The 52,200-nt window shown below is 50.1% G+C and carries 45 protein-coding genes (1 of these 45 only partly in view); 19 read left to right on the forward strand and 26 right to left on the reverse strand.

The genetic code is table 11. The features are described 5' to 3' along the window. From nusA to C7382_RS03315, 14 genes are all read right to left on the reverse strand, one after another. A protein-coding gene (gene nusA / locus C7382_RS03245; protein ID WP_116678882.1) for a transcription termination factor NusA crosses the window boundary here: on the reverse strand, window positions 1-1,108 show its 5' portion. Its footprint begins 242 nt before the window's first position; 1,108 of the gene's 1,350 nt are visible here — the first part of the coding sequence; the start codon lies at window positions 1,106-1,108; its stop codon lies beyond the left edge, outside the window. A gap of 63 nt (window positions 1,109-1,171) precedes the next feature. Continuing rightward, window positions 1,172-1,630: a ribosome assembly cofactor RimP gene (gene rimP, locus C7382_RS03250; protein WP_116678883.1), complete on the reverse strand. Its 459-nt coding sequence runs from the start codon at window positions 1,628-1,630 to the stop codon at window positions 1,172-1,174. 207 nt (window positions 1,631-1,837) lie between these two features. Next, window positions 1,838-2,269: a flavin reductase gene (locus C7382_RS03255; RefSeq protein WP_116678884.1), complete on the reverse strand. Its 432-nt coding sequence runs from the start codon at window positions 2,267-2,269 to the stop codon at window positions 1,838-1,840. Further along, the gene (locus tag C7382_RS03260) at window positions 2,220-3,110 is read right to left on the reverse strand and encodes a branched-chain amino acid ABC transporter permease (protein WP_116678885.1); all 891 of its coding nucleotides are present in this window, start codon (window positions 3,108-3,110) and stop codon (window positions 2,220-2,222) included. Before C7382_RS03260 ends, C7382_RS03255 begins: the two co-directional genes overlap by 50 nt. A gap of 166 nt (window positions 3,111-3,276) precedes the next feature. After that, the gene (locus C7382_RS03265) at window positions 3,277-3,648 is read right to left on the reverse strand and encodes a GxxExxY protein (RefSeq protein ID WP_116678886.1); all 372 of its coding nucleotides are present in this window, start codon (window positions 3,646-3,648) and stop codon (window positions 3,277-3,279) included. A 126-nt stretch (window positions 3,649-3,774) separates the two neighbouring features. Further along, window positions 3,775-4,653 carry a branched-chain amino acid ABC transporter permease gene (locus C7382_RS03270; RefSeq protein ID WP_116678887.1) on the reverse strand — a complete coding sequence of 293 codons (879 nt, stop codon included), beginning with the start codon at window positions 4,651-4,653 and terminating at the stop codon, window positions 3,775-3,777. A gap of 7 nt (window positions 4,654-4,660) precedes the next feature. Continuing rightward, complete coding sequence (locus tag C7382_RS03275) at window positions 4,661-5,770, reverse strand: ABC transporter substrate-binding protein (protein ID WP_116678888.1); 1,110 nt, start codon at window positions 5,768-5,770, stop codon at window positions 4,661-4,663. Window positions 5,771-5,783: 13 nt separating this feature from the next. Beyond that, window positions 5,784-7,229, reverse strand: coding sequence for a radical SAM/SPASM domain-containing protein (locus tag C7382_RS03280; protein WP_116678889.1), 1,446 nt, complete (start codon window positions 7,227-7,229; stop codon window positions 5,784-5,786). Beyond that, window positions 7,165-8,616, reverse strand: a complete 1,452-nt coding sequence (locus tag C7382_RS03285) for a hypothetical protein (protein WP_133241529.1) — start codon at window positions 8,614-8,616, stop codon at window positions 7,165-7,167. Before C7382_RS03285 ends, C7382_RS03280 begins: the two co-directional genes overlap by 65 nt. 43 nt (window positions 8,617-8,659) lie before the next feature. Next, window positions 8,660-9,376, reverse strand: a complete 717-nt coding sequence (locus tag C7382_RS03290) for an ABC transporter ATP-binding protein (protein ID WP_116678891.1) — start codon at window positions 9,374-9,376, stop codon at window positions 8,660-8,662. Next, a complete protein-coding gene (locus tag C7382_RS03295; RefSeq protein ID WP_116678892.1) occupies window positions 9,373-10,119 on the reverse strand; it encodes an ABC transporter ATP-binding protein in 747 nt (248 codons plus the stop codon). The genes C7382_RS03290 and C7382_RS03295 overlap by 4 nt, the downstream gene beginning before the upstream one ends. A gap of 1,012 nt (window positions 10,120-11,131) precedes the next feature. Next, a complete protein-coding gene (locus C7382_RS03305) occupies window positions 11,132-11,671 on the reverse strand; it encodes an RsmD family RNA methyltransferase (protein WP_116678894.1) in 540 nt (179 codons plus the stop codon). Between the two features lie 24 nt (window positions 11,672-11,695). Further along, window positions 11,696-12,511 (reverse strand): DUF3822 family protein, encoded by an 816-nt coding sequence (locus C7382_RS03310; protein ID WP_116678895.1) that lies wholly within the window; start codon window positions 12,509-12,511, stop codon window positions 11,696-11,698. Window positions 12,512-12,536: 25 nt separating this feature from the next. Then, entirely contained in the window at window positions 12,537-13,169 is a 633-nt protein-coding gene (locus C7382_RS03315; RefSeq protein WP_116678896.1) for a hypothetical protein, read from the reverse strand. 136 nt (window positions 13,170-13,305) lie between these two features. On the opposite strand from C7382_RS03315, the gene C7382_RS03320 reads away from it, so the two are divergent. Next, the gene (locus C7382_RS03320) at window positions 13,306-14,718 is read left to right on the forward strand and encodes an ATP-dependent DNA helicase (protein WP_116678897.1); all 1,413 of its coding nucleotides are present in this window, start codon (window positions 13,306-13,308) and stop codon (window positions 14,716-14,718) included. Between the two features lie 28 nt (window positions 14,719-14,746). Here the strand turns inward: C7382_RS03320 and C7382_RS03325 are convergent, their stop codons facing one another. Next, window positions 14,747-16,048 (reverse strand): DUF3078 domain-containing protein, encoded by a 1,302-nt coding sequence (locus C7382_RS03325; protein WP_243405644.1) that lies wholly within the window; start codon window positions 16,046-16,048, stop codon window positions 14,747-14,749. A 187-nt stretch (window positions 16,049-16,235) separates the two neighbouring features. Between C7382_RS03325 and C7382_RS10060 the strand changes: the two genes are divergently transcribed. After that, entirely contained in the window at window positions 16,236-16,385 is a 150-nt protein-coding gene (locus tag C7382_RS10060; protein WP_165815115.1) for a hypothetical protein, read from the forward strand. A 40-nt stretch (window positions 16,386-16,425) separates the two neighbouring features. Next, window positions 16,426-16,668, forward strand: coding sequence for a hypothetical protein (locus C7382_RS03330; RefSeq protein WP_116678898.1), 243 nt, complete (start codon window positions 16,426-16,428; stop codon window positions 16,666-16,668). A gap of 161 nt (window positions 16,669-16,829) precedes the next feature. Here the strand turns inward: C7382_RS03330 and C7382_RS03335 are convergent, their stop codons facing one another. The 6 genes from C7382_RS03335 to C7382_RS03360 all read right to left on the reverse strand — a co-directional run bounded on the left by C7382_RS03335 (window position 16,830) and on the right by C7382_RS03360 (window position 23,953). Further along, on the reverse strand, window positions 16,830-18,404 hold the full coding sequence (locus C7382_RS03335; protein WP_116678899.1) for a PAS domain-containing protein: 1,575 nt from the start codon (window positions 18,402-18,404) through the stop codon (window positions 16,830-16,832). Between the two features lie 4 nt (window positions 18,405-18,408). Continuing rightward, window positions 18,409-18,711 carry a cupin domain-containing protein gene (locus C7382_RS03340; RefSeq protein ID WP_116678935.1) on the reverse strand — a complete coding sequence of 101 codons (303 nt, stop codon included), beginning with the start codon at window positions 18,709-18,711 and terminating at the stop codon, window positions 18,409-18,411. 177 nt (window positions 18,712-18,888) lie between these two features. Beyond that, a complete protein-coding gene (gcvP, locus tag C7382_RS03345) occupies window positions 18,889-21,762 on the reverse strand; it encodes an aminomethyl-transferring glycine dehydrogenase (protein ID WP_116678900.1) in 2,874 nt (957 codons plus the stop codon). A 4-nt stretch (window positions 21,763-21,766) separates the two neighbouring features. Beyond that, on the reverse strand, window positions 21,767-22,411 hold the full coding sequence (locus C7382_RS03350) for an MBL fold metallo-hydrolase (RefSeq protein ID WP_116678901.1): 645 nt from the start codon (window positions 22,409-22,411) through the stop codon (window positions 21,767-21,769). After that, window positions 22,408-23,082 carry a 16S rRNA (guanine(527)-N(7))-methyltransferase RsmG gene (gene rsmG / locus C7382_RS03355; RefSeq protein ID WP_116678902.1) on the reverse strand — a complete coding sequence of 225 codons (675 nt, stop codon included), beginning with the start codon at window positions 23,080-23,082 and terminating at the stop codon, window positions 22,408-22,410. Before rsmG ends, C7382_RS03350 begins: the two co-directional genes overlap by 4 nt. Before the next feature lie 25 nt (window positions 23,083-23,107). Beyond that, window positions 23,108-23,953: an RsiV family protein gene (locus C7382_RS03360; protein WP_243405645.1), complete on the reverse strand. Its 846-nt coding sequence runs from the start codon at window positions 23,951-23,953 to the stop codon at window positions 23,108-23,110. Window positions 23,954-24,231: 278 nt separating this feature from the next. Here C7382_RS03360 and C7382_RS03365 point away from each other — a divergent pair, with 278 nt between their 5' ends. The 3 genes from C7382_RS03365 to C7382_RS03375 all read left to right on the forward strand — a co-directional run bounded on the left by C7382_RS03365 (window position 24,232) and on the right by C7382_RS03375 (window position 26,760). After that, window positions 24,232-25,290 carry an HU domain-containing protein gene (locus C7382_RS03365; protein ID WP_116678936.1) on the forward strand — a complete coding sequence of 353 codons (1,059 nt, stop codon included), beginning with the start codon at window positions 24,232-24,234 and terminating at the stop codon, window positions 25,288-25,290. Then, a complete protein-coding gene (queG, locus tag C7382_RS03370) occupies window positions 25,277-26,260 on the forward strand; it encodes a tRNA epoxyqueuosine(34) reductase QueG (RefSeq protein ID WP_116678904.1) in 984 nt (327 codons plus the stop codon). The genes C7382_RS03365 and queG overlap by 14 nt, the downstream gene beginning before the upstream one ends. A 233-nt stretch (window positions 26,261-26,493) precedes the next feature. Further along, window positions 26,494-26,760: a DUF4248 domain-containing protein gene (locus tag C7382_RS03375; protein ID WP_116678905.1), complete on the forward strand. Its 267-nt coding sequence runs from the start codon at window positions 26,494-26,496 to the stop codon at window positions 26,758-26,760. Between the two features lie 98 nt (window positions 26,761-26,858). Here the strand turns inward: C7382_RS03375 and C7382_RS03380 are convergent, their stop codons facing one another. Genes C7382_RS03380 through panC form a run of 4 tightly spaced genes read right to left on the reverse strand, consistent with a single transcriptional unit; the run spans window position 26,859 to window position 31,442 of the window. After that, window positions 26,859-27,896 carry a threonine aldolase family protein gene (locus tag C7382_RS03380; protein WP_116678906.1) on the reverse strand — a complete coding sequence of 346 codons (1,038 nt, stop codon included), beginning with the start codon at window positions 27,894-27,896 and terminating at the stop codon, window positions 26,859-26,861. Window positions 27,897-27,932: 36 nt separating this feature from the next. Further along, window positions 27,933-29,063 (reverse strand): radical SAM family heme chaperone HemW, encoded by a 1,131-nt coding sequence (hemW, locus tag C7382_RS03385; protein ID WP_116678907.1) that lies wholly within the window; start codon window positions 29,061-29,063, stop codon window positions 27,933-27,935. Further along, the gene (locus C7382_RS03390) at window positions 29,060-30,607 is read right to left on the reverse strand and encodes a glycoside hydrolase family 10 protein (RefSeq protein WP_116678908.1); all 1,548 of its coding nucleotides are present in this window, start codon (window positions 30,605-30,607) and stop codon (window positions 29,060-29,062) included. Before C7382_RS03390 ends, hemW begins: the two co-directional genes overlap by 4 nt. Further along, complete coding sequence (gene panC, locus C7382_RS03395) at window positions 30,597-31,442, reverse strand: pantoate--beta-alanine ligase (protein ID WP_116678909.1); 846 nt, start codon at window positions 31,440-31,442, stop codon at window positions 30,597-30,599. Before panC ends, C7382_RS03390 begins: the two co-directional genes overlap by 11 nt. Window positions 31,443-32,115: 673 nt before the next feature. Between panC and C7382_RS03405 the strand changes: the two genes are divergently transcribed. From C7382_RS03405 to hcpR, 12 genes are all read left to right on the forward strand, one after another. Beyond that, window positions 32,116-32,589: a PaaI family thioesterase gene (locus tag C7382_RS03405; RefSeq protein WP_116678911.1), complete on the forward strand. Its 474-nt coding sequence runs from the start codon at window positions 32,116-32,118 to the stop codon at window positions 32,587-32,589. 156 nt (window positions 32,590-32,745) lie between these two features. Further along, window positions 32,746-34,362 (forward strand): CTP synthase, encoded by a 1,617-nt coding sequence (locus tag C7382_RS03410; protein WP_116678912.1) that lies wholly within the window; start codon window positions 32,746-32,748, stop codon window positions 34,360-34,362. A 111-nt stretch (window positions 34,363-34,473) separates the two neighbouring features. Continuing rightward, complete coding sequence (gene yidC, locus C7382_RS03415; RefSeq protein ID WP_116678913.1) at window positions 34,474-36,357, forward strand: membrane protein insertase YidC; 1,884 nt, start codon at window positions 34,474-34,476, stop codon at window positions 36,355-36,357. A 94-nt stretch (window positions 36,358-36,451) separates the two neighbouring features. Beyond that, window positions 36,452-38,335 carry an amidophosphoribosyltransferase gene (locus C7382_RS03420; protein ID WP_116678914.1) on the forward strand — a complete coding sequence of 628 codons (1,884 nt, stop codon included), beginning with the start codon at window positions 36,452-36,454 and terminating at the stop codon, window positions 38,333-38,335. Window positions 38,336-38,368: 33 nt separating this feature from the next. Next, window positions 38,369-39,442 carry a glutamine-hydrolyzing carbamoyl-phosphate synthase small subunit gene (carA, locus tag C7382_RS03425; RefSeq protein ID WP_116678915.1) on the forward strand — a complete coding sequence of 358 codons (1,074 nt, stop codon included), beginning with the start codon at window positions 38,369-38,371 and terminating at the stop codon, window positions 39,440-39,442. An 18-nt stretch (window positions 39,443-39,460) separates the two neighbouring features. Further along, window positions 39,461-42,688: a carbamoyl-phosphate synthase (glutamine-hydrolyzing) large subunit gene (gene carB / locus C7382_RS03430; RefSeq protein ID WP_116678916.1), complete on the forward strand. Its 3,228-nt coding sequence runs from the start codon at window positions 39,461-39,463 to the stop codon at window positions 42,686-42,688. Between the two features lie 418 nt (window positions 42,689-43,106). Beyond that, complete coding sequence (locus tag C7382_RS03435) at window positions 43,107-44,306, forward strand: N-acetylmuramoyl-L-alanine amidase (RefSeq protein WP_116678917.1); 1,200 nt, start codon at window positions 43,107-43,109, stop codon at window positions 44,304-44,306. A gap of 33 nt (window positions 44,307-44,339) precedes the next feature. Then, window positions 44,340-45,221 carry an MlaD family protein gene (locus C7382_RS03440; protein ID WP_116678918.1) on the forward strand — a complete coding sequence of 294 codons (882 nt, stop codon included), beginning with the start codon at window positions 44,340-44,342 and terminating at the stop codon, window positions 45,219-45,221. 46 nt (window positions 45,222-45,267) lie between these two features. Further along, the gene (locus C7382_RS03445) at window positions 45,268-46,125 is read left to right on the forward strand and encodes a hypothetical protein (RefSeq protein ID WP_116678919.1); all 858 of its coding nucleotides are present in this window, start codon (window positions 45,268-45,270) and stop codon (window positions 46,123-46,125) included. Between the two features lie 39 nt (window positions 46,126-46,164). Continuing rightward, window positions 46,165-47,601 carry an O-antigen ligase family protein gene (locus C7382_RS03450; protein ID WP_116678920.1) on the forward strand — a complete coding sequence of 479 codons (1,437 nt, stop codon included), beginning with the start codon at window positions 46,165-46,167 and terminating at the stop codon, window positions 47,599-47,601. A gap of 45 nt (window positions 47,602-47,646) precedes the next feature. Beyond that, a complete protein-coding gene (locus tag C7382_RS03455; protein WP_116678921.1) occupies window positions 47,647-48,003 on the forward strand; it encodes a MerR family transcriptional regulator in 357 nt (118 codons plus the stop codon). Between the two features lie 16 nt (window positions 48,004-48,019). Further along, window positions 48,020-48,706: a nitrosative stress-sensing transcriptional regulator HcpR gene (gene hcpR / locus C7382_RS03460; protein ID WP_116678922.1), complete on the forward strand. Its 687-nt coding sequence runs from the start codon at window positions 48,020-48,022 to the stop codon at window positions 48,704-48,706. Between the two features lie 28 nt (window positions 48,707-48,734). Here hcpR and hcp read toward each other — a convergent pair whose 3' ends face one another. Continuing rightward, on the reverse strand, window positions 48,735-50,387 hold the full coding sequence (hcp, locus tag C7382_RS03465; RefSeq protein WP_116678923.1) for a hydroxylamine reductase: 1,653 nt from the start codon (window positions 50,385-50,387) through the stop codon (window positions 48,735-48,737). Between the two features lie 484 nt (window positions 50,388-50,871). Here hcp and C7382_RS03470 point away from each other — a divergent pair, with 484 nt between their 5' ends. Then, window positions 50,872-52,101 (forward strand): site-specific integrase, encoded by a 1,230-nt coding sequence (locus C7382_RS03470; RefSeq protein WP_116678924.1) that lies wholly within the window; start codon window positions 50,872-50,874, stop codon window positions 52,099-52,101. The last annotated feature ends 99 nt before the right edge of the window (window positions 52,102-52,200 follow it).

Genomic DNA, 52,200 nt, shown 5'->3' on the forward strand with positions numbered 1-52,200 from the left:
TCCACTGGTCGATTTCGTCGTTGAACTCGTCCAGATAGATATCTTCTTCATCCATATCATCAATGTCGCGGAATACTTCGATCTGATAGCCTGTCAAACCAGAAGCCAATTTGATGTTAGAGGCATTCTTGCCGATAGCCAGAGGTACCTCTTCGGGGCGCAGGAATACTTCTGCCTTCCGTTCGGCTTCGAGCAGGCGGATGGAGGAGACGCGTGCGGGACTCAATGCTCGTTGTACAAAGAGTGCTGCATTGGCCGTGTACTGAGTCACGTCGATATTCTCTCCTCTGAGTTCACGTACAATACCGCGGATGCGCGATCCGTTCATACCCACGCAGGCACCTACAGGGTCAATGCGGTCGTCATAAGACTCCACTGCCATCTTGGCTCTCTCGCCCGGGATGCGGGCTACGCAGCGGATCGTGATCAGACCATCGGCAATTTCGGGAACGTTCAGCTCAAAGAGTCTTTTGAGAAACTCCCCGCTTGTACGCGATACGATGATCTTGGGGTTGTTATTGGCATTCTCTACGCGTTCGATGACGGCGTGTACGGTCTCTCCTTTGCGGAAGAAGTCGCTCGGTATCTGCTCGCTCTTTGGCATCAGAAGCTCGTTGCCGTCGTCGTCGATGAGTAGCGCTTCGCGCTTCCACACTTGGTACACTTCCGCGGAAATCAATTGGCCGATGCGATCGGTAAAGGTGTTGAAGAGATTCTCCTTCTGCAGCTCCATGATCTTGCTGGACAGGGCTTGTCGCAGATTGAGGATGGCGCGGCGGCCAAAAGATGCGAAGTTTACAGAGTCGGTCACATCTTCACCCACCTCCGTTTCGGGGTCGATGGTATGCGCTTCGGACAGGGATACTTGGCGGCTGTCGTCTTCTACGGCACCATCTTCCACTACTTGGCGGGTGCGCCAGATCTCGAAGTCTCCTTTCTCGGGATTGATAATAACGTCGAAGTTGTCATCCGATCCGAAGATCTTTGCCAGTACATTCCGGAAGGAATCCTCCAGCACGTTGATCATCGTTTCCTTGTCGATATTCTTCAGATCTTTGAATTCTGCCAGCGATTCTATCATGCTGATCGTTTCTTGCTTCTTGGCCATATTATGACTCTGTATTATGGTATGTGCTCTTGTATTCTTTTTCTATTCCTATGTTTCCTCTTCTCAAATCACGCGCACGGCTTGTTTGATGTCGGCCATGGCTATCGTCAGCTCTTGCGCTTCCGGTTTTTTGCGTTTCGCTCCTTCGGGTTTTACCATGCGAATTACTTCCAGACGGATGGCTTCGGGGCTCACCGCTCTGAGGTGCCCCGTCTCTTTGATGCCGTTGGTTTGTAGTACGGATAGCTCACAGTCGATGCAGTTCTCCCATTGGCGCATGACTCTGAGCGGCGAAGTCAAACCGGCTGATCCTACCTCCAACTCGAAGTCCTCGACATCTCTGTCCAATTTGGATTCGATATGCTTGCTTAGCGCCACACAGTCGTCTATGCACACACCTTCTGCGCTGTCCACTTCTACAACGATCCTATTGCCCGGGTGTATGGCTACGTCCACAAGGAAGATAGCACCTGTTCCCAGATAGTCTGTGACGATCTCAGCTACTTGTTCTTTGGCTGTCATTTGTCTTGTTTGAATTTGACTTCGGGATAAACAAAAAGGAGGAACCTTTAATAGGGTCGCCTCCTCCATCCATCCATATCAGCTGCAAAGATAATCTTTTTTCGCTTCTGTACAAATTAGATGCGCCAAAAGAGTTTTGTATATGATTGGTGATAACGGGAGTAGGATGTGAGCAATGTCTCACTCACATCCTACTCTTGTGACTCGTTATTTGATCCAAGTATTAACTATTTCGCCGATGTACATGGTGTGGATGCCTAATCCCCTTCTCGTATATCTGCTTGACCTCCGGTGTGAGGAGGGTAGCGTCGAACGGCGATTTATAGATGATGCGACATTCGATGGCGAGAGATTGGCTTCCTCGAATATCGGGTTGCCCAGCTCTGTGAATGAGGGTGTAAGCCCCGCCTTACTTATCTTGTCTTTGTCGTCTCGTCCCGAATGTGATCCGATATATTGCAAGGCTGAGCATTTCTCCTCGGGAAAGCCGGTTACGGTGAAATACTCGTTGCGCTCCATGAAGCTGTGGGTGTAGCGACTAGAGGATACATAGACGGTGACCACGGGGTGTCCCCAGAGTTCTCCGAGGCTAATTCTGCTCTTGTTGAGTTGCTTTGCGGGCTGTACCCAGAGAAACAAGGTTTCCTCCCCGGTACACGACCAATATCAAGGCAATACCGTAAAAGATTTGTCGCATATTGGCTGCAATGGCGGAGGGCATGCCCACGAAACGGAGTGCTTCGGGGAGTAACACCAAGAATGCTGCGGCATAGAAAATCCCTTTCAGGTGCCGCATGCCGCCGATAATGACGATACTCATGATAAAAATGGATTCATCGACAGTGAAGCTTGTGGGGTCGATGTAGCTGATGTAGTGGGCATAAAGCACGCCCGCAATGGAGGCAAGCATACCACTAATGACGAAGGAGACGACTTTGGCTTCTGCCACATTCTTGCCCAAACTCTGGGTGTATATTTCGTCCTCGCTTAATGCTCGTAGTACTCTGCCAAAAGGAGAGCGGGTGATATTGGATAGCAACCACCATACTGCCCCTGCAAAAAAAGCAGATAGCAATAAGAACGAGAGTTTGCTTTCGATCGGCAAACCGAAGATTGAAAAGGCGGGAATCCCGGGAATGCCTAATGGGCCATTCGTTACACTCTGCCAATTGTTCATAATGGAGAACATCACCACCTGTATGCCGAGGGTGATGATAATATAGTAGTCGTCAACCGTTTTGACAGCTACCTTCGAGACGATATAGGCGATTATGCCCGATAGCAACAGGGCGGCGAGCATATTGAGCAACGGAGGAGTGCCGAAGTGTACCGACAGCAACGCCGTTGTGTAAGCACCTATGCCATAAAAGCCGGCATGTGCCAACGAAACCTGTCCGCTATACCCTGCTACCAAGCTGAGCGACTGAGCGAGGATGGTATAAATGCAGATGAGGATGAGGAGGTGAAGGATATATTCCATAAGGGACGAATTTTGCTAATTAGGAGAGTGGGAGCAAGAGGACACGAATTACACGAATTAGCACTAAGGTGAGACAGAGAGCGGACACGAATTGCACGAATTAACACGAAAGAGAGGGTAGCACATAGATGCATTTAAGGACGAATATATGGATTTTGAGGATAAGTCATAGGACTATTCTTTGGGATTTGAGGGAGTCCTCTCCGAAATTGACCAATAGGCCTAAGTGTAGGCCGCTTGCTGCGAGGTAGTTGAACGTTTGCTTGACGTGGCTTTGTGTCAGGCACTCCACGGCCTTAGCTTCCAAAATGATCGTGTCGAACAATACAAAGTCAGCCACATAGAAATGCGGTAGCTTAACACCTTTATAGAGCACATCATATCTTCTTTCGCGTTCAAAAGGAATCTTGAGTCCATTGAATTCTATCTCCAATGCATCCTTATAGACCACCTCATTAAAGCCACGTCCCAAATTCCTGTGCACCTCCATACAAGCCCCCACTATCTTGTAAGCCTCTTTCTCATACCACAATCCCATCTCTCTAATCCCCCTCCTTCGTGCTAATTCGTGCAATTCGTGTCCGCTCTCTGCCTCACCTTTGTGCTAATTCGTGTCTGTTATCTGTCTCACCTTAGTGTTAATTTGTGAAATTAGTGTCTGGCTTTAGATGTCAGCCTTCTTCACACCCTGCCCACTAAATCCATACGGCCTAAAATACAGGAATGCGATCAGAATAATGTATGCAGTGGCATTCATCCACTTACTATCCAAATAGTACGCCGCGAGGTGCTGAGCCGTAGCCAGTAGCAGGCAGCCGAGCAGCAGGTATCGCATCTTGCCCATCCCCCCGATAATCATCGCCACCACTGCATATAGCAGCCAGTTAAAACCCATCGTCGGCGTCATATCCGTATCGGCAGCTATAAGAATCCCTGCACATGCCGCCAGCCCCGACCCGATGGCGAAGCTCCATGCCACGGCTTTGTTCTTGGAGATGCCAAAGATTGTACTTAGCTCCGGATTGGACGACACTGCCTTTATCTGCTGACCAATATTCGTTTTCTCCATGAAAAGCCAACTCCCCAATAATAATACGGCACTCGCCACAATGGTAATAATCTGTACATCGGTGATATATGCTCCTAAGAACTCATGCCCTTGTTTTACTTCCCACGTGCGAAAACTGAGCGTGCTATCACCCCATACGATAGAGACGATATTCTGCAATACCACATACAGCCCCAGTGAGGCTATCATCATTTGCCAACTTTCTATCTTACGTTTTTGTAAGGGCTTGTACACAAACTGATTGACTGCAAGCATTAGTAATACCCCCACCACTACTGACAACGGCACTGCTCCCCATAGCGGAACCCCCATTCCAATCCCCAACCAGTAGGCTATATAAGCTCCTAAGGCAATTGTGATGGCATGTGTAAGGTGGAAAAAATAAATAGGTCTATACACCAAGATAAAAGATTCAGCAACTGCAAAATTGAGGATTGTTGAAAAAGATATATTGAGGAGGAATTGAGGTGTCATTGTTGTGTTATATTTTTATAAAATGTCCATTATTTATAGTGTATAAATCAACTTTTTTATTTTGTATAATCCCATTAGAATCAAAAGAAACAGTGCCTGAAAGTGTTTCGAATTTCTCTGAATATAATGCTTGCTTGACAGCATTTACATCATTGCCGAATTTTTGAATTAGACTATGGAGAATAATAGTTGCTTCAAAGCCATTTATGGCGTAAATTGTGGGGCGTTCATGATATTTTTTTTTGTACCTGTTCTCGAAATCAATATACTGTTGATTGGTTTCGTCTGTACTTTCACTTGCTATTATCATATTGTTGACCAGTTCTCCTCCATTCTTTATAAAATCATCTGTTTTTAATGAAGATATTCCAATCCATATGGGTGTGAAGTTGAGAGACTCAGATTGCTTAATAAAATTGATCGATTGTTCTGTTGGGGTTATTAACAATACGGCTTTAGGGTTTAACTTTTTTAGTTTGATAAGCTCCGTTCGGAAGTCTTTGCTATTTGGATCAATCAAAGTTTTTGATAAAATTTGTGCGTGATTGTTCTTGTTGGCACTCGAAAAAGCTTCGATATATGGCATTCCTGCTTCGTTGTTATGTGCAACGATAGCAATTGATGTTATCCCGAGTTTTTCCAAATTGTTGGAAATGGCTTCAACTTCTTTTATGCCTAATACTCGATTGCTGAATACAAATTCACTAGTTTCTTTCATGTTCGGTGAAGAGGCTATTGTTGAAAATAGCAGTGTTTTTGTTGAATTAGCTTTGGGAGATAAAGACATTACACTAGAACTATTGCAGCCACATATCACCATTTTTGTTTTGCTAGTAGAGGTGATTCTTTCGAAGGCATTAATCGCTTTATTGACATTGCTTTGTCCATCTTCAAAATGGATTTCAAAATTAGGATCTTTTTCTTTTATCTTCTCAGAGGCAATTGCCACCCCCTTTTGAACCCATTGGCCATATTCTGCAATGGCTCCAGTTTGATCGCAAATAACATCAATCGTTACTTTTTCTATCTTGTTTGCTTTTGGATAGAAAATCACCATTATTGCAATGAGTAAGATAAAAGCAGATAGAGCGAGCGATATAAAATTGTTTTTTTTCATTTGATTTCTACTTTTATAGGCATTCGGTTCTGGCTATTTTCTTGTTGAATATTGTATATTCATCTTTTCTGTCAATTCCAATGCAGTCAAAGATGTCAAAGACGCCATTTTTTTGATTTATCATGATTTTCTTGTTTTTTATTATTGGAGAATGTTCTTCAAGGGGGAGGGAGGGGGTTCGTGCAAGAAAGTCTTCAAAGATGAAACGACCTAATATCACAGGGATTGTGCCCTTTGATAGATTATTCCATATGCGAGCTGTTGCATCTTTAAGTAGAAGGTGCTTCATTTTGCAGAGCCAATTATCTGCAGTATTTAAAGACCCTGTTTGTGTGAGATTTCTCATTAAACATCCTCCAGAACATAAATATTTGTTTTTACATCCATGGCATGGGCTCATTTGGATAATGGAGTGTTGATTTAATTTGGTTTTATTAGTTGTCCAAATAGATGTTGTATTGTTCGTTTTCCAATTTCCAATGATGAATTCTTTGTAAGGGCTGTCAAAGCTTTGTACGCGGTAGCATGTGGTTATTGATCCATCTGGGTTATATACGCAGAATTGGCCACTTGCTCCTGTGCAGAAATATGAAGAAGGGGTTAATAAATTCATATAAGCACCTGTGGTAATCAACAGGTTTGATGTCTCGGCTTCGTTAACTGCCTCAAGAAAAGAACTTACATAGTCATTGACATCAGGTAATAAACTCTTTTCCTCTTTGCTATTGCCTGTTGGGTGATAAGGTTCGATATGGGCAAGAGGAACGCCAATTGATCGCCAATATTTTATCGCTTCAGACATGTTTTTATAGTTGGAGCTTGTTGCAGTGTAGCGCACCGTGAAAATTGCATTGCGTTTTGCAAGATAGAGTAGAGCTTTTTCGACAATATCTGCTTTTCTTATTTTATCCAATGTGCTATTCTTATCTGCTATACCATCACTAGAAATGGTGATATGAAATCTATTTTCAATTAAATAGTCCAATGTTTCTTCGGATGTGCATCCATTTGTCGATATTCGAAGATAAATTTTTTTGTCTTGGATTGTTTTTAAATATTCAACAGTGTTTCGGATAGTATCTATTTCCAATGTAGGCTCACCACCAAAAAAATTGATCAAGATGTATTTTGCATCTTTTTTGATGTGCTTCTTGATGATCTTGATGGGGTCTTCTTTCTCCATAGATAATGGCTTGTTTTGACTGATTGAATAGCAGTATTGACAATTCAGATTGCATTTTGTAGTTAGCACAAAAAAGAAGCCTTGTATTTTTTCTAAAGCTGCAGGTAGAGTGTCAATCTTGCTGCTCAAAGAATTTGTCTTGACAAATTCTTTGAGGGAAGACAGATCGTCAGCAATGCAGCCGTTTAAAATATCATGAAAAATTTGGGTGTCATTGACGGTTGTTTGGATTATTCTGCCCGTGTTTTCGTTCGCTGATAGTTCTTTTGATATCATCTGATAATTTTTCAAAACATTTTTTTGATATTTCTGTTAGACAATCGTACGCAAATAGTGTCCGAATGTCGTTGTCATTTTTGACTCTATTATAGTAGGATTTTGACAAGTCAATATATAGGTCTGCTTTATCTATGTTGTTTTCTCCTTCCATCTCGCATAAAATGCGAGCCATCGAAAGATACCATGAAGCTAAAATATTATATCCTGTTTGTCCCTGTAATCGGGATTCCATATAGAAAATAAAATGATTCCTGAGATTATTGGCATCTACTTTATTACTGCTATTTTCATAAATCTTAATTTGGACTGGGGCAGCTGTCATTTTGTTGAATGAAAACGGTTCGTTTTCATCTCCTGAGAATATTCTATTTGTGATTCCTAAAATATTATCATCAATCTTAGCTGATTCATTCTTTTGTGTTGATAGTCTTGCCTTGATTAAAGCTATAGATAGTATTAGGCTTGTTTCTAGCCATGAAGGAGCTTTCGTTGCATAGTAGCCCGCTTCGTTCAGTAGACATAGAATTTTTTTCCTTTCTTTTTCATCTAATTTCTCCCATCCTTTTTCTTCGCCTATTGAGAATGCAAATTGTTTATATGTGCGGGACAAATGAAAAGATATCGTTTCCTTTACAGGTTCGTAATCTTTCTTGTAGCGGACTATTTTTTCTGCATCGAGCATTGCCTTTATTGCATTTTTATATTCGCCATTAAAATATGAGTAAAGCCCTTTGCATAATAAAAGAGAGGTGTATTTGGGATTTTCTTTTATTGTGTTTTCTTCATCGCTTGCAAGTTCGGCAATATGTCTAATTGCCTTCAAATGCTTGCTTGATGTAATTTGTGTCGCTTCGGTAAATGGCACCGCATAAAGGGTGATAAGGGCATTGTCCAATGTGCTATTTTTTAGCTTATTAATGCGTTCTTCTGTAGTTAAAAATTTTTGATAGTACTTCCACATTGCTATCCCAGCGACGATTGACAATGCTGCGATAATTGCGGAAAAATATGAAATGGTATTTCCTGTAGTTGTTATGATTTCTTCTAAAATGGAAATAATTCCAATATCACTCTCGCTCTCTTGAATTCTTGCCAATTCTTTGTCTCCGCTAAAATCGTTATCAACAGAGCCCTTATATATATTTCTATTGATGTGTGGACGACGAGATCTTGACTGGTGGATATTTTCGCATTGCCTCTCCCTAAAGATTACGGATGCTGTGTCAGTAATAACTGGGTGGTATATGAGTTGCCCGTCGCTATTTTGTTTAAAGTAGCTGTGCTTAATGAGATCTCGATTGCTCCAAATTACTATCCCAATAACTGCGAATATAATGATTTTGATAGCACCTTTGATGAGCCGATTAAAAGCAATTTCACTCATTGGAAAAAATCTTTTGATCTTTTTTAATTGTCTGAAAAACATTTTATCTCTCGTCTATGACTTTTGTTTTGTCTTTTATATTTAAGCTGTCTATCTCTATAGTCCTGAACCTCATACTTGTTATTTTGTCAGTGGAGTTCTTGAGATATTTCGTGCGATGTTCTACAATAACCATTGCTGTACCATAGCCGTAGAGCTTTTCTATCCATTGCAACGTGTTGGGAATGTTCTGTGGACTTAATCCCGCCAGTGGTTCGTCGTATAGTAACACTTTTGGGCGATTTACCAATGCCATCCCGAGGGTGAGTAGCTTGGCTTCGCCGCCACTCAGTTTGCCTGTTGTTTGGCGATAACGTTCTTTGAGGAGTGGAATATCGGTCATCAGTTGCTCAATGCGGCTTTGCATCTCGTGTCGGTCGTTCAGATGGAGGAGACTCATCGTGAGATTTTCTGCTACCGTCATATCGGAAAATAGTTCGTTCTTCTGCGGAATATACACCAAGCCTCGCGAGATCAAGGGGTGGCGGTTTGCTATCTTGCGATCAGTGTCGGCTGTTTGGATTAGTTCTCCTTCGTAGTAGATATTGCCTGCCCATAGGGGAAGTAGTCCGTATATAGCCTTCAGCAGCGTGCTTTTGCCGGAGCCGTTACTCCCTGCCAATAGTACTGTTTCGCCCCGTTCGACCGTGAGCGAGAGGTCGAATAGTACTTGCTTGTTGCCGTACCCGGTCTGTATATTGTCGATCTGCAATAGACTCATATATAGGCTTCTTTTACTTCTTCATTATTCTTGAAAGAAGTATAGTCGTCAAAGGCAGTGACCCTCCCGCGATTCAGAAAGAGTATTCTGTCGGCTATGGATTCGATGAAGTCAGTATTATGCTCAATGATGAGCAGGGCTTTACCCTCGGTCTTTAGCTTTCGGATAACTTCGGCGAGTTTGTCGCGGTAGGCGATATTGACTCCTGCCACAGGTTCGTCAAGGAGTAGGACCTGTGGATCGTTTGCCATGGAGCAAGCCAGATTGAGGAGTTTCTGCTGTCCGTAGGATATTTCGGCGGCTTTGCTACCCGCGATGTCGTCGATAAAGCAGGTTTTCAGTATGCCCATGGCTTGGTCGAGGTTCTTCTGTTGCTCCTGCGTTATTTTTCGATTAGGCAGCAACGTTTTCCACCATCGTTCGCCCTGCTGAGCGGGGAAGGAGAGGAGTACATTCTCAAGTACGGATAGCTTGCCTATCAGTCGCATGTCTTGGAAGGTGCGGGTGATGCCCATTCGGCTGATGCGGTAAGCGGGGAGATGGTTGGTTCGCGTGCCGTCAAAGCTCACATCGCCTTTGTCCTGTGGAAGGAATCCTGATACGATGTTGAGCAGGGTGGTCTTGCCGCTCCCATTCGTCCCCATCAGCACATCAATCTTGCCTCCCGACAACTCGAATGAGACATCGGTAAGGACTTGGTGTTGGCCAAATGATTTGGCGATATGGCTGACTGACAACTGCATTGCTTAGCCGGCTATGTGGATTATTATGCGAAAATAAGCAATTTCATGTTTGTATAGGCTTGTCATTGCGGAACTAGACACGAATTTCACGAATTAACACGAAATAATTCTGTTTTGCTCGTTTATTTAGACTCGGATTTCACGAATGGGCACGAATGAAGAGGGTAATGGATTGGTTTCTGATCTGATGGGTGCTGACACGAATTCCACGAATGGATATGAGATAATTCGCGTTTCACATGTGGTAATAGTTTCATTTTTGATCAAGCCGGCTTTTCAGGGAGAGGTGTTGAACAGACGATTGGTTTGTTAAATATTTTGTTTGGGTGGTAGGAAATGTGTTTTTCTGTTGATTGTCGATTGATGAAGGGATCGAAAACGCTTGGAAACAGCGTCGCTTATGAGCGAAGAGTAGAAAAAGACTTTTCTTATAGAGAAATTATAAGCGAAACGTGAAACTGTCATTATGCGACAAAAAAACAACAGGCGAAACCTTGAAAAACGATTTTTTGACTCTTCGTCGTTGAGCGAAGAGCTGCCAAACCATTTTTGAGCTCTTTGTTGATGAACGAAGACTTGAAAAAATCAAATTAGGCTCTTCGTACATGTGCGTCCGCTTGAAAACTCTGTTTTTTACCTCTGCGTAGGTGTACGTAAACATGAAAACACCATTTTTTGCCTTTGCGTAGGTGTACGCGAATATGAAAACTGCGTTTTTTGTCTCTGCGTACATGTACGTGAACAAGAAAACTCCGTATAGGGCTTGTCGTACACCTTGTTGAGAGTGAAGCGAACGTATTTTGGTTGGGAGTAGGGGCGAACCTATGAGTTCGCCCTCAATCTATAGCCCCGGCACCCGCATTTGGACGAACACATAGGTTCGTCCCTATATGTCTCTCCGTGTTTTGGGAAAATATACTCGGAGCCATTCTTATGGCCTGAATCTTCGGGCTATAGATTGGCGTTTTGGGGTAGACTGGAAAGGTGGAGTCCGCAGCGGAAGGGGTGGATTTCAGCGGAAGAAGGTGAAGTTTACCGAGCCGTAGGCGCGGTGATCGTCGAAACGGGGATGGGCGGAGAAGTCAAGGTCTTTGGGGTGTTCGAGGATGAAGAGGCCGTCTTCGGTGAGGATGTTGCTCTCTAAGATGGTATCCGGCAGGGTGTCGAGACGATCCAACATATAGGGAGGATCGGCAAAGACGAAATCGAAGCGACGTGAGTCTTTATTCCGTTGGAGGAAGAGGAAGACATCGGTCTCCATGATGCGCCAAGTGTTCTCTTCGTTCAGGCGACGGCTGAGGTCGCGGATAAAGGCGGCATGCTCGCGACGCTTCTCCACGGATATGACCGATGCGCAACCGCGTGACACCAATTCCAAGGCGATGCTTCCCGTGCCGGAGAAGAGGTCAGCGGCTGTGAGTCCTTCGAAGTCAAGACGATTGGAGAGGATGTTGAAGAGGTTCTCCTTGGCAAAGTCCGTCGTGGGACGAGCGTTGAAACTCTTGGGGACGTCGAATCGTCTGTGTCCGTATTTGCCTCTGATGACGCGCATGGGATGGGGAGTAGGTGAGGATTTTTACTGGTAGTCCTCCGACAACTCCAGATGTCGGAAGAAGGGTGCTATCGTCTGTTGCAGATCGTCACGGTCGGGCGAGCTACCATCGGCAGAGCGACGGATGCAGATGGCTACGTGGTCGTTCTCGGGATCGAGGTGGAGACTCTTCCATACAGTGACGAGATAGAAGAGGGTCTCTTCCGCAAGGGTGCGTGCGTTGCTGTCGTGGGTGATGACATAAGCATTGGCAAAGAGGAGACTCCCCCCTTCGAATACGAAGAGATCCAGCTTGTCTTGTCGGATGCTGAGGGCAATTCTCTTGCCCGCATGCTGGCGGCTGCGGCGCTCGGTGTCTTGGAGGAAGAGGGCAAAGTCGGGGACGAACTCCGTGCCTACCTGCGTACGCCGTAGGAATTCGTACAACGGTTTGTCCCAAGCCGAGATAAGCATTTTGTCCTGATGCGGGAGGAGGTACTCCATCACGGCTGCGCCTTTGCCTTCGTCGGGCAGATCAACGGCGCTTCGGAGCCAATAGTCGCCGCGCCCCTCCTCGTACAGGGCACTGGGGATGAGCACGTAGGACTGAGGTTGGTAGCTGATGTGCACCCTGCGATAGGGGAAGGTGAGATGCTGATGGCGGAAGAACAGCTCCTTGACCGCGGCACAATAGTCCTCGGCTCCCGATTCGAACGGATAGGTGCAGGAGGCGCAGGGTTTGCCGTCTGTGTCGGACAGGGCAAAAAGAAGTCCATCCGACAGTAGTCGGATGGACATATCATAGCTTTCTGCCGTATGGGCAGAGAGATTGGCAGGAATAGTGGAAGCGGGAAGATCCACGTCGCAGTATAGGCTCTGCGGGGGATTATTCCCAGTTACCGGTATTCTTTACTTCCTTCAGTGAGCCGATGCGGAGACCGGCATAGCCGTTGATGCGGGCTTCGGCGTCTTTGATCTTCGTCTTCAGACGCACCTGATCCTGGTCGCTGAGGTAGTCCGTAAACGGAACAGATGCTTGGAATACAGATACGTGGACAGTGTCTTGGCCGATCTCTTGTTCGATGCTGCCTACTTCCACGAGGATTTTCTTAGAAGCGAAGCCGGGAACATCCAATACGGTGGCGGGGTCCACATCCTTCAGAAGAGAGTCCTTGGCAGATACCCATACGGTGTCACGCTTGAGGAGACCTGCACGTGCAGCCTGCGCCTCGGTCATACCCTTGTCACGCATTTCGTCCGTGTATTCGCCTTGGGCATTTACATAGTAGAGACGACCGTTGGACAAGAATGCTACCAACTCATCGGCAGTGGCATAGTGACCATACATGCTCTCGAATGCAGCTTGGTAGTCGGCTACAGCTTTCAGTTTCTTCTGGATGGCCGATTCGCGTTCTTGCTGAACCTTGTCAAAGCGAACGGGCGTGTAGATGCTCATCACTGTGAGGTAAGCCAACACTGCAACTGCCACAATCGCCAAAATCTTGATTAAAGTCTTCATTGTTATCTTGTAGTTTTATTAGTATCCCAAATTCGTTATCCGAAACGGAAAGCCAAGCTACCGCCGCGCGAAGAAGTCTATGGTTTTCGCGCAAAGCAACTAACTTAGTCCCCGCAAATATACGATTTGTATAAAGATGAGCAATTGTTTGGCCGAGCAAATACGCAAAAATTTGCCTTTTACCCCCACCCGAAGTCAAGATTCTGCTATCGACAAGCTGGCAAACTTCTTCGCTGATAGGCGTCCCTATTCGGTTTTCTTGTTGCGCGGATATGCCGGTACGGGCAAAACACAGCTGATAGCAGCTGTGGTGAAAACGGTCCTAGAGCAGGGAGCCGACTGCGAACTACTGGCTCCAACCGGCAGGGCTGCCAAGGTCCTCACCGCTTATACCTGCCATCAGGCTTATACCATCCACAGACAGATCTACCAAGCCTCCGCAGCGGGGATAGAAGAAGGCGGTTCCTATCGCATTCGACGCAATGGAGCGGGGGGGACAGTCTTTATTGTGGACGAGTCGTCCATGATCGGGAACGAGAGCGCGGAACCTACGCCTTTCGGATCCGGCAGTCTGCTGAACGATCTGCTCTCCTATGTGAGCAATACGGATGGTTGCAGCCTCATCTTTGCCGGCGATGTGGCGCAGCTCCCACCTGTGGGGAGCGAGGTAAGCCCCGCCTTGGATGCACGGGTGATGGGTGATGCCTACGGATTACATATATATGAGTGCACGCTGATGGAGGTGGTGCGCCAGCAGGAGGAGTCCGCCATCTTGTCATTGGCGACGAGCCTGCGGCAGTTGCTGTCAGAGGGTGTGGGGGAGAAGATCAAGCTGCGAATCCCTGCGGTGGGGGATGTCTCTGCCATATCCGGAGCGGAGCTGATAGATGCGTTGGACACTTCCTATAGTGATGTGGGGCTGGCAGATACCATCGTGGTCAGCTATTCCAATAAACGTGCGCTGGCCTATAATCTGGGTATCAGAGGGCAGGTGCTCTACTATGAAGAGGAATTGGTGCGTGGTGACCGACTGGTGGTGACGCGGAACAACTATCACTACTGCGAACGGAAAGACAAGACGGACTTCGTGGCCAATGGCGAGATCGTAGAGGTCTTGCGCTTGGGCAAGCAATATGCTTTCTATGGATTCCGATTTGTGGATGCCACCCTCGCTCTCGTGGAGCAAGGTCGTGAGATAGAAGCTCGGCTGATACTCGATGGGCTGACGGGAGAGACCGCCGGACTGACTTCGGCGCAGCGGCAGAGCCTGTACGAAGCCGTGGCGGAGGATTATAGCTCGGTGGAGGGTTTGCCAGCTCGTCGCAAGGCTATCCGTGAGGACGCCTTCTTCTCGGCGTTGGAGGTCAAGTACGCCTATGCCGTCACCTGCCACAAGGCGCAGGGTGGGCAGTGGCGACACGTCTATATAGATATGGGGATGCTCAGCTACCTTCCGCATGACGAGCAGCTATGCCGCTGGCTCTATACGGCAGTGACACGAGCTTCGGAACGACTCTTCCTTGTCAATACACCACAGGATATGCTCTGATGTAGTCCGCCTCCTCGGAGACAACCCCTTACCATCGGTAATAGAGACCGATACTTACCAACTCATTTACCTGCAGATAGCTGCTCTTACCTTCGGGGAGTGACACGCTGTCGTCGTATCGCAGGTACATATATATACGTGTACTCAGCAGTCGGGTGAGGGAGAGATTGAGGGCATTCTCAAACTCTGCCACTGTGTTCCTATAAGTGGTGGTAGCATAGAGACGCGAGTGCCAACTCAGACGACTGTCGAAGTTCCAGACCAATTCGGTCTTGATGGCCGCACCGAATTGGTGTACGATGGTCTTGCCTTCGGGGAATCCGTGACGGGCCAAGTCAATATCTTCTCGGATAGACCACTTGAGGTTATAGGAGACGGGAGAAAGGAAGATGCCCATCTTCACAGAACGTCCATAGACGCGCTTGCTTTTCGTATCCAATTCGTACTTCATACCGATACCCGTATTATAGATCAAGGGAGCGAGGAAAGCCGATTGTATCTTCAGGCTGTTCTCGGCACGATTGGTCAGTAGCTGGGTGCGCATTTCGATATCGAATGAATAGTACCAGCCTTTGAAAGCATGGTAACCGTAGTTAGAGCGCAACCGGAATAGGTCCTCTGCCACGCTGTAGCGATTGACGGTGTCTTTCGCACCGTTGAAGATACTCAGACGGTTTTCCAATTCATTCTTCCACCGCACTTTGCCACGTCTGTATTCCCGGGTGATGAGGTTGGTGAACATGATGTTCAGGTTGCTCGATCCTCCTTTGTACCAGTTCTCGGATATATAGTTCTGAGAGAACTGCAGGGCGGTCTCCATCCCGAAGAACCAATAGCGTGGCTTGAGTGTAACGCCATGGATCTTGCCCGTGTTGAGCAACTGATCCGAAAGCTCTCCCCCGTCTATGGAAGGATCGCTATGTGGGCGGATATAGGAGTAGTCGGGGCCGTACGGCTCCAGTTGGGTGCGGCTATAGGAGAAGAGATCGAGTCTGCGGTATTGCAAGTTGGACAATACTCGGCGAGCCAACTCTACTTCTAACATTGCATCGCTCAAGTCCGGCACAGGGATGAGCGGCCGATGGGTGAGTGGCTCCAGACGTTGCGGAATGCTCGGCGTGGCGATCTTCCAGAGTCCGTCAGATAGCGGGGTGGTAGAGTTTTCTGCCACAAGCGGTAGGCGGAGGTAGTTCATCAGCAATCGCCCCGAGGCTACATGCATACTATCTGCCTCACTGAGCGGCATATCTGATTCTTGGGCTTTTATCTTAGACGCCAGCCCCAAGCTGCATATCAGAAGAAGGGTGAGGAAGTATCTTATTCTCATCATTCGCTTAATCTCTTTCTCTAATAACCAATTAGGACGCACAAAGTTATACTATTTTATGAAGGCCGTTGAGACGAACTTATATGTACACACGTAAGCGTATCATGCAAAACTATATCTATCAAGATATTGTTATCAAATAAATGGCCAGATGATAGTTATTTCGGCTAATTGAATAATAATAGGTGTAGTGCATCACTTCTATACCTCTCTGCTCTTCCTGTTGTTATGGCTGATGGAGAGTCGTTCGGCGGGTAAAGATTCGCTATTCGACAAGGTGAAGTTGCTGCCGCAATACTTCCTGCTGCTTTATACGATGGGGGCAACCCGGATACAATAAGATATTCGATGCCGCTTCGGTCATGGGCGGATATGAAAGGATGTTTGAGGGTAGTATTCTGTCGCAGATGCCTGGTGGCATACCACCTTTCATCTACTTCCTCGGGCTCATAGAATTGCTTGCTTTTGTGTTGTTGGCAGTGAGTTTGGTGAAGGGTGAGTTCTTGTCCGATCGCTCGAAGAGCTTCTATAAGTATGGCCTTCTCGTGATGACGGCTACTTTCACGATGCTCAGTTTTGCTTTGGGACTCTTGCTGGTTTCCCTGGTGCTGTTCAGCTCCTGATGTACGGCAGCTTCACTACGCTCATGTACGTTTATGCCGAGCGCAGAGAGGAACAAGCTATGCTTGTCGCTAAAGACAATAATGACGGGTGATAGTGATAATAACGGAAGAGCCCTGCAGGAAGATAGTCCTGCAGGGCTTTTTGGACTTAGAGAGGAGGCTTATTTCTCTTTTTGGTATTTGGTGACGAGTTCTTTTAATTTAGAAAGTATATCATCGAGGGGTATACCACTACGCTCGCTCATCATGGCAACGGTTGCTTTGGGGATGATGATGCGTGCTAGAGGGGAATTGAGCATTTTGAAAGCGGAGTTGATGTTCGGCAATTCTTCCCGTAACTGTGGATAGAATTTGAGCAAATCCTGCAAGCGGGTATCGGCCGTGAGCTCTGTAGCTGTGTCTATGTCTTCTCCTTCGGGAGGTGTATCGACAGGATTGGACGGTTCAGGTGTAGGGTTTTGTGACTCCGTTGACTTGGCTCCTTGGGTGTCGTTTGACCATGTGAGTAGCGTACGTGAGTCTTGAAGTTCGCGAATGCGGCTACAGTCTTGCATCATCTCGAGTACACCTCTGAATCGTCCATCTGCATCACGCACGGCTACGTAGTAAATGTAGATGAAGAGACCGGGTTTGTTGATCCAAAAGTCAACGCTATCCTGCTCGCCAGAACGAAACTTAGCGATAATCTCTTCTACGAGATGGACGCTGGTGCGTGGATGACAGTTCTTTACGTCTCGTCCGATAACATTCTTGCTGCGCGGGAAGACACGGTGATCGGTATCTGAATAGAAGCGGACAAGCTCGTTCTCATCTACGTAGGAGATATCGATGGGCAGGTGTTTGTATATGAGATTGATCTGTTCGAGGGTAAGCTTGCCTGTCGTAACATCAAGGAGCTGGTTAGTATTGTTTCCTCCCAGACCATACTTGAAAAGAAGAGCGGAAAGTTCAGAGGCGAAGCCATCGGGGACAGTTGTGGATTGCCTCTCAGTTTTGTTTGTATCCGGAGAGTCCTCTATACTGATCCATGCAAAACCAATCTCCAAGTCCCCTGAACGCATCTGATCGAATTCCTCGGGTGTAATCATTGCAAGGGAGGTGGGGTAGAGGACAGCTTCTTCCTTTTGTAGGAGATCTAGCACATCTGCTACGATTGTAGGTTGCATGGCCAAGAATTCCTCTTCTTTGTCTTCTTCAAGGAGCTTGCGGGCATCGCGTATCTCATCTCGCACGAAGTCATCGAGTAGCCACATTGTAGTTGTGGGACGATCAAAGCCTTTCTGTTCGAGTATGGAGTAGAGCTGATTTTGCTTGCGCGAAAGGTGAGTACGGAAGGCTGCGATTAGATCGTATAGTTCGAGCCACTGATTCTTGATGACAGGATATTGTACGAGGTCTTCGATGGCGAGCATGTGGCGACGCATCTCATCGTTCTCTCTGTAATAGCACATGATGGGATGGTCAATAGGAAGATCCGGACGACTGGTGTCCATCACTTCGGCAAAGAGATCGATCATTTCTTGGATGTTCTCCTTGCGACATTCGTCGTCTTCTATGGTTTTGAGTTCCTGCTCAGCCAATGCTATTTCGTAAGGACGTAGTGTGCCTACTTGCTCTCTAATACGGGCTCTGCCTTCTTCTAACGAAATCTCTCCTCGCTGGTATGCCTCTTTGATCTCAAGTACTTTGCCCAATTTCTCAATATCTGCATCTGGCAGATGTTTCTTCATGTCCATGATTTTACTGTCGATTGATGAGGTAAACGAAGAACTCACTCTCTTCGACGGCTTTTACGCCCACGCGCGCTTCGCCGGGGAAATGTAGGACGGTACCCGTGCTGAGGCGGTACGTCTCTGTTTCGTCGAGCGTGACCTCTACGGTTCCTGCCACTACGGTGAAGAAGACTTCTTGTCCTTTATGATCATGTGGGGGCACTTGCTCTCCGCTCTTCAGACGCAGGTGTACGAGCATGAGTTCTTTGTTGTTGATCACCTGGCCAAAGGCATTGATTTCCTGCCCGATGGGATGAGTTGGTTGTGTCATACTTTTTCTGTATTGATGTTTATAATCTGAAATGATCTCATTACCCACAAAGATAAGATAATCTGGTACATACGCAAGAGTCCGCATCGGCCAGCCGATACGGACTCTCATTGTTATTATGCTCTACTCACACAGGTTACGTGGAGACTATCCGTGTAGATTGTGGAGGAGAGGGGATTAGGAGAAGTTATTGCCGAATACTTCGCAAGCACCACAAAGGCTGGGCACGAGATTACGGTCGCCGAAGCCATTGTCTATACGAGCTACATTCAGCCAGAACTTATTGTCACGTAGGTACTCAAGCGGATAAGCTGCCTTCTCACGAGAGTAGGGGTGTGACCAGTCGTTGGCTGTCACTTCGTACTGCGGGTGGGGAGCATTCTTGAGTACATTGTCGGTAGCATCTTGTTCTCCGCGAGCCACTTCTTGGATTTCTTCCCAGATACAGTTCATTACGGCGATGAAGCGATCGAGTTCGGCGAGGCTTTCGCTCTCAGTAGGCTCAATCATCAACGTGCCGTGCACGGGGAAGGAGAGTGTGGGAGCGTGGTAGCCGAAGTCCATCAGACGCTTGGCGATGTCATTCTCGTCGATGCCACTTTCCTTGATCTTGCGGCATTCGAGGATCAACTCGTGTCCTACGCGGCCGGTAGCACCCGTATAGACGATACCGAAAGTATCCTTCAGTAGGTTGGCCATGTAGTTAGAGTTAAGGATCGCAGTGATCGTAGCGTTGCGCAGACCTTCGTAACCCATCATGCGGATGTAGGCATAAGTGATAGCCGCTACACCTGCACTGCCGAAAGGCGCAGCCGATACTTCGAGACCGTTATAGTCATCGCAGAGCGGATGCGAGGGCAGGAAGGGAGTCAGATGCTTAGCCACACAGATGGGACCTACGCCGGGGCCGCCACCACCGTGGGGGATGGCAAAGGTCTTGTGGAGGTTGAGGTGACATACGTCTGCACCGATATAACCCGGACTAGTCAGACCCACCTGTGCATTCATGTTGGCACCGTCCATATATACCTGCGCGCCACACTCGTGGATGCGGTTGCAGAGGTCGATGATATTGGTCTCGAATATACCGTGGGTACTCGGGTAAGTGATCATCATGGCGGCAATCTGATCCTTGTGCTGCTCAGTCTTTGCCATGAAGTCGTCCATATCCACGTTACCACGTTCGTCACAAGCCACCGTCACCGTGTCGTATCCGCATTGGATGGCGCTGGCGGGATTGGTTCCGTGTGCAGATGCCGGCAGGATCACGAGGTTACGGTGTCCCTGTCCGATGCTTTCCAGATAGGCGCGGATGGTCAAAAGACCAGCATATTCGCCCGATGCACCGGAATTAGGTTGCAGAGATGTTGCATCGAATCCGGTGATAACCGCCAGATAACGTTCGAGGCTTTGGAGCATCTCGAGGTATCCTTCCGTCTGATCCTTCGGAGCATAGGGGTGGATAGCACCAAACTGCGGCATGGAGAGCGTGGTCAGCTCCGATGCGGCATTGAGCTTCATCGTACAAGAACCCAGCGGAATCATCGAATGGGCGAGGGAGATGTCCTTACGCTCCAGACGTTTGATGTAACGCATGAGTTCTGTCTCGGTATGGTAGTTATTGAAAACGTCGTAGTTGAGGAAGTTGGATGTACGAGCCAAAGCTGCGTCGAAATAACGCTTGTCCGAAGCAACATCTTCCGTGATCGTCTCTTCCTTGCCGAGTACAGAGGAGAAGATGTAGAGGAGAACGCCGAGGTCGGAGGGCAACGTAGTCTCGTCGAGACTGATAATGATGCTGCCATCGCTCGGATAGAAGAAATTCACGCTGCACTCTTCTGCCACTTCGCGGATTTGTTCTGCGCTGACGCCTGCGGGCAATTCGATGCGGAGAGTATCGAAGAAGTCCTTGTTCGTCTGCTTATAACCGAGCTTCGTGAGCTTTTCGCTGATGAAGCCTGCATAAGCATGCACGCGGCCGGCAATGTGGCGCAAGCCGTCAGCACCGTGATACACCGCATAGAAGCTGCTCATTGTAGCCAACAGAGCCTGAGCGGTACAGATGTTGGACGTAGCTTTTTCGCGCTTGATGTGTTGCTCACGTGTCTGCAGTGCCAGACGGTAAGCGGGGCGGCCGTATGCGTCCTTGGATACACCGATGATACGACCGGGGATATTACGCTTGTAGTCCATGCTTGTGGACAAGAAACCTGCAGACGGTCCGCCGTAATACATGGGGATACCAAAGCGTTGAGCAGAGCCGAATACGATGTCCGCTCCCATCTCTCCCGGAGGTGTCATGATGGTCATGCTTAGGAGATCGGCGGCTACAGCTACCTTGGCTCCCGCAGCATGAGCTGCTTCGATGAATGCCTTATAGTTGTTAGCTGTACCCTCAGCATTGGGGAACTGCACGATGGCTGCGAATACTTCGGGCGTGAACTGGAAAGTCTTGTAGTCGCCCACTACGAGTTTCATACCCTGAGGGATGATACGTGTGCGGATAACTTCGAGCGTAGAGCGGAATACTTTCTCATCTACGAAGAGCACATTGGCACCGGCCTTGGCCTGAGCACGTGAGCGAGTGTCGAACAACATACGCGCTGCTTCTGCACCGGCCGTCGCTTCGTCGAGGAGCGAACAGTTAGTCAGGGGCAAGCCGGTGAGTTCGGTGATCACCGTCTGGAAGTTGAAGAGAGCCTCCAATCGACCTTGCGATACCTCGGCCTGATAAGGCGTGTAAGAGGTGTACCATGCAGCATTCTCCAGTACGTTGCGTTGGATGGGTGCCGGCGTAACGGTGTCGTACCAGCCCTGTCCGATGTAGGAAGTGAAGATCTTGTTCTTAGAACCCAGTTCAAGGAAATGCTCGAGCATCTCGCGCTCGGTCATGGCCTCGGGCAGATCGAGGGGTTCCGACATGAGGATGTTACCGGGGATTGTCTCGCGGATCAGTTGTTCCGTGGACGTTACGCCAATGGTCCGGAGCATGACGTCGAGGTCCTGCTCTGCAATACCGATGTGGCGGTTTTCAAATTTGTTTGTGTTCATTATTCTAATCGAGATAAGGGTTATTTGATCGTTCGTAACCTATGGTAGATGTAGGCCCATGTCCCGGGTACACTACCGTATCGTCGGGGAGCGGGAATAGCTCGGTGCGGATGCTCTTTTTGAGTCGTTCGTAGCTGCCGCCCCATAAGTCGGTGCGCCCTACATCGCCGGCGAAGAGGGCATCGCCTGTGAATACTGCTCCGGCTTGCGGACAGTAGAATGCCAAGTGTCCGGGAGAATGGCCCGGGACGAAGAGTGCCTGTATGGTGACGTCGCCCAAAGTGAGCACGTCGCCGGCCTCTATGTATTGCACCTCTGGTTCATCCATCGTGCCACCCATGCCGAAAGCTCCCAACTGGACGGCAGGCGATGGCATCTCTTCCACCTCGGCGCGGTGCGCCCTTACGGGCAGATCGAAAGCCTTGGCTGCAAAGCCGTTGCCCCATGCGTGGTCGAAGTGCAGGTGCGTATTGAGCAGTAGCTGCACGTTTAGTTGCTCTGCCTCCACGAAGCGTAGGAGTTCCTCCTCTTCACGTCGATCCATGCAGCCGCAGTCGATGATGGCGGCTTCGCCCGTGCTATTGTAGAGGATATAGGTATTCTCGGCTACCGAGTTGAAGGTGAATGTTTTTACTTTCGTTCTTGTCATAGCGGTATATAGACCACTTTTTTTGTCTTGAAATAGTCTTCTTCGAAGGCCGGCCACAGGTCTTCGACCATCGCCTTGTGTCGGAAGGGGAGTACTTCGTGCTGGAGCTCACCCCCTTTGAGGCAAATGAGGCCGTTCGGCAGGGCGTTCTGCTGGCTGTCGTGACGGATGAGTTTGCTGCTGATCTTGGCCAGTTCGCTCAGCTTCATCACTGCACGGCTCACCACAAAGTCGTATTTCTCTCCTATGCTTTCGGCCCTGCAGTGTATCGTGCGCACGTTGTCCAGTCCGAGAGCTTCGGCCACTGCTGTGGCTACCTTCACTTTCTTGCCGATGCTGTCCACCAGCAAGAAAGACACTTCGGGGTAGAGTACCGCCAGCGGTATGCCGGGGAATCCGCCGCCTGTGCCTAAATCTAATACAGTCGTACCCGCCCTAAAGTTCAGTATTCGGGCAATGCCCAGCGAGTGAAGCACGTGATGGGGGTAGAGATTGTCGATGTCTTTGCGAGAGATAACGTTAATCTGCGCGTTCCATTCGGCGTATAATGCGCCCATCTGCCTGAACTGCTCTCGTTGGCGTTCGGACAGATGGGGAAAGTATTTGTCGATGATTTCGGCTCCTGCCGATTGGGGCTGTAGCTCTCCGGAGGTCTCCGGCGATGTGGTCATTTGCATACGGGGTGAGGAGGAGTGACTAAGGGATGTAGCGTTTGAGCGGTGAGTCGTCTCGCAACAGAGGAGCCAGGACGTCATAACCCAGACGCACATAGACCGCACCTCGGGCGTAAGCTGCAATCTGGTATTCGTTGAAGCAGTAGGTGAGTCCCTTGTCGTCAGCCATGAAGTTGCCATTGGGCTGGATCTCCTCGGCGTTGAAGAAGCCTATGGCATCCAGTTCCGAGGGCGAACTCTTACCGAAGTCGCGTACCAGTTGCTCCACGATGAGCGCAGAGAGGCGTTCCGTGTAATCACCCTTGAATATATCTCTTTCCTCGAGCACCTTGCCTGATGAGCGTAGTACGTTGGCAAATCGGACTGTATTCTCGGGATGTGCACCACCTTCATACGTATATATATTGATCCGAGTGGCTACCATGCCCGTATCGCAATAGGCGATGGTATTTTCTATCTTGTACACGTAGTCCAGCAGGTCGGCCGGCAATCCTTGCAGGCTGGCCTCGGCGTTGTTGGAGCGATAGTCTTCTCCCAACACGCGTACGAACCCTTCCATAGCGTTCACGGGCGAGGGGGCATCCATAAGGCTGTCGCCGAAGAGCAGACCATTGAATATCTCGGTTAGGACTTTGTCCTCGGATGGATAGACGTACTTGATAATCACTTGCAGAGCCGGTCTGTCTGTATCCGTGCGCAGGGGAATGTATTGTTCCAGATGTGCGGAGTCAAAGGCCAGAAGTTCCGCCTCGGCGCCTTTCTTACGATCACAGCCCATGGCGATGGCCAGGGAGAGCGGGAAGAGTAGCAGTAGTGCGAGTCGCATATATTTAGTCATAATGCCGGAGGATAATACGAGTAGGTTCATTCTTTCTTGCCACAAATTTACGCAATTCATTCGGAAAACTCCTTTTTTTACGCGCCATAATCCGCGAAGAACACGCGCATAATTTTTCGGGAAATGGCGCCATTTCCCGAAAAATTATGCGCCAAAACAAAAAAGAAATGGTGCGTCTTTTCCATCGGAATTGGCGCGCATTTCTATCAGATTATGGCGCGGTTTTTTTGGCGATTGCCGAAGAAAATGGTTACTTTTGCTTCGAGAAGTCGCCCGTTTCGGACCCGACATCCTTATACTCCCACATAATGAATAGGTTGATATCTCACATAGAGCGCAGCATCAGCATGCATAAGTGTGTCGTGGTGCCGAGCCTTGGCGGTTTTGTGGCCGAGCTGTTGCCGGCGCGTTACGACCGCGAGGACCATCTCATCTATCCGCCGAAAGAAGAACTTCGTTTCAATGCCGCCCTCTCAGTCCGAGACGGTATTTTGGAGGATAGCTACGCGCGTGCCTATGGTATTTCGCACCGTCGTGCCCGCGTGATGCTGGACGATGATGTGCGTGCGCTGCGTGCCGAGTTGGTACGTTCCGGCCGCGTGAGCCTCGAAAAAATGGGTGAGTTGACGCTCAACCCCGAGGGACAGATTAGCTATTCGCACCGCGGACGCTCCGATGAGAGCTCCGGATTCTCCTACGGTTTGGTGCCATGCTCGCTGCCCCGTCTGGCAGCTCTACCCGCCGAAGTGGCCGAGTCGCAGCCCGAGGTGGTACGTCTGCACCCTGAGGGCAAGGGCGATTACTTCTATCTGAGGATTCACAAGCGCTCGGGTATGGCTGTTGCTGCCGTGTTGCTGCTCGCAGCTCTCCTTGTCGTTCCCTGGGGACAGATCTCTTCTTCCGACAAGTTTGCCGCCAGCTTCGTCCCCACGGAGCTCACCGCCCACCGTGTCTGGGCTGATACGGAGGTGCAACCCGTGTGGGTGGACGTCCCCAAGCAAGTGCAGCCGAGCTCTGCTACCGCAGCCGAGTCCGAACCTATCGCCACAGCTGCTCCTGCAACGATGCCTAATGTGCTGGCCACCGATGTGGCAGAAGGCGGAGTGCCCGTCATGCACGAACCAGTGGGTTCCAAATACTACTACGTGGTCGTAGCCACATTCTCCTCCGCCACCAAGGCGCGTGAGTACTATCGCTCCCATGTGGACAAGGCTACGCTGCCCAATGCGCTGGTGCTGCTGAGCCGTAACAAGGCGCGTATCTATGCCGATCGGTTCGCCACGACGGATGAAGCACAGGCCTATATCCGCACCATGCGGGACAAAAACAGTCTCTTTGCCGACGCTTGGGTATATGCAGGCCGATGAGAAAATAACATTGCGATATTCGCCCACAGAGTCGGCGCGCCTTATAAAAGAAGAGGCGCGCCGACTTGGTTTTAGCGCCTGTGGGTTTGCCGAGGCCGAGGCTCTGCCGCCTGCGGTCGTCGGCACCTACGAGCGATTCCTTTCTGAGGGACGGCATGGGGAGATGGACTATCTGGAGCGCAATAGGGAGCTGCGTTATGCTCCTGCCGCGCTCCTCCCCGGTACGCGGACGGTTATCTCCGTTGCACTGAACTATTTCCCCAAGACCAAGCAATCGCCTTCCGCTCCTCAGATTGCCTACTATGCCTATGGCAAGGACTATCATCGGGTGGTGAAGCGGCTGCTTGACCAGCTACTGGACTATATCCGTCGGGAGATTTGCCCCGAGGTCACGGGGCGTTCGTTCAGTGACTCTGCCCCCATTGCCGAGCGTTATTGGGCTTGTCGTGCCGGTATTGGTTGGGTGGGACGCAGCGGTATGCTTGTCCTGCCGGAGGGAGGCACCTTCTTCTTCTTGGGCGAATTGCTCGTGGACATTCCGTTGCCGTCCGACGGCCCGATGATGTCGCGGTGCGGATCGTGCAGACGCTGCATCGAGAGCTGTCCCACGGGGGCTATATCCGAGGCAGGGTTCGACTCCCGTTTGTGCGTAAGCTACCTGACGATAGAGCACGCGGGGGAGATCCCGAAGTCGCTGGCAGAGAAGCTTGGCAATCGCTTCTACGGCTGCGACAGTTGCCAGCTCTGTTGCCCGTGGAATCGCTATGCCCACCCCTCCGAAGTAGAAGCCTTCACTCCACGTGAAGCTCTGCTCTCGTTCAATCGTGAAGATCTGGCCACTTTGGACGAAGACTCCTACCGACACTTCTTCGGCGGCTCAGCCATGAAGCGGGCGGGACTTGACGGACTGTTGCGCAACGCCCGTGCCCTGCGACACGCTGCCACCGAGGACGAAGAGACGCCGTCGTAGATCGCCGATCCCTCTGCCTCGAAGTTCTGTCGCTTTCCTGCCATCTTCTTCCAACTCTGCCTGCTATACCTATTTTAATAAGGTGTTGATTTTTATGCTTGGTTGTTGATAACTCGGCTCAGAATGGTGCTCTGGTTTGTTCCAAAATCCATTCCTTTGTACCCGCGTCTCGACTGAGTGGCTTTGCATCCTCCACGGGTTGGGAACACATTGTTTTATAAACATATATCATCATGAAACTAAATTCTCGAAACACTTCGTCACGGGAGGAGGTATTCCCGTTTCGTGTCCATCGTGTCAAGGAAGTAGCCGTGCGCTATTTCCCGCATCTCACCCCCAATTCCGGTACGCGTGCCCTGCGGAGGATCATCTATGGGGATCAAGAACTCCTCTGTACGCTTAGAGAACATGGCTATGCATCGGGACAACGTTCGTTCACGCCCGCGATGCTCAATGTCCTCACGGCTTATCTGGGTACGCCCGAAGAGTTTAGCCCCTGAGCCTCTGCGCAGATACAAGTAGTCCCTTAAAAGAATGTGCCATAGTCGCTCTTTGCAACTATGGCACGTCCTTATTATAACATGTGAGGGGGGGACGCTCAATGGCGGTAGCTCGATATGCTGTGGATGATGGCGGCAACGTTCTCCGGTGGAGTCGCCCAAGAGGTGACAAGACGGATCGCGGAGCTGTCCGGCGATACGCTTTGCCATACGTAAAAGTCGTATTCGGTGCTCAGCTTCTCGATCAGGCTATTGGGCAGGATCGGGAAAATCTGATTGGTCTGCGATGGGTAGAGGAAAGAATAGCTGCAGGCAGCGATGCCGGCGCTTAGCTCGGCGGCCATTCTATTGGCGTGGGTTGCCAGTTCATAGAAGAGTCCGTTGCGGAAGAGGGTGGCAAACTGGATGCCGAGGATGCGCCCCTTGGCGAGCATGGCTCCGCGCTGTTTGATCTGGAAGAGAAAGGCATTGTCAGGACGGCGACTGGTGAAAACGATGGCTTCCCCGAGCAAAGCTCCGTTCTTCGTGCCGCCGATATAGAAAGCATCGACCAGCGCAGCTATCTCGCGGAGGGAGGGATTGTCTTCGCCCGAGGCCGTAACAGCCGAGCCGATACGTGCTCCGTCGAGATAGAGTAGGAGCCCGTGGGCACGACAGAAGGCCGAGAGTTCCGATAGTTCGCGACGGGAATAGAGCGTGCCGAACTCCGTCGATTGGGAGATGTACACCATGGCGGGCTTCACCATGTGCTCGTCGGTATGATGCGTGAGGACTGCGAGGATGTCGTCCGTGGTGAGTTTGCCAAGGGGCGTCGGCACCGTGCACACCTTGTGTCCGGTGCTTTCGATGGCGCCGGTTTCGTGTACATTGATATGGCCCGACGCTGCTGCGATGACAGCTTCGTGCGGACGCAGCAAGTGACTGATCACAAGAAGATTGGTTTGCGTGCCTCCCGAAACGAAATATATGTCGGCTTCGGGCAGATCGCACTCGCGGCGGATCATTGCACGCGCCTCTTCGCAATAGGCATCGTAGCCATATCCTTCTTGCGGGACGAGGTTGGTTTCGCTCAATGCGCTTAGTATGGCGGGGTGTGCACCCTCGGAATAATCATTTTTGAAGCTGATCTTTGACATATTTGATGTTGTAATGGGAGGAACTCTCGCGGGAGTTCAGACGATGAATAGTTCGGATATGATGCTGTCGGACAGGAAGATGCCGCGCTCGGTGAGTCGTATTCTCCCGTCTTCTTGCTTGACAAGGAGACCGTTGCGGACGAAGGGGGCAACGGCTTGCAGACATTCTTCGGCACGTTTCGCCCCGAAGCGTTCTTCTATGAGGGAGATGGGCAAGCCTTGGGCGGTGCGTAGGCGAGTCATCAGTGTCTCGTTGTATCGTTCGTTGGCGGAGAGGATTTCTTTCGAATAGGGAGCCTCTCCCTCTGCAATAGCTGCCAGATAGCGACGAAGATCGGCCACGTTGGCACGTCGGGTACACTTGCCATCGAAGCTGTGAGCAGAGGGGCCGAGACCGAGAAAGGGAGCATCGTTCCAATAAGAACTGTTGTGACGTGAATGCCGATTGGGGCGGGCGAAGTTGGATATTTCGTAGTGCTCGTATCCGGCTTCGGTCAGCTGCTCGCGCAGCATACAGAAGAACTCCAAGCTGACGTCCTCCTCTACTTCCCGAATCTTGCCCGTGCGGAGCATACGTGTGAGGGAGGTACCCTCTTCGTATATCAGATGATAGGCCGAGATATGGGGTGGGGCGATCGAGCAAATGGCGGTGATATTGTCTTGCCACCGCGCAGGTGTTTGCTCGGGCAGGCCGTAGATGAGGTCGATACTTAGGTTGGTGAGTCCCACGTGGCGGCAGTGATCCACGGCTTCGTACACCTGTCGGCTGCTGTGACGTCGGTTGAGAAAGAGCAGATCTTCGTCTCGAAAGCTCTGCGCCCCCATACTGATTCTGTTGATGGGTAGGGCAGCTATCTCTTGTGTATAGGCCTGAGTCAGATCATCGGGATTGGCCTCCAGCGTTATCTCTGCATCCGATGAGAGGGGGAAAAGACGACATGCCTCGTCCAAGATATGCTCCAACTCTCGTGGTGAAAGGAGCGAAGGTGTGCCTCCTCCGAAATAGATAGTGCCGACGGGGTCGGTGATTTCTCCTCGTCGGAGGTGCATCTCGCGGATCAAAGCTTCGACATAGTCGGAGAGCAACGCGCTGTCGGTCTGCGAGTAGAAGTCGCAATACGAACAGCGCGTGGCACAGAAAGGAATATGAATGTAGAGTCCTGTCACCGGATTTCCATGCTGGTGGGTGCAGATGCAGGGCCGGCTACGTGAAGTCTGTCCACTGCCTGCAGGCGCACTTCGATGCGTTTTGCTCCTTTGATGAGGGCATGGGACAGTATATAGGTGCCTTCGTCGATGCCGTCTGCGGCGAGCTTGTCTTCGATCTTATCCGCCGAATCGAATTTCCTTACGAAGAGACGGTAGTGTACAGCGGAAGTCTCTCCTGCTGTTTTGTTCCATCTAACTTCTATCTGTCCGTCGGGACGACGTGTCAGTCGTGGTGCTTCTGCCGTCTTGGGTAGGACGGATCCCTTCCGATGTACGGGCATGGGTACTACGTCTTCGGCGAATCGCTCTCTGATAATCTGCGGCAAGCCGTTGCTCTCGTGGCGTATTTGTTCCTCACGGAAGAAGCATACACCTGCAAAACCAAGACTGCGAGCCGAATCGATCTGGTCGGCGATGACTTTCGGAGGCCAGTTGCTATTGTCCACAACACGGTAGGTGGCGAGTCCCGGTACGATCGGTAGTGTGGGCAGTTGCGCTTTCCAATCTTCGAGAAAAGGGTAGAAAAGATCGTCGCGGTAGTACATCATCGGTACGAGGAAGTCCACAGTTCCCTCACGAGCCCAGACCACAGGATCCTGATATACACCTTCGTACGCTGTCCAGTTGCCACCGCGCACGCCGGCAAGCTGACGTAAGCGTCCCAACGTGGCGACGCTGACGCTCACCCACGGCGTCTTCTCTGTGGCAGCCTGATGGACGTCCGCCATCAGATCCGATAGGTTGCGGCGGCGCCAAGTCTCCAAACTCATGCTTCCTCCAAACCGTTTGTGAGTAGCGGCATCAGCAAAACTCTTGGCCTTTTCGGGGTAGCGCATGTAGTCAAGATGGATGCCATCGACGGGATATTTGTTCACAATCTCGCTAACGATGGAGGCAAAGTATTTTCGTGCTTCGGGTACACCCGGATTGAGATACCAAAGATTATTGTGTCGCACACACCATTCGGGGTGTTGGTTCTTGACCGATTTGCTGCCGAGCGAACGGATGTGTCGATCCGGTCCCAGAGGCGTAACGACCAACCATGCGTGGAACGCGAGGCCGCGTTTGTGGCACTCTTTGAGCGCAAAGTCCAGCGGATCGTAATCCGGTCTGCCTGTCCCTGTGAACACAGTCGACTGGGGTTCGATGGCAGAAGGGTAGATTACGTCGCCTCGATGGCGTACTTGGAAGAAAACGGTGTTGAACTTTTCGCGCTGAAGGCGGTCGAGAATACGACAAAGTTCGTCCTTCTGTCTGCGTATAGCCTCGGCAGTGTTTGCAGCGCGTTGCGGCCAGTCCAGTCCGTATATGGTCGTGAGCCATACACCACGCATCTCTTCCTTAGCAGGACTTACCCACGGCTTCACAGGCGGGGCAGTCGCTACCGTATCCTCCTTGGAAGGGAGAACAATGACACGCGGAGCAATCTTCTTAGTGCCACAGCCTGTGATCAGGAGGGTGAAGAGGACTGTCAAAGAGACGATGGAGCGACTAATCCTCATACTTGATATTGTCGATGAGACGAACCTCGCCACAGAATACGGTGATGCATCCGACGGCATAGTCGGTGTCCTCCCAGTTGCGGATGGACTGCAGGGTGTGTCCGTCCACAATTTCGAAGTACTCCACGCGCAGATGGGGCAGGGCAGAGAGTTCGCGTGTCACCCACTGTATTACCATTTCGGGCGTGTGTGCAGGTCTTAGTTCGCGGCTCTGCTTGAGGATGCGGGAGATGGCAGGTGCGATGGTGCGTTCTTCCTTGCTGAGACGTGCATTGCGACTGCTGAGAGCCAGCCCATCCTCTTCGCGTATGATGGGGCATGCTACGATCTCCACGGGGAGGGACAGAAGGCGTACCATGCTGCGGATGACGGCTATCTGCTGGAAGTCTTTCTCCCCAAAGTACGCTTTGTGCGGCTCTACCATCTCAAATAGTTTGCTCACCACCTGAGCCACGCCGTTGAAGTGTCCGGGACGATGCTTGCCTTCCATTACTTCTGCTACGCTGCCAAGGTCGAATGTACGGGTGTCCGGCTCGGGATAGACTTCCTCCACCGTGGGCATGAAGACGGCATGACAGCCGGCTGCGGACAGCATGGCAGCGTCAGCCTCCGGCGTGCGTGGGTAACAAGCCAGGTCGCGACTGTCGTTGAACTGAGTGGGATTGACGAATACGCTGGCCACGCAGAGGTCACATTCGGCTACGGCACGCTCAATCAGACTGATGTGGCCTCGGTGCAATGCTCCCATTGTGGGGACGAAGCCTATGGTTTTTCCGTCGGCATGAGCTTCAGACACGAAGCTCTTGAGGGCGGCAACGGTGTTGAATATCTCCATTTCGATCTTCTTTTTTTTCTGGGTTGTTAGTATAGTCTATACAAAGGAACAGAATTATTTGTGATTATGCTTGCGCCTTTCTCTGTATCCTTCATGGACAAATCTCTGTCCCTCCACCTCTCTTTCTTCGAATGCAACATACATTTCTCTTTTAATAGGCCTTCTCGGAAGATAGGCATTGCGTTATGTACAAATTCTGCTATTCGCGCGGGCGCATTATTTTATAAGCGGTATAGGAAGGGACACTCACCCCGTCAGTAGCACTTCGCTCGAAGGTGTATCGGCAGATGGTCTCGTGTGAAAAAGTGTACCGATCTATTCTGTTCTCCGGCCTGTGCGAACAGTCGTGAAAACACGCGCCAAATCGAAAAACTTTTCGCGCCATTTTGAAAAAGAAAACGCGCCAAAACTTTTTCGATTTGGCGCGTGTTTCTCAGAATCTTTGGCGCCAAGTTCTCCGATTTTTCAGCCCGTAATTTCGAGAAGTATGCTCCAATGTACTGAAAGAGGTACGGATAGTAAAAAAATGATGCTCCAATCGTCATTTCTGCATAGCCGAGATGCTTGTGTCTTTGGTTCGAATGCTGCACAAATCATTCAAAAAGTAACTCATAAAAACCTGTATGCGATACGGATTCCCTACATTTGTGGCGACCAAAAGGAGAACATTCTAATGAACGAAAAAGCCTTTCAAGAGTATTATGCCACGGGCTTCAGCCATTGTTATGGCTGTGGTACGTCGAACGAACACGGACTACACGTGAAAAGTTATTGGGCGGAGGATGAGCCCGATGTAACGGTGGCACATTTCACTCCCGAGCCACACCATACGGGTGGTTTCCCCGGTTTTGTATACGGCGGGCTGATCGCCGCCATCCTCGACTGCCATGGCAATGGTACGGCTGCCGCTGCCGGCTACAGACATCAGGGGCGCTCCATGGACACAGAGCCGAATCTCAGGTATGTGACGGCCAATCTCAATCTTAATTTCCGGCGTCCCACACCGATGGGGCAGGTGCTGGAGCTTCGTGCGCGCATCGTCGAAGTAACCGATCGCAAGGTGCAGATGGACATCTCACTTGTGGCGGACGGAGAGGCGACGGTGGAGGGAACGATGCTCTCTGTCCTCCTCCCCGAAAAGAGGTGAGATTATTGCGCTTCGGATGGGGTTATTTACCCGTTTACACGGGTTCTTTTTGTATATTTGCGCACGAATCGGAAGAGGCTGATCCGTTCGTGACGAGGTTTCTGCTTTTCCCCGATTTTTCATTTAGGAGTATCATTAATACTATTTTTTCGTGCTATGGCAGATACTAAGTATATCTTCGTGACCGGCGGTGTGGTTTCCTCTCTGGGAAAAGGCATTGTGGCTGCTTCTCTCGGCAAGCTCCTTCAGGCCCGCGGATTCAATGTTGCCCTTCAAAAATTCGACCCCTATATCAATATTGACCCGGGTACGCTCAATCCGTATGAGCACGGTGAGTGCTACGTGACTGAGGACGGACACGAGGCGGATTTGGACCTCGGCCATTACGAGCGTTTCCTCAATGCACCGACTTCTCGTGCCAATAATATCACGACGGGACGCATTTACCAGAATGTAATCCGCAAGGAACGCAAAGGTGAGTATCTGGGCAAGACTGTACAGGTGGTGCCTCATATCACGGATGAGATCAAACGCAACGTTAAGCTCTTGGGGCAGAAGCAGCAGTATGACTTCGTGATCACGGAGATCGGTGGCACGGTGGGCGACATCGAGTCGCTGCCTTTCCTCGAAAGTGTGCGTCAGCTCAAGTGGGAACTCGGCCAAAATTGTCTCTGCGTGCACCTGACCTATGTGCCTTACATCGCTGCTGCCGGTGAGGTGAAGACCAAACCTACTCAGCACTCCGTGAAGCAATTGCAGGAAGTCGGCATCCAGCCGGATATCCTCGTGCTCAGAACGGAGCACAAACTCCAACCTGAAATTCTGAAGAAAGTGGCGCTCTTCTGCAACGTATCGCCCGACTCGGTGGTGCAGAGCGTGGATGTGCCTACAATATATGAGGTGCCGCTCGTGCTGCAGTCTCAGCACATGGACGAGACTGTACTCCGCAAGGTGGGTCTCAAATTGGGACCGGTACCCGAGATGCGTCAGTGGCATGATTTCTTGGAAATGAAGCACTCTGCTACAGAGACTGTGACAATAGCATTGGTGGGTAAGTATGTGGAGCTGCAGGATGCGTATAAGTCCATCGACGAATCGCTCTTGCAGGCGGCTATATATAATAGGAAGAAGCTGAATCTCATCTCTATCCACAGCGAGAAGGTGACGGATGATAACGTGACAAGCCTCCTCGGCGAAGTGGACGGTATCGTCATTGCCCCGGGTTTTGGTGCACGTGGTGTGGAAGGAAAGCTGGTCGCCCTCAAATATGCTCGTGAGAATAATATCCCCACGCTGGGTATCTGTCTGGGTATGCAGTGCATGGTGATCGAGTATGCACGCAATGTCTTGGGTTATGCCGATGCCAATACGACAGAGATCGAACCCAAGACTGAACACAAGGTCATCGACTTGATGGACGAACAGAAGACCGTTACCGATATGGGCGGCTCGATGCGTCTGGGAGCCTATGACTGTACGTTGCGCAAGGGTTCCAAACTGGCAGCTGCTTATGGTCGCGAACAGATCCGCGAACGTCACCGTCACCGCTTCGAATTCAATAGCCGCTACCGTGAAGAACTGGAGAAGGCCGGCATGCTGTGCGTGGGAGAAAATCCCGACACGGGACTGGTGGAAGCTGTGGAAGTGCCGGGTTGTCGCTGGTATGTGGGGGTGCAATTCCATCCCGAATACAATAGCACGGTGGTCAATCCCAACCCCTTGTTTATGGCTTTCATGGGAGAAGCAATCAAAACGAAAAACGAAAGCAAATAATAATACCTCTCCCTCTCCTTAGATCCGCAAACTTATGCAGCGACACGAGGTGGACGGGGAGAAATAGGGTAGGCGTGCAGATGCACTCACTGTCTTGTTGGAAAAGAATATATGGATAAGAATACAGTAATAGGATTAGTATTGATCGGTGTGGTCATCTTCGGTTTTTCATGGCTGAACCGTCCCGATCCGAAAGAAATAGAAGCACAGCGTCAGGCTGCGATAGAGGCAGTCCGACAAGATTCGATAGCTAAGGCGGAGGCCGAAGCTGTAGCTGCTCAAACTGCAGCGGCAGTGCCCGACTCTCTCAAACAGGTATCCGACTACGGACAGTACGGTCTGTTGGCTTCGGCTACTCGTGGAACTGAGGAGGTTGTGGAGCTGAAGAACAGCAAGGTGCAGTTGAAACTGAGCACGAAGGGCGGTGCCATCCAAGAGGCTTTGCTCGTAGATTATAAAACCTATGACGGCAAGCCGCTCTACCTTTTCCGCCAAGGAGAATCGGATTTCAACCTGCCTCTCCGCACAGTGGACAATAGAGCTGTGGATACGCGCGACCTCTACTTCACACCCGTCGGACGCACGGACTCTTCCGTTGTGATGCGATTGGCCGTGGACAGTGCTACTTATTTGGATTTTGCTTACACACTGTTGCGTGAAGACTATCGTGTGCGAATGACTGTGAGCGGACAGAATCTGCACGCTCTCTTCCCTGCCAATATGACGATGCAGGACATCGAATGGTCGCAACGCATCCGTCGTCAAGAGCAGTCATGGAAGTTTGAGAATCAATACACCTCTACTTATTATAAGTTCTCAGGTGATGATGTAGAGCGACTGAGCGACAGCAAGCAAGAAGATAAGAAGACGCTGGAAGAACGCCTGCATTGGGTGTCGTTCAAGGATAAGTACTTCGCTTCCGTTTTGGTGAGCGATGGCCATTTTGAGAACAATAAGTTGGCTCAGAAAACAGCCCCTGAAGGATCCGATTATATCAAAGACTGTTCTATGTCAGCTACCTTCCCGTTGGACGTGCGTCCCGGAACGAAGGCCGGATTCACTTTCTTTTTTGGTCCGCTCAAGTACAATATGCTCCGCGCCTATGACAAGGAGGTGAAGGCTGAGGACAATCTCGATCTGGATCATTTGGTGTATTTGGGTGCGAGCATCTTCCGTTGGATCAATCGTTTCATGATTATTCCTGCCTCTACGTTCCTGCAGCAGTATTTCTCCAATTGGGGTTTGATCATCTTGTTACTCACATTGGGGATCAAGTTGCTTATCTCTCCGTTGGCTTACAAGGGATATATCTCATCTGCCAAAATGCGTCTGTTGCGTCCGCAGGTACAGGAGATCAATTCCAAGTATCAGGGCAAGGATCAGGAGACCATGATGAAACGTCAGAAAGCCACCATGGATCTCTATCGGGCGGCGGGTGCAGGTCCGATGAGCGGCTGTCTGCCCATGCTATTGCAGTTCCCGTTCCTCGTGGCCATGTATATGTACTTCCCCACAACCATTGACATCCGTCAGCAAAGTTTCTTGTGGGCCAAAGATTTGTCGTCGTACGATGCCATCTTTAGTTGGACCACTCATATCCCGCTCTTGTCCGACTTCTACGGTAATCACGTAAGTCTCTTCTGTTTGCTTATGTCGATATCCAACATCCTCTACATCCGTTACACGATGAATCAGTCCGATACGGGTCAGGAGGGTATGGCGATGCTCAAATGGATGCCGTACATTACGACAGTGATGTTCCTCTTCTTCTTCAATCAGAATGCATCGGGGCTTTGCTACTATTACTTCCTTTCTTCTATCATTACGGTGATTCAGTATTTCTCCACACGATTCCTTATTAACGAGGAGAAGCTGATGCTTCAGTTGGAAGAGAATAAGAAGAAGCCACGAAAGAAGTCAAAATGGATGGCACGACTCGAAGAGGCACAACGACAACAGGAAGCGGCACGACGTCAACAACAGAAAAGAAAATAACAGCGTACAATATGGAATTGGCAACAGAGATCGAGGCTTACGGTATTGTAAGTGTGTCTGTTGCCAATTTTAGCATATAGAACAAACATACAAGATGGAACCTCTGAAGCATGAATGCGGTATTGCCATGGTGCGATTGCGCAAACCGTTGAGTTATTACCACGATAAGTATGGCACTTGGATGTACGGCCTCAATAAGCTGTACCTCTTGATGGAGAAGCAACACAACCGTGGACAGGAAGGTGCCGGTCTGGCCGTGGTGAAACTCAATAGTCGCCCGGGAGAGGAATATCTCTTCCGCGAAAGAGCACTCGGCTCGAACGCTATTTCTGAGATATTCGATGCCGTGCATAAGTCTTTCCACGCTTATTCGGCCGAACAGCTTAGTGATGCTGCATTTGCATCGTCCCAGATTCCATACGCCGGTGAGTGCTACATGGGACACCTTCGCTACAGCACCACGGGTAAGAGCGGTCTCACCTTTGTACACCCGATGATACGCCGCAGCAATTGGCGTGCCAAGTGTTTGGCTATTTGTGGTAATTTCAATCTAACTAACGTTGATGGAATTTTCCAAGAGATTACCTCTGTGGGACAGCATCCGCGCAATATGTCTGATACACATATCCTGCTGGAACAGATAGGACACCGTCTCGACCGTGAGGTGGAACGTCTGTTCTGTCTCAGTAAAGGGCAAAATCTCAAAGGAATGGACATCACACATTTCATTGAGGAGCGTATTGATCTGTCCAATGTACTGAAGACTTGTAGCGGCTTTTGGGATGGCGGATACGTTATGTGTGGCGTGACGGGAAGTGGCGAGAGCTATGCCATGCGCGATCCGTGGGGCATACGTCCGGCATTCTATTATATGGATGACGAAATCATCGTGACAGCTTCTGAGCGTCCGGTTATACAAACGGCGATGAACCTCCCGGCCGAAGCTGTTCAAGAGCTGATGCCTGGTGAAGCCATTCTCATCAATAGCAACGGAGTACCCCGCATTGAGCGGATTTTGGAGCCGAAGCAATATCAAGCATGCTCGTTTGAGCGCATTTACTTCTCCCGCGGTAGCGACCAAGACATCTATCGCGAGAGAAAGGCATTGGGCTATCTCCTTTCGGATCGGATCCTTCGTTCGATCGATTACGACATACAGCATACCATCTTTTCATTCATCCCCAATACCGCCGAGGTGGCATATTACGGTATGATTGAAGGGATCGATCACTATCTTGATGAGCGCAAGATCCGCACGATCAGGGAGAATCCCCATATGAGTGAGACGGAGCTGCGTGAAGTGTTGGCTCAGAAGGTACGCGCCGAGAAGGTAGCAATCAAAGACATCAAGCTGAGAACATTTATCACCGAGGGTAACAGCCGAAACGATTTGGCTGCACATGTATATGATATTACATACGGAACAGTGACCCCTGGTGTGGACAATCTCGTTGTAATAGACGACAGTATCGTTCGCGGGACTACGTTGCGACAGAGTATCATCGGCATCATGGACCGATTGCAGCCCAAGAAGATCGTCATTGTGTCTAGCTCCCCGCAGATTCGCTACCCGGACTATTATGGTATCGACATGCGCAAGATGCGCGAGTTCGTGGCATTCCGTGCTGCTGTTGCCCTGTTGCAGGAGCGCGGCATGGAGCATATCCTGCACGAATCCTACCAAAAAGCTCTGGAGCTACGCAAGCAAAACTTCGGCGAAGAAGTCGAGAATGTGGTCAAAGCCATCTACAAACCTTTTACAGCTGAGGAGATTTCGGATAAGATCGTTGACATTTTGAAACCCGAAGGCGTGCGTGCCAAGGTAGAAATCGTGTATCAAAGTCTGGAAGGCTTACACGAAGCGATACCCAATCATCCCGGAGATTGGTATTTTTCTGGCGATTACCCGACGCCCGGTGGCGCCCATCTGGTCAATGAGGCCTTTATCAATTATATGGAAGAAGACTTAGGCAAATAATTTCCCTGAACCGATAAGAGCATAAATGAAGATATGAGAGAGCAAAGAAAAGCGTCATTGATACTTGACGATGGTAGCCGTTTTGACGGTTATTCATTCGGCTGTGAACGCCCTGTGGCGGGAGAAGTGGTTTTCAATACGGCCATGACCGGCTATGTAGAGAGCCTGACCGACCCCAGCTACCGCGGACAAATCATGGCCATGACCTATCCCCTCGTAGGCAATTACGGTGTGCCGACTACGGCAAAGAGGTCGGATGGTATCTCACAATACATGGAGAGCGACAAGATACACATGGAAGGAATCATTGTATCCGACTACTCTCACAACTATAGTCACTGGAATGCTGTGGAGGGTTTGTCCGATTGGCTCAAGCGTGAACAGGTATTCGGTTTGACGGGTATAGACACTCGCGCTTTGGCTAAGCACCTGCGTGAGCATGGAGCGCTGAAGGGAAAAATCATTCTCGAAGGGGGGGAAGACATCGACTTCGCCGATCCCTATGCTGTCAATCAGGTGGCAGAAGCCTCTTGTCGCGAGGTGATTACCTATGGCAATGGAAACAAAAAAGTCGTTCTGGTCGATTGTGGTGTGAAGGACAACATCATTCGCTCGCTTTTGCGGGACAATGTCACGCTCTATCGCGTGCCATGGGACTACGATTTCCACCAGATTGCCTATGACGGACTATTCATCAGCAACGGCCCGGGCGACCCGAATATGTGTGACGTTACTGTTGAGCACATCCGAAAAGCGATAGCCGGCGACAAACCTATATGCGGTATCTGCATGGGCAATCAGCTCTTGGCAAAAGCTGCCGGAGCCAATATCTTCAAGCTCAAGTACGGACATCACAGCCACAACCAGCCAGTTCGTGAAGTGGGTACGAACAAATGCTACATCACCAGTCAGAACCATGGCTTCGCAGTCGATCCATCCTCTCTCGGAAGCGACTGGGAAGAACTATACATCAATCTGAATGATGGCACGAACGAAGGCATCCGCCACAAGTGCAAGCCCTTCTTCTCTGCCCAATTCCACCCCGAAGCTTGTGGAGGTCCTGTAGACACGATGTTTATTTTCGACGAATTCTTGAAAAACCTCTAAGTAAAGTAGCATACGAATATGATAGACAAGAGCAAAATAAAGAAAGTACTGCTGCTCGGTTCGGGCGCACTCAAAATAGGGGAGGCTGGTGAGTTTGACTATTCCGGCTCACAAGCGCTCAAGGCCATACGCGAGGAAGGCATCCGCACCGTGCTCGTGAATCCGAACATCGCTACCGTCCAAACATCCGAGGGCATAGCCGATGAGATCTATTTTTTGCCCGTTACCCCTTATTTCGTTGAGAAGGTAATCGAGAAGGAACGCCCAGATGGTATTCTTCTGGCCTTTGGTGGTCAGACGGCGCTCAACTGTGGTGTCGAGCTCTATCGCAGCGGAGTTTTGGAAAAGTACGGAGTGGAAGTGCTCGGTACGCCCGTCCAAGCTATCATGGACACGGAGGATCGTGAGCTTTTTGTTCGCAAGCTCGATGAGATCAATGTAAAAACCATCCAAAGTCAGGCTGTTGAGACCATAGAAGAAGCCCGTAAAGCTGCTCGCGAATTGGGTTATCCGGTGATTATCCGTGCCGCTTATGCACTGGGAGGACTCGGTAGCGGATTCTGCGACGACGAAGACGAACTCGACATCCTCTGCCAAAAGGCATTCTCTTTCAGTCCTCAGGTGCTCGTAGAGAAGAGCCTTAAGGGATGGAAAGAGGTAGAATATGAAGTAGTGCGCGACCGTTTCGACAATTGCATCACCGTATGTAATATGGAGAACTTCGACCCGCTCGGCATCCACACGGGCGAGAGTATTGTGATTGCACCCTCCCAGACCCTCACCAATAGCGAGTACCACAAGCTCCGCGAGCTGGCCATTCGCATTATTCGACACATCGGCATCGTAGGGGAGTGTAACGTACAGTACGCCCTTGACCCCGATAGTGAAGACTATCGTGTCATCGAGGTGAATGCCCGCCTCAGCCGTTCTTCGGCATTGGCATCCAAGGCTACGGGTTATCCTCTCGCTTTCGTTGCTGCCAAGTTGGGTTTGGGATACGGTCTCTTCGATCTCAAAAACTCCGTGACGCAGACCACTTCGGCTTTCTTCGAGCCGGCTCTTGACTATGTGGTTTGTAAGATACCTCGTTGGGACCTGGGTAAGTTCCACGGCGTGAGTCGTCAGTTGGGCTCTTCTATGAAGTCTGTCGGTGAAGTGATGGCCATCGGACGCACTTTCGAGGAGGCTATTCAGAAGGGATTGCGCATGATCGGTCAGGGCATGCACGGCTTTGTGGAGAACAAAGAACTCGTCATCCCCGATATTGACAAGGCCCTGAACGAACCGACGGATAGTCGCATCTTCGTGATCAGCAAGGCTTTCCGCCAAGGATATACCGTGGATAAAATCCACGAATTGACCAAGATCGACCGCTGGTTCTTGGAGAAACTCTACGGCATCGTCACCCTTGCCGAGGAAATGGAGTCCCTCGACAAACTCGAAGACCTCTCTCCCGCGCTCTTGGCCGAGGCGAAACTCCGCGGATTCTCGGACTTCCAAGTGGCCCGTGCCGTGCTGTCGCCGGATCCTACCGGCATGGAAGATGCCGCCGGACAGGTGCGTGCTCTGCGTAAGAAGCTGGGCATTGTGCCCGTTGTGAAGCGCATAGACACGCTTGCTGCCGAGTATCCTGCGCAGACCAACTACCTCTATCTCACCTATAGCGGCGACAGGCACGACATCGCCTACGCCCATGACGACCGCTCTGTCGTCGTACTCGGATCGGGAGCCTACCGTATCGGTAGCTCGGTGGAGTTCGACTGGTGTGGTGTCAATGCTTTGGATACCATCCGTAAGGAAGGCTATCGCTCCGTGATGATCAACTACAATCCGGAGACGGTGAGTACGGACTATGATGTTACCGACCGACTCTACTTCGACGAACTCACTTTCGAGCGCGTGATGGACATCTTGGAACTCGAAGATCCTCACGGTGTCATCGTCTCCACCGGCGGACAGATCCCCAACAATTTGGCTGTCCGTCTGGCAGAACAGCAGGTGCCCATCCTCGGTACTTCGGCGCAGAGCATCGACAATGCCGAGGACCGTCACAAGTTCTCTGCCATGCTCGACCGTCTTGGCATTGACCAACCCCGTTGGCGCGAGCTTTCTTCCATGGACGACATCGACGGCTTCGTTTCCGAGGTGGGCTACCCCGTCTTGGTGCGTCCCAGCTATGTGCTCTCCGGAGCTGCCATGAATGTGTGCTCCAATGACGAAGAGCTGCATCGCTTCTTGGAGTTGGCAGCCAACGTGTCCAAGCAACACCCCGTCGTAGTCAGTCAGTTTATTGAGCATGCCAAGGAGGTGGAGATGGATGCTGTGGCGCGCGACGGCGAGATCGTAGCCTATGCCATCAGCGAACACATCGAGTTCGCCGGAGTCCATTCTGGCGATGCCACCATCCAGTTCCCTGCTCAGAAATTGTATGTGGAGACGGTGCGCCGTATCAAGCGCATCAGCCGCGAGATCGCACGTGCGCTCAATATATCTGGCCCCTTCAATATCCAGTTCCTCGCCAAGGGCAATGACATCAAGGTGATCGAGTGTAACCTGCGTGCATCGCGCAGCTTCCCCTTCGTGAGCAAGGTGCTCAAGATCAACTTCATCGAGCTGGCCACACGTATCATGCTCGGCTTGCCTGTAGAGAAACCCAATAAGAGCGAGTTCGACCTCGACTATGTAGGCATCAAGGCCTCACAGTTCTCTTTCACTCGTCTGCAGAAGGCCGACCCCGTCTTAGGCGTGGATATGACCAGTACGGGCGAAGTCGGTTGTATCGCCGACGACACGGACGAAGCCGTGCTCAAGAGTATGCTTTCCGTGGGCTATCGCATTCCCAAGAAGACTGTGCTCCTCTCCACCGGCAGCTATAAGCAAAAAGTCGATATGCTTGACGCCACGACCATGTTGGCTGCCAAGGGCTACAAGATCTATGCCACCGAGGGGACGTACAACTTCCTCCGCGAGAACGGCATAGAAGCGACCAAAGTGTTCTGGCCCAGCGAGGACGGACAGCCACAAGCGCTCGAACTATTGCACAATCGGGAAGTGGAGTTGGTGGTCAATATTAATAAGAACCTGACAGCGGGTGAGCTGACCAACGGTTATAAACTGCGTCGTGCAGCCATCGATTTGAATATCCCCTTGGTGACCAATGCCCGTCTGGCTTCGGCTTTTATCACGGCATTCTGCAAGCACGATATGGACGATATTCGCATCAAGAGCTGGGCTGAGTATAAATAGTCCTCGCTCCGTTCCTTTGCACAGGGGGCCTGTCCGAACGAAAGTTCCGGACAGGTCCCTTTTCTTTTTGTCTCTTTTTGATGCTGTGAAGTTATAGTCTACAAAATAACGGGCTGAAAATCGAGAAAATATGGTGCCAAAAGACCAATGGAACTTGCGTAGAAAGTTTTTTGATTTGGCGCCATTTTCTTTCATAAATGGCGCCAAAATAATTTTGAAATGGCGTGACTTTTTTCGGCTATTTGTGCAGCATGAAATTCATAATACATACGTGAGTTCAACCTAACTCCATGCGCTAAGTTCGAACACACGTAAGGATTATTATGCATCGCTCCCGAGGAATGTGTTGTGAGCATCGTTTGTGTGCGGATAATCCCTATTTTTGTAATCGACTTTAGGTATTCGTTATCGAGTGTGTATGTGGACTAAAAGCTATAGGCTCTTTCCGTTTTTGTGGGTGTTGCTGCTCTTTGTAGTTGTCTGGCCTGTAGATGCCCAGCGTAATCATTCGTTCACTGTCGTCATCGATGCCGGCCACGGCGGGCATGATGCAGGCACGGTGGCCAATGGTTTGCGCGAGAAGGATGTCAATCTGGCTGTGGCCTTGCGTGTGGGACGTCTGATCAAAAGCCGTCATCCCGATGTGAAGGTGCTCTATACACGCGATAAGGACAACTTCGTCACGCTTATGGGGCGCGCAGAGTTTGCCAATAAGAACAATGCCGATCTATTTATCAGCATCCACGCCAACTCACAGGAGCGCGGTTCGGGTGCCTATGGTACCGAGACTTTCGTCATGGGACGGGAGCGCAACAATAAGAATATGGCTGTCGTGCAGCGAGAAAACTCCGTTATCTTGATGGAGAAGGACTACAAGACCGTTTACAAAGGCTTCGATCCCCGCTCGACAGAGAGCTATATCATGTTCGAACTGATCCAAAATGTGCATCAAGACCAGAGTATTCGTCTGGCACAGCAGATTCAGAAGAGATTTGTCTCCAAAGGACGTCACGACCGAGGTGTCAAGCTGGGTAATCTGGCCGTGCTCGTCTTTTCTGCCATGCCGAGTGTCTTGGTTGAGCTGGGTTTCGTCAGCAATCCTGCTGAGGCGCAGTATCTCAAGAGTGAAGCCGGTCGTGACGAGCTGGCATCGGCCATTGCCCAAGGCTTTACGCGCTATAAGGAGGACTACGACCGACGTTCGGGCAGGACTCCTGTGCCGCGGCCTGCAGAGGATGATAATAGTGCATCTGAAACAACACCTGACGTTAGTGCTCAGGAGGATACGGCGGCTACAGCCGAGCAGCCCGAACGTGTAACTCCCCAAACGAACACTGCCAAACCTGCGGCCAAGCCCCAGACGCGTACCTCTCGTGCCGCCAAGATTACCTATAAGATTCAGATATTTACCTCCAAGACCAAGCTGAAAGCCGGAGACAAACAGTTGAAAGGCTATAAGGTGACCACCGAACAGCGAGGCAAGCGATTTGCCTATCTGACTGGTTCCGCATCGAGCGAGGCGGAGGCTCGTAAGCTGCAACGCAAGGTGCGCAAGCATTTCCCCGATGCCTTCATCGTGGTCTATGAAGGGGGCAAACGCACCAGAGAGATATATTGACTCTAAAGTGGAATATGATAATAACATAGAGATATGAGAATAAGCAAATCGGTTAAGATCGGGGCCTTGGCTCTTATCGCTCTTTTCCTTCTGTACTTCGGTCTGAATTACCTGAAGGGGTTCAATATCTTCAAGAATGAGAATCTCTATTATGTCCGATTCTCAGAGGTAAAGAACGTCAATGTGGCCAGTCCCGTGTTCGTCCAGGGGTACAAAGTAGGTGTGGTGAAGTCGCTCGATTTCGACTACGTCAGCGGTAATTCCACCATTGTTTGCATTGACCTGGATAAGAACTTTCGTATGCCTAAGGGCAGTATGCTAGCCATCCATCAGACGGCTCTGAGTGGTGCCGAACTTCGGATCATACAGGGTGATATTCGGAAAGGCTATCTCTCCCCCGGAGATACAATTCGGGCCGACATGAATGGGGATGATATTATGTCTATGGCGACCAACAAAGTCATGCCTGCCGTAGTCGATATGATGCCGAAGATTGATTCTGCCGTCATAGGTCTGTCTGCTCTGATCAATGATCCCAACTTGCTTGTCATACTGGAGAATCTGGCGGCTTCGACGCGAAACCTCAATGCGTTGACTGCTTCTCTGAATCAGTCCGTCAGCAAGCAGCTGCCGGTTGTACTCGCCAATGCGCGTACGATCACGGATAATGTCGTGGAGGTGTCGGACGAATTGAAGAAAGTGAAATTGGAATCCTTGGTGACCGAGCTGCAGGCCACGACTGAGAATCTGAGAGTATTCACCAATCAGATACGAAATGCCGACGGATCGCTCGGGATGTTGCTGAATGACAAGTCCCTCTATCTGCGACTGGACAGCCTGGCAGCAAGCACCGATGCTCTCGTGCGCGACCTCAAGGCCAATCCGAAGCGATACGTACGCTTCTCAGTATTCTGATCGAAGCTGTGTCATTATCGACACAGCTCCATATAAGCATATCAGTATGACGAAACGAATTTCCGCCCTCTTGCTCTTCTCGCTCCTTCTGATGCTGTCAACAGCTTGCCATCAGGATCGGAAACAGGAGGTGCAGCAGTTGCTCTCGGCGATGCGTAAGGCCTACGAAGCGGCAGACTATTCCGGTGTGCGTCTTCTGGCCGACAGTCTCCACAATCATTATGCCACTGACACTGTGGCACGCCGCGAGGCGTTGACGCTGAGCCGCGAGGCGGAGTGCAAAGAGGCAGAACGCAATATGCAGTATGCGGATAGCATGCTGCGGATCGTATCGGCACGTATCGACAGCTTGGCTCCTTCATTCAAGAAAAATACGCCGACGGAGTCCGGAGAGTTTGAGTATTTTCTGGCGGGCTTCGGGCCTGCTCCGACCGAAGAGCGCACGCGCCTGCGCTGTGGAGCGGACACGCTCGGACAGCTCCATGTCCTGAGTGTTTATGTGGGTAGCAAGTCCATCCTGCACACAGCTCTGAGGCTTTCAGACGCTCAGACTAAGTCCTCCATACAAACGGCCGATGTCCCTTTCGACGGAGCACTCAACTACCGTTTTGCTGACCTCGGACTGAACTACGAACTGGTGACTTATCCACAAGAGGAAACAGCCAAGCTGGCAGACTTCTTCATGCAGGCCGATTCGGAAGGCCATGCCCTTCGTGCAGAGCTTTTGTCGAAGGGAAAAGTCGTTCATTCGTTCCCGATCTCGCGTGCCGATGTCAAGGCGCTCTCGTCCACAGCCCGTATCAGACAGCTCTTCGACTCCCGCCAGACGTTTCGTCACGAGAGAGCCAAAGCCCAAAAGCGCATCACTTATTTGAAAGAGAAGCTCGATGCATCTGTTCGTTAGAGACTCTTTTATTTTTCCCATTCACTCTTCACCGATATCATGACAGGAGCCCCTACGATTCGTTTTGTCAGTTTATTGCGACAGAATATAAATGTCGCTTTTCTCATTGTGGGCATAATCCTCCTATCTCTTTTATATCCTCTGGTAAAAGACTGGCAGGTGTACGAACCGAAGCAGGCTACTCCTCCTTTCTTTATATGGGTGTATGTCATAGTTATGGGAGGGATGTTTCTTGTTACAGAGGTGAAAGATATTGTTCGGGCTGATGTGAATACACCATGCAAACTAATGCTCCTGTTGTTCATCTTTACCGCGATAAGTCAGCTGTTGAGCGTTGCCATCGGAGTGACCTGGTTTTTTTGTGCCACTGCATACGCTTATGCTATTATTCGTAGGAAGTTCTACTTGCCGGTCGGAACTCTCGTTTTGCTACTGGCTTATTATCTCTTCCAGGTGACGGGTCTTATAGGCTCTGTCGAGATGAAGGATGGCCTGCACACGCTCAAGCAGCAGCTACCATTGTTGGCCTTGCCATTGGCTTTTTGTTGCTGGCGTCCCTCCAGTAGTGAGTGGCGTGTTTTTCTTGCCGTCTCTTATCGTTTTGTGTTGGTGTACTTGTCCTGCATTATTCTGATGTGCATACTTCTGACGCAATACTACGACCAATCTGTTTTGTCGGCTTTCTCGTTTGACAAGTTCTACCTAAAGACTCCTTACCCTACGTTGGCTTCGAGTTTCAGTATGCTTTATTGGACGCATTTTACCCATCCCACCTATATCTTTTTGGGTATATATGCCATCTTCATTGCAGTTGCCATACGTCAGTATTTTTATAGAGAGCAAGTGATCTCTACGGTGGAAGCGATATATGGTCTGGTGACGCTCTCCTGTTTCGCCTTTATCGCGCAGAGTCGCTTGGCTATGCTTCTTATTCCTCTGACGGTTATGATCTTTTTCCTTTTGCGCTCCTTTCTGCTCAGAAGAAAGAAGAGATTGTTTTTGGTGCTCTTTGTGATTCTTGTGGGTGGAGGGATCGTGAATAGCCTTCTGTCCCATCGTTTCTTTTCTTACGGAGAGCGGATGCAGATGCGAGAAGTCGCTATGCAAGTGATCCAATCTCATCCACTCACCGGAGTACGTTTGGGTAGTATGGACAATATATTGCAGGCTTGGATCGAAACCGACGTTCAACTGAAACATCCACATAATCAGTTCTTGGCCGATGGTATGCAGTTTGGCATCATAGGCATCATCTTTTTGGTTTTGTTCATGGTGGGGCTGATTTACTTTGCTTATCGTGAGAAGCGGTATGTGTTTCTCCTTTTTCTGCTTACCACCCTCCTGACTATGACCATAGAATCGCCTCTTGTCTTTGTCCGAGGAGTCTATTTGCTCGCTTTTTGGTTCTCGACCTTTGCCGTTATGCCTATTCGGAAGGATGATTTAGTGCTAAAGAAATATTCAAAAACCTCTTAATGCGCTCTGGAAGCGTCCGCGAGGTTTATCAATGGGAGTCAAGTGATGAAGAAGCAGAAGCCGGGGAAGTTGTACTATTCGATCAGTGAGGTGGCGCGTATGTTCGGCGTGCCTGACTCTACTTTGCGCTTCTGGGAGAAGGAGTTTCCGGCGCTGAAGCCGCGTACTTCTCCCGGTGGTACGCGTCGCTATACGGCCAAAGACATTGAGACGGTGCGCCTCATTCATCACCTCACCAAAGAGAAAGGTCTGACGCTCTCGGGAGCCAAACAGGCTCTTTCCAATGATTATGACGGCACTACCCGCCGTGAAGAAGTCATCAACCGACTGAAAGAAATCCGCCAAGAACTCTGTGACATCCGCGATGCCATAGATAAGTGGGAGCGGAAGAATCTTTATTAAAGGTAGAGCTGACACTATGGACGCTGCATTCGACTTGCTGCTACAAGCTTGGAAGATAAGTGGCCTTGCCGTCGGCATGAACGACGAAGAGCTCATACGCTTACTTGACGACTGCCGATACAAGGTCGAACGACTCTCTACAGATGAATTATATGCCATCGGAGGGGACAAGCTCCATGACCTGCGCATCGTAGGTAGTGGCGAGATTCGGGCCGAGATGGTGGGGGCTTCTGGAAAGCAAATACTGATGGATACGTTAGGCCCCGGGCGTATATTGGCTCCGGCTCTGCTCTTTGCTTCGGAGAATCATCTGCCCGTTACGCTATTGGCTAATGAAGTGAGTCTGATCTTCCGAATCGGTAAGGAGGAATTCAAAGCGATGATGCACCGGCATCCGGAGCTGATGGTCAATTTCATCGGGATGATCTCTGATACCAGTACTTTCTTGATGAAGAAAATCCATCAACTCAGTTTGCGCAGTCTCCAAGGACGCATTGGTGATTATCTGATGCAACTCTCTCGCAACAGCTCGAGTAGCCAGATCCACATAGAGTCGTCGTGGAAAGATCTGGCCGACCGCTTCGGTGTGAACAGACAGTCATTGGCGCGGAGTCTCTCTCAGCTCGAAGAGGAGGGATTGATTCGAGTCACAGGTAAACGTATAGCAATACTCCAACCTCACCGACTGGCGAGATTGGAGTAGTCAGAGAGGGTCTCTATTGGTTCTTACTTTAGGCTATCAGCGTCTTGATGTCCTCTTCCACAGTGCCGATGCCAGCGATGCCGAAGTTGTCAATCAGAACTTTGGCCACATTGGGTGAGAGGAAAGCCGGTAGGGTGGGCCCTACGTGGATGTTTTTGATGCCGAGACTCAGCAACGCCAACAAGACGATAACGGCTTTCTGCTCATACCAAGCTATGTTGTAAACGATAGGTAGCTTGTTGATGTCGTCCAATCCCATTACTTCTTTCAGCTTCAGCGCTATCACGGCCAGCGAATAGCTGTCGTTGCATTGTCCGGCGTCGAGGACGCGGGGGATGCCGCCTATATCACCGAGCGGGAGCTTGTTGTAGCGGAACTTGGCACATCCCGACGTGAGGATGACCGTGTCTGAAGGCAGTGCCTCGGCAAACTCCGTGAAGTAGCTTCTTCCCTTCTGACGACCGTCGCATCCGCTCATGACCACGAATTTGCGGATGGCTCCACTGCTCACGGCCTCTACTACTTTGTCCGCCATGCTGAGCACCTGATGATGGGCAAAACCGCCGATGATGCTGCCGCTTTCGATGGCTGTGGGCGGTTGGCAGGTTTTGGCCATGGCGATGATTTCGCTGAAATCCTTATGTCCCGCTGCATCACTTTCGATGTATTTGAAGCCCGGATATCCGGCTGCATTGGTCGTGTACACCCGATCTCTATAGCTTGCTCCCGCTGTGGGTGGTACGATGCAGTTGGTGGTGAATAGGATGGGGCCGTTGAATGTCTCGAATTCCTCGCGTTGTTTCCACCAAGCATTGCCATAGTTGCCTATGAAATGCTTGTATTTTTTGAACTTCGGGTAGTAATTGGCCGGTAGCATCTCGCTATGCGTATAGACGTCTATACCGGTACCTTCGGTTTGTTCGAGGAGCATCTCCATATCTTTCAGGTCGTGACCGCTGATGAGGATGCCCGGACGATTGCCCACGCCGATGTTTACTTCCGTAATTTCGGGATGTCCGAAGCTCTCGGTATTGGCTTTGTCGAGGAGTGCCATCACTTTGACACCGAAGGATCCTGTCTCCAATACCAGAGCTGTGAGTTCGTCAGCCGATAGAAGCCCCATTGTGACGTCGTGGAGAGCGCGCTCGACAAAGGCGTTGATCTCGTCGTCTTCATAACCCAGACGACCGGCGTGTTCGGCATAAGCGGCCAAGCCTTTGAGCCCGTAGATGGTAAGTTCTTTGAGTGAGCGCAGATCTTCGTTGGTCTCTCGGAGGATGCCCACACCGAGCGCCAATCGGTCATATTCTTCGGGGCTGCCTTGCATCGTCACGGCTTCGTTCGCAGGGAGTTGCACGCCTTGCGCTGTGGCTTCCTGCAACAGGCGCGCTTTGAGGGCGAAGGTGTTGTCCACTCGTTTGGCAATGGAGGTATAGTCGAAGTTGGCATTCGTAATTGTGGCAAAGAGCGACTCCATGATAGTCTTGTCGGCCGTGCGGTAGTCGGCCGCAACTCCTGCACGTCGCATGGCGGTGGTGATGATGGCAATGCCCTTGAGATTGAATATGAGCAAATCCATCAGATTGGCGGTGCTGTAGTCCTTGCCGCAGACCCCTTTGAGCAAGCATCCTTTGTTGCCCGCTGTTTCTTGACATTGATAGCAAAACATTTTCTGTTCCATTTGTTCTGTCTCCTTTTTTGCGTTAATCGATCATTGATTTGTTTCTGATGCAAAGGTAGAGACGCCCGTCTGCTCCAAATGTCGCATAGGCGACACGGCGATTTTGCGGTTGCATGATTCGGGAGGATAAATGGCCCTTCTTGCCGGAGGCTCCATAGGCTTATAAAAAATCTACTAGTAGTTTTCACGCGAACTACTAGTGGTTTTCGGAGAATCTACTAGTAGATTTGTCGGGAGTCAGACGTGGAACTATCAGAGGAAAGGGCATAGAGAGAATGAGAGGTAAGTAAATCGAAATGAGATGGATTTGCAGTGTATTAGTCCATTCTTTGAATGGTAACGAAGAGGTAGGAGAAGGTAACTGACGGAAGGCTATTCGGTAACTCATCTTTCTGTCATTGCGGTGCTGATGCTTTGTGTTACAATGTTTTGCGTAGCGAAGAACGCTTCGGTAACGGGTAACTTTGCCCATAAAAAGAAGCGTATGCAAATAGACAAAATGAAGGTGTTGCTCTACCTGAAAAAGAGCGGATTGGACAAGTCGGGACAGGCTCCGATTATGGGGCGGATAACTTACGGGCGAACCATCGCCCAATTCAGTTGTAAACTGTCGTGCGACCCCAAGTTGTGGAATGCTCGTGAGAGCAGACTGAACGGCAAGAGCCGTGAAGCGGTGGTAACGAATGGCAAGTTGGAACGCTTGCTTCTCTCGGTACAGTCGGCTTATCGACTCCTTTGCGAGCGAGGAGCGGTCTTTACGGCAACAGACATCAAGGAGCAGTTTCAAGGCAGTATGCAGAGCCAGACAACCTTCTTGGAGCGATACGATCGAATGGTCGAAGAGTTGGAGCAAAAGGTGGGCATCGAAATAAAGGCTACGACTATGAGAGGTTACTATACTATCCGTAAGCATCTGCAAGTCTTTATTGGTGAGAAGTACCACACGGCAGACATTCCTTTCGGACAGATAGAAGAAGATTTCTTGGAAAGTCTTCAACGCTACTCTATTGGAGTATTAGGACATTCGCAAGCCTATTATCGTAAGATGACATTGATGGTAAAGAAAGTCTGCCGTTTGGCGTATCGTGAAGGCTTGACAGAGCGACAACTATTTGCGCACGTGGAGATAGAGCGAGGAGAGAACAAACAACCTCGTGCTTTGGATAGGACTTCGTTGGATAAGTTGCTGGGATTGACCTTTGAGCCGTATGAGGTGGAGTTGGAGACCGCTCGCAATCTCTTTCTCTTCTCCTGTTATACGGGTGTTGCCTATTGCGATATGGTTGCCCTTAATCGGGAACACCTCTTTACGGATGATGAGGGAGCTTTGTGGTTGAAGTTCCGCAGACAGAAGACCAATACCCTTTGCCGTGTGAAGCTCCTATCCGAAGCGGTGCGTTTGATCGAGCGGTATCAATCGGGTGAACGCAACACTCTTTTTGCTTCCATAGCCTATTCGGCTTACCTCGTCCAACTCAAAGCTCTGCAACTTCGGGCAGGTATCTCCATTCCCCTTTCGGCACACGTTGGTCGCCACACTTTTGCTACCTTGATTACCTTGGAACGTGGTGTTTCCATTGAAACGGTCAGCCGAATGTTGGGACATAGCAATATCCAAACGACCGAACGGTACGCCCACGTTACCCCGAAGAAACTCTTCGATGAGTTCGAGCGGTTTCTCTCTTTCACTGAAAATCTAACCTTAACCCTATAAGAGCTATGCGCAGTACATTCAAAATCCTATTCTATATCAATAAGAACAAGACCAAAACGGACGGCACAACGGCAATCCTTTGTCGTATTACGATTGATG

Origin of the sequence: Porphyromonas loveana (genome assembly GCF_003096695.1) — a bacterium.
Taxonomy (GTDB): domain Bacteria; phylum Bacteroidota; class Bacteroidia; order Bacteroidales; family Porphyromonadaceae; genus Porphyromonas; species Porphyromonas loveana.

What these genes read in the sequence shown, in the direction of transcription:
- rimP (WP_116678883.1), bottom strand. Translation starts at nt 1,630, where the DNA reads ATGACAGCCAAAGAACAAGTAGCTGAGATCGTCACAGACTATCTGGGA.
- C7382_RS03260 (WP_116678885.1), bottom strand. Translation starts at nt 3,110, where the DNA reads ATGGAATATATCCTTCACCTCCTCATCCTCATCTGCATTTATACCATC.
- C7382_RS03265 (WP_116678886.1), bottom strand. Translation starts at nt 3,648, where the DNA reads ATGGGATTGTGGTATGAGAAAGAGGCTTACAAGATAGTGGGGGCTTGT.
- C7382_RS03270 (WP_116678887.1), bottom strand. Translation starts at nt 4,653, where the DNA reads ATGACACCTCAATTCCTCCTCAATATATCTTTTTCAACAATCCTCAAT.
- C7382_RS03275 (WP_116678888.1), bottom strand. Translation starts at nt 5,770, where the DNA reads ATGAAAAAAAACAATTTTATATCGCTCGCTCTATCTGCTTTTATCTTA.
- C7382_RS03280 (WP_116678889.1), bottom strand. Translation starts at nt 7,229, where the DNA reads ATGATATCAAAAGAACTATCAGCGAACGAAAACACGGGCAGAATAATC.
- C7382_RS03285 (WP_133241529.1), bottom strand. Translation starts at nt 8,616, where the DNA reads ATGAGTGAAATTGCTTTTAATCGGCTCATCAAAGGTGCTATCAAAATC.
- C7382_RS03290 (WP_116678891.1), bottom strand. Translation starts at nt 9,376, where the DNA reads ATGAGTCTATTGCAGATCGACAATATACAGACCGGGTACGGCAACAAG.
- C7382_RS03295 (WP_116678892.1), bottom strand. Translation starts at nt 10,119, where the DNA reads ATGCAGTTGTCAGTCAGCCATATCGCCAAATCATTTGGCCAACACCAA.
- C7382_RS03305 (WP_116678894.1), bottom strand. Translation starts at nt 11,671, where the DNA reads ATGCGCGTCATCAGAGGCAAATACGGACACAGACGATTCGACGTCCCC.
- C7382_RS03315 (WP_116678896.1), bottom strand. Translation starts at nt 13,169, where the DNA reads ATGAAGACTTTAATCAAGATTTTGGCGATTGTGGCAGTTGCAGTGTTG.
- C7382_RS03320 (WP_116678897.1), top strand. Translation starts at nt 13,306, where the DNA reads ATGAGCAATTGTTTGGCCGAGCAAATACGCAAAAATTTGCCTTTTACC.
- C7382_RS03325 (WP_243405644.1), bottom strand. Translation starts at nt 16,048, where the DNA reads ATGATGAGAATAAGATACTTCCTCACCCTTCTTCTGATATGCAGCTTG.
- C7382_RS03330 (WP_116678898.1), top strand. Translation starts at nt 16,426, where the DNA reads ATGTTTGAGGGTAGTATTCTGTCGCAGATGCCTGGTGGCATACCACCT.
- C7382_RS03335 (WP_116678899.1), bottom strand. Translation starts at nt 18,404, where the DNA reads ATGGACATGAAGAAACATCTGCCAGATGCAGATATTGAGAAATTGGGC.
- C7382_RS03340 (WP_116678935.1), bottom strand. Translation starts at nt 18,711, where the DNA reads ATGACACAACCAACTCATCCCATCGGGCAGGAAATCAATGCCTTTGGC.
- gcvP (WP_116678900.1), bottom strand. Translation starts at nt 21,762, where the DNA reads ATGAACACAAACAAATTTGAAAACCGCCACATCGGTATTGCAGAGCAG.
- C7382_RS03350 (WP_116678901.1), bottom strand. Translation starts at nt 22,411, where the DNA reads ATGACAAGAACGAAAGTAAAAACATTCACCTTCAACTCGGTAGCCGAG.
- rsmG (WP_116678902.1), bottom strand. Translation starts at nt 23,082, where the DNA reads ATGACCACATCGCCGGAGACCTCCGGAGAGCTACAGCCCCAATCGGCA.
- C7382_RS03360 (WP_243405645.1), bottom strand. Translation starts at nt 23,953, where the DNA reads ATGAACCTACTCGTATTATCCTCCGGCATTATGACTAAATATATGCGA.
- C7382_RS03365 (WP_116678936.1), top strand. Translation starts at nt 24,232, where the DNA reads ATGAATAGGTTGATATCTCACATAGAGCGCAGCATCAGCATGCATAAG.
- queG (WP_116678904.1), top strand. Translation starts at nt 25,277, where the DNA reads ATGCAGGCCGATGAGAAAATAACATTGCGATATTCGCCCACAGAGTCG.
- C7382_RS03375 (WP_116678905.1), top strand. Translation starts at nt 26,494, where the DNA reads ATGAAACTAAATTCTCGAAACACTTCGTCACGGGAGGAGGTATTCCCG.
- C7382_RS03380 (WP_116678906.1), bottom strand. Translation starts at nt 27,896, where the DNA reads ATGTCAAAGATCAGCTTCAAAAATGATTATTCCGAGGGTGCACACCCC.
- C7382_RS03390 (WP_116678908.1), bottom strand. Translation starts at nt 30,607, where the DNA reads ATGAGGATTAGTCGCTCCATCGTCTCTTTGACAGTCCTCTTCACCCTC.
- panC (WP_116678909.1), bottom strand. Translation starts at nt 31,442, where the DNA reads ATGGAGATATTCAACACCGTTGCCGCCCTCAAGAGCTTCGTGTCTGAA.
- C7382_RS03405 (WP_116678911.1), top strand. Translation starts at nt 32,116, where the DNA reads ATGAACGAAAAAGCCTTTCAAGAGTATTATGCCACGGGCTTCAGCCAT.
- C7382_RS03410 (WP_116678912.1), top strand. Translation starts at nt 32,746, where the DNA reads ATGGCAGATACTAAGTATATCTTCGTGACCGGCGGTGTGGTTTCCTCT.
- yidC (WP_116678913.1), top strand. Translation starts at nt 34,474, where the DNA reads ATGGATAAGAATACAGTAATAGGATTAGTATTGATCGGTGTGGTCATC.
- C7382_RS03420 (WP_116678914.1), top strand. Translation starts at nt 36,452, where the DNA reads ATGGAACCTCTGAAGCATGAATGCGGTATTGCCATGGTGCGATTGCGC.
- carA (WP_116678915.1), top strand. Translation starts at nt 38,369, where the DNA reads ATGAGAGAGCAAAGAAAAGCGTCATTGATACTTGACGATGGTAGCCGT.
- carB (WP_116678916.1), top strand. Translation starts at nt 39,461, where the DNA reads ATGATAGACAAGAGCAAAATAAAGAAAGTACTGCTGCTCGGTTCGGGC.
- C7382_RS03435 (WP_116678917.1), top strand. Translation starts at nt 43,107, where the DNA reads ATGTGGACTAAAAGCTATAGGCTCTTTCCGTTTTTGTGGGTGTTGCTG.
- C7382_RS03440 (WP_116678918.1), top strand. Translation starts at nt 44,340, where the DNA reads ATGAGAATAAGCAAATCGGTTAAGATCGGGGCCTTGGCTCTTATCGCT.
- C7382_RS03445 (WP_116678919.1), top strand. Translation starts at nt 45,268, where the DNA reads ATGACGAAACGAATTTCCGCCCTCTTGCTCTTCTCGCTCCTTCTGATG.
- C7382_RS03450 (WP_116678920.1), top strand. Translation starts at nt 46,165, where the DNA reads ATGACAGGAGCCCCTACGATTCGTTTTGTCAGTTTATTGCGACAGAAT.
- C7382_RS03455 (WP_116678921.1), top strand. Translation starts at nt 47,647, where the DNA reads ATGAAGAAGCAGAAGCCGGGGAAGTTGTACTATTCGATCAGTGAGGTG.
- hcpR (WP_116678922.1), top strand. Translation starts at nt 48,020, where the DNA reads ATGGACGCTGCATTCGACTTGCTGCTACAAGCTTGGAAGATAAGTGGC.
- hcp (WP_116678923.1), bottom strand. Translation starts at nt 50,387, where the DNA reads ATGGAACAGAAAATGTTTTGCTATCAATGTCAAGAAACAGCGGGCAAC.
- C7382_RS03470 (WP_116678924.1), top strand. Translation starts at nt 50,872, where the DNA reads ATGCAAATAGACAAAATGAAGGTGTTGCTCTACCTGAAAAAGAGCGGA.